This is a genomic window from Bacillus sp. AR8-1 (genome assembly GCF_008042345.1).
Lineage (GTDB): Bacteria > Bacillota > Bacilli > Bacillales > Bacillaceae_G > Bacillus_A > Bacillus_A cereus.
Genome location: NZ_QNUB01000003.1, coordinates 1 through 48,235 on the forward strand (window position 1 = coordinate 1; position 48,235 = coordinate 48,235).

Here is a 48,235-nt window from a genome sequence, read left to right on the forward strand (position 1 = left end):
TTCAGTTTTCAAAGAACTACGTTGTCGCTCACAAGCGACTTTATCAATATAACATTTTGTTATATTTTCGTCAACAACTTTTTTCAATAAGTTGTTTTTCGTTTGTTTTGCTTGTTACCTTTCGTGGCAACGGATATAAATATACCAGTTTAATTATTAAAATGCAATAGTTTTTCTAATAAAATTTTTAACTTAGTAAAAAAGTATAAAAACAGCACATTTCTTCTATATAAATATAATTTCTCGCACCATCAAGATCTATTATACCCACGCAACTCATACTCAAATAAAAAAAACTTTGGAGAAATCTCCAAAGCTTAGTCTTGTTTATGACGCATAGCAGGGAATAATAATACATCACGAATAGATGGTGCATTTGTTAATAACATAACTAGACGATCAATACCGATTCCTAATCCACCCGTAGGAGGCATACCGTACTCAAGAGCTTCGATATAATCATCATCCATCATGTGAGCTTCGTCATTACCTTGCTCACGCTCTTTTAATTGAGCTTCAAAACGTTCTTTTTGATCAATTGGATCGTTTAACTCAGTGAATGCATTTGCATGTTCACGTGCAACGATAAATAACTCGAAACGATCTGTGAATCGTGGATCTTCGTCATTCTTTTTCGCAAGTGGCGAAATTTCTACCGGATGACCGTAAATAAATGTTGGTTGAATTAATTTATCTTCTACTTTTTGCTCGAAGAACTCATTAATGATATGACCAACTTCCATTGTATCCTTAATTTCTACATTATGTTCTTTTGCAAGCTCACGCGCTTCTTCTACACTCATCGGAGTCCAGAAATCCGCTCCAGAGTGTTGCTTAATTGCATCTACCATATGAAGACGTGTCCATTCTGGTTCTAGATTAATTTCATAATCACCATATTGGATCGTTGTTGTACCCAATACTTTTTTCGCAATATGAGCAACCATATTTTCTGTTAGTTTCATAATATCATTATAATCAGCGTACGCTTCATATAATTCAATCATCGTAAACTCAGGATTATGACGAGTTGATACACCCTCATTACGGAATACACGGCCGATCTCATAAACTTTTTCTAATCCGCCCACAATAAGACGTTTTAAATGAAGTTCAATTGCGATACGCATATATAATTCCATATCTAACGCATTATGATGCGTAGTGAAAGGACGAGCAGATGCTCCACCCGCAATCGCGTGCATCATAGGCGTTTCTACTTCAAGATAACCGTTGTCATCTAAATATCTTCTCATTTCACGAATGATTTTACTACGAGTAACAAATGTTTCACGACTTTCCATACTTGTAATTAAGTCTAAGTAACGTTGACGGTATCGTTGTTCAACATCTTTTAATCCATGGTATTTATCCGGTAATGGACGAAGAGATTTCGTTAAAAGCGTAAATCCTGTTGCTTTTACTGAAAGTTCTCCAACGTTTGTTTTGAACACTTTACCTTCAATACCTACTAAGTCACCTAAATCTGCTGTCGTAAATAACTCGTACTCTTCATCTCCAACAGTATCTTTACGAACGTAAATTTGAACTTGTCCGTGTAAATCTTGAATGTGTGCGAATCCAGCTTTTCCTTTACCGCGTTTTGTCATAATACGACCAGCGATAGAAACCGTGATTTCCTTCTCTTCTAATTCTTCTTTAGAGAATTCTCCATATAGACTTACTAAGTCGGTTGTTGAATTTGTGCGTTCAAATCGTTTACCGAACGGATCGATTCCTTGCTCACGTAAATTATGTAGCTTTTCACGACGAACAAGCAATTGGTCGTTTAATTCTTCGTGGTTCATGTTATCCATGATATTGATATCACTCCAGCTCTATTAATTTTTACAATATATACAGTATAGCATTTTCTACTCAACTAGAAAAACTGCCAGCAACTAACTGGCAGTTCTTCTTTCTTTCACGTAATTATAGGAAGTGTGTAGAAGAATGTCAATCTTCTCCGTCCTCCTTATTAACCAACGTAAATTGTTTGTTGTTTCGCCTCTACTTCTTCTACAAATGCACCTAATACATTCGCAAGGTCTTCACGCGTGTTGCAAGTATTGATACCATTACGCACACTCGCATTACCACGAACACCTTTTAAATACCAAGCCGCATGCTTTCTCATCTCTCTTACAGCAACATTTTCGTTCTTTAAATCGATAAGACGATCTAGATGCAACATACATACATCAATTTTCTCACGGACTGTTGGTTCCGGCATTAATTCACCTGTCTCTAAATACTTTACCGTACGATAAATCATCCATGGATCCCCAAGAGCTGCACGACCAATCATAACACCATCTACACCAATCTCATCAAGCATACGCTTCGCATCTTGCGGTGTTTCTACATCACCATTTCCGATAACCGGGATATTCACAGCTTGCTTTACTTGTTTAATGATATCCCAATCTGCTTTCCCTTCATACATTTGCACTCGCGTACGTCCGTGAACCGCCACAGCTTGTCCGCCAGCACGCTCAACAGCTCTAGCATTTTCTATTGCGAAAATATGTTCTTCATCCCAACCGATACGCATTTTAACCGTAACCGGCTTTTCAACAGCATCTACAACCGCTGCTACCATTTCGTATATTTTATTTGGATCTAGAAGCCACCTTGCCCCCGCATCACATTTAACGATTTTCGGTACTGGGCAACCCATATTAATATCAATAATGTCTGCTGTCGTATATTTATCTACGTATTTCGCAGCATCTACAAGCGTATCTTTCTCTCCACCGAAAATTTGTAAACTTAATGGTTTTTCTCTCTCATCAATATATAACATATCTAATGTTCTTTTGTTATTCAGTAATATTGCCTTATCACTTACCATTTCAGCACAAACTAAACCTGCACCAAATTCTTTAACTGTTAAACGGAATGCAGAGTTACACACTCCCGCCATCGGTGCTAATACAACCGGATTTTTCATCTCAATATTTGCAATCTTTAACAATCAACCTACTCCTTCCTGCACAGTCACTTTGGCATTAATTCATCTATCGAAACATTTAACGCCTTAGCAACTTCTACTACAAAATCTTGAGAAGGCGATCGATTCCCTCTCTCAACTTCACCTAAAACAGATACTGATACCCCTAATTCTTTAGCAAAACCTTCTTGCGTGTAGCCTTTTAGCTTTCGAAAAGCACGAATGCGTCTTCCCCATTTTTCTGCTTCCATACCGTTACTCCCTCTCGCCTTTTCATTTCTTCTACTTGTGAACGTGAAATGTTTTGTTTTATATCTTGATTAATCTCTAACAACGGAACGATAACAAAAGCTCTTTCGAACATCCGCGGATGCGGAACAATAAGATTCTCTGCTTCAATATTCTCTTGATTATAAAGTAAAATGTCAAGGTCGATAGTCCTCGGCCCCCACCTAATTTCCCTTTTTCTTCCTAGGTCATTTTCTACTTTTTGTGTTACTTTCAATAATTCTTGCGGTGATAAATTGGTAGAAATTTTTATAACTAAATTTAAAAAACAACTTTGGTCAGTATAGCCAACTGGATCAGTTTCATACACTGACGAAACATCATCAACTTGAATATACGGACTTTTATTTAAAAACTGAATGGCTTCAGTTAAATACGTATAACGCTCTCCAATATTTGACCCTAATGCAATGTACGCTATATTATTCATGGACGTTCTCTCGTAATTTCTACTGCTACAGCGCGATAATGGCCCGGTATCGGCGGATCTGGTTTAATCACCTTAATTGTACACCGTGAAATCCTTTTATATTGCTTTAATATATCTGCAGCAATATTTTCAGCGATACTCTCCACAAGCTTATACTTTCTATCCTCAACAACTTTTCTACATAATTCGAAAAGCTCTCCATAATTGACAGAATGCTCTAAGTCATCACTTTCCCCTGCACGCTTTAAATCCAACTCCACCGTTAAGTCAACTTTAAATCTCTGACCTAATCTATTCTCCTCTGGAAAAACACCATGATAACCATAAAATTCCATATCATGGATATAAATTTTATCCAATTACCTTACCCCCTTACCAATCATCGCATCCATCATTTTAGCCATACGCGCCATTTCTTTCACATCATGGACACGAACAAACTCACAGCCCTTTTCAATACCAAGACAAACAGTAGCTCCCGTTCCCTCAAGGCGTTCCTCTACTGGCAAATCTAATACGTGCCCAATAAAGGACTTTCTCGAAGTACCTAAGAGAACCGGATAACCTAGCACATTTAACTGTTCTAAATTACGCATCGCCTCTAAGTTCTGCTCCGGTGTTTTAGCAAAACCGATACCTGGATCTAAAATAATATTCTCATCTCGCACACCAGCATTTTTAGCAATTTTAATACTGTCATACAAATCAGCAATCATATCCGCCATTAAATTACGATAATTCATATTATCACGGTTATGCATTAAAATGATGGGTACATCATAATGGGCTGCGACTTCAGCAATTTTCGGCTCCGCCTTCGCCCCCCAAATATCATTAATAATATGAGCACCAGCCTCAATTGCTTGTTTTGCAACTTCAGCTTTATATGTATCGATAGATATAGGTAATTTTACTTCTTTTGAAACTGCTTGAATCATCGGGACGACTCGCTTTATTTCTTCTTCTACTGATACTTTAGCAAAACCTGGGCGAGTAGATTCGCCACCAATATCAATAATATGAGCACCTTCACCTTGCATTTCTTTTGCGTGACGTACCGCAGCATCTACCTCGTTGTAACTCCCACCATCAGAAAACGAATCTGGTGTTACATTTAAAATCCCCATAATTAATGTCTTTTCATTTAAATTCAATGTATATTCGCCGCAGCGTAAATCATAATCCCACTTCAAACTACACATCTCCTCTTCGTAATTCATTTCTGCTCCATAATTTCTCTCTTTGCATTCCATAAAGGTACATTAAACTTTTTGTAACCACTCCTACTTTACCCGGGAAATCCTGCGCTTCTATACGATAAAGCGGAACAATTTCTTGAATAGAGTTTGTTACGAAGACTTCATCCGCTGAAAGTAGCTCATCTTTTGTAAAGAAACCTTCCTTTACTTCTATATTTAATTCTTCAGCACTCTTTATAATAAACGCACGAGTGATACCATTTAAAATACCTGTCTCTAACGAAGGTGTATATAAAACATCACCTTTCACAAAAAATAGATTCGAAACAATACCCTCTGCAACATAACCTGCTTCAGTAAGGAAAATACCTTCCTTGCTCACAACATTTCCAATTTCACGCTTACCTAAAATATTATTTAAATAGTGATGAGACTTCAGGCGAAATGTCCCTTCCGGTGTATTTCGCACTTGTTTTAAAATAACACCTTCTTTTTCTACTACATCTCCTGGAGCTGTTAAAGGTTTTATAAAAACAATAACCGAAGGCTCTTCGTATATTTCCGTTTGTAATCCTATTTCATCTATACCTGCCGATACATTAAAACGTACATATGCATGCTTCAATTCATTCTTAGCGAGTAAATCTTTCAAAATAAGCATCACATCATTTTTTGTCATTGTCCATTTAATTTGCAATGTATCCAGCGCCTCTATTAAACGGTCATAATGATCATCCAATAAGAAAGGATGACCATTATAAATACGAAACGTTTCAAAAACTCCAAGACCATATAAATAACCATGATCATAAGGAGAAATTCTCGCTTCACTTGCTTCTACATACTGACCATTTACGTAAATTAACATAATGTCGCACTTGGACTGTATTTACGAATGAAATTCTGCAATAACTCTTTCCCATGAGAAGTCATAATAGATTCCGGATGGAATTGCACACCCTCTATCGGCAATGTCTTATGACGAAGTGCCATAATTTCCCCTTCCTCCGTCCAAGATGTTACCTCTAAGCAATCTGGTAACGTCTCTTTCTTAACAATAAGGGAATGATAGCGCGTCGCAGTAAACGGATTAGGAATATCCGAAAAAATCGTCTTTCCATCATGATGCATAAGCGAAGTTTTCCCATGCATTAATCGTTCTGCACGAACAACCTCTCCACCAAACACTTGTGCAATAGATTGATGCCCTAAACAAACTCCAAAAATCGGAATCTTCCCCGCGAAGTATTTAATAACTTCCATACTAATCCCCGCTTCATTAGGACTACATGGACCTGGAGAAATCATTAGAAAATCTGGTTTCATATTCTCGATATCTGAAATCGTCACTTCATCGTTACGTTTAACAACGAGCTCTTGTCCAAGTTCTCCAAGAAACTGCACTAAATTAAATGTAAAAGAATCATAATTATCAATCATTAATATCATTTCTCTCACCTAACCGTTTCTTCGCTACGTTCTTTTGCACGCCATAAAGCAATCGCCTTTTTTAACGACTCTTTATATTCGTTTTCCGGATTTGAATCAATTACAATTCCCGCCCCCGCTTGTACATGAGCTTTTCCATCTTTAGCAAGAAGTGTTCTAATTACAATATTCAATTCTGTATCTCCAGAATAACCAATCCAACCGATTGAACCTGTATAAATCCCTCGGCGAACAGGTTCTAATTCCTCAATAATTTCCATTGTACGTATTTTCGGGGCACCAGTAATTGTTCCACCAGGGAATACAGCCTTCACTAAATCAAAAGCATCTTTATCTTCTTCCACCTCACCACGCACATTAGAAACAATATGCATAACATGTGAGTATTTCTCAATTACCATAAATTCATCTACTTCTACAGTGCCATATTTACAAACACGCCCTAAATCATTTCTTTCTAAATCCACAAGCATTACATGCTCTGCTCTTTCTTTTTCGTTCTCAATTAATTCTCTTGCTAATTCTTCATCCTCTTGCTCATCCGCGCCTCTAGATCTCGTTCCAGCAATTGGTCTTGTACTTACTTCAGTTCCTTGTTTCTTAATTAACAACTCTGGCGATCCACTAACAATTTGAAAATCCCCAAGCTCCAGGTAACCCATATATGGAGATGGATTAATTTCACGAAGACTTGTATAAATTTCTAGTGGATGCGTTTGTAAAGTTCTTTCTTGTCTCGTCGACAAGTTTACTTGGAACACATCACCCGCCCCAATATATTCTTGAATACATTCAACTGCCTTCATAAAGCCTGTTTCTGTAAAGGCAACCGCTTCATTTTTCTTTTTAGGACGTTCAAACGGCATAGTCACTTCAGGCACTTCTGCCACCCAAAGATCCTTCCATTCATTTAAACGTTCTTCTGCTTCTGCATGCTTATCTACATAATGTGTAATAATCCACAATAGCTTTTCTTTTTGATCATAGACAAACACATCGTCAAATAATAAAAAGTATATATCGGGTATATTCAGATCATCCTCTGCAAGAGAAGGGAGTTTTTCGATATAACGGATACAATCATAACTAAAGTAGCCAATTGCACCACCTTGAAAAGGCGGGTACTCTGGATTGTAGTCTGTTTTCCATTTCTCCATATATTCTTGCATTAAATCTAATGGATTCCCTCTTTTTATTGTTTCCTTACCGCTTTCACTTATATGTAACTTTTCACCCTTCCCTTGGATTACCGCTACCGGGTTTAAACCCACTATGTTATAACGACCGCCACGTCCACTTTCCAGCAAAATATGTTGCGGCTTATCCTGAGAAAGAAATTTATATTGCTTAAAGAAATCTAACTGATATGGAATAGAAAGCGCTAAAGATTTTCTTCGTTGCATATCAACACCCCGTCTTCTTTTATCCCACCCTCTTAGATGAACCAGCTCCAACTACATAAGTTATTTATATAGAGATTGATTATACTCGAAGGCTAGTGAAAATAATTTAATTATACTACCTCTTATTTTACATGAAGTTTTCTAGTCATTCACTCTTTTCCTATTTCCAATCCAAAAAGAAAAAGCATCCTTTTTCAAGGATGCTTTTTCAATCGCATTTAATTATGATTCAAATTGATAAAGTGGTGTACTTAAATAACGTTCACCGTTACTCGGGATAATAACAAGTACCTTTTTCCCTTTACCTAACTTTTTCGCAACTTCTGTTGCTGCATAAATAACTGCGCCTGAAGAGATACCAACTAAAATACCTTCCTCTTTAGCCACTCTTCTCGCATATTCAAATGCTTGCTCTGTTTTCACTTGAATAATTTCATCATATACTTCTACATCCAACGTCTCCGGAACAAATCCCGCCCCAATTCCTTGGATTTTATGTGGACCTGGTTTCCCACCAGATAATACTGGTGAATCTGCAGGTTCTACTGCATAAATTTTAATATCTTTATACGCTTCCTTCAGCACTTCACCAGCACCAGTAATCGTTCCACCTGTACCAATACCTGCAATAAACGCATCTAATTGGTCGCCCATTTGTTCAATAATTTCTGGACCTGTTGTTAAACGGTGAATTTCTGGATTTGATTGGTTTTTGAACTGTTGTGGTATAAAGTAGCCATGCTCTTTCGCTAATTCAGTCGCTTTACGAATTGCTCCACCCATCCCTTCAGGACCTGGAGTCAATACTAATTCAGCACCGTAAGCACGTAATAAATTACGACGCTCAATACTCATTGTTTCTGGCATTACTAAAATTGCATTATATCCTTTAGCAGCCGCTACCATCGCTAAACCAATCCCTGTGTTACCACTTGTTGGCTCAATGATTGTATCGCCCTCTTTTAACAATCCCTTTTTTTCAGCATCTTCAATCATAGCTAGTGCAATACGATCTTTAACGCTACTCCCTGGATTCATAAATTCTAGTTTTAAGTATATATCTGCGCTGTCTGATTCTACGATGCGGTTCAACTTAACGATCGGCGTTTTCCCGATTAATTCTGAAACTGATTGTGCCACTCGCATTCCTGTCACTCCTAACACCGAGTATTTTTATTGGTTTTATCTATATTTAGATTTTGTCAGAAAATTCCCTGTTTGTCAATCTATTCGGAGGGTTAATCCCCTTATTACAAATTCTCAATTAAATTTGTAATATCTTCTTTAGAGAACTTGTATCGTTCATTACAGAAATGACAATGAACTTCTGTTTCTTCTTCTTCTTCACGAATTTGCTCTAACTCTGTTTTACCTAAACTAATTAACACACTCTCAATACGTTCACGTGAGCACGTACAATTAAATTGAACATCCATTGTTTCTAATACTTTTACTTTATCTTCTCCAAGGACTGCATATAGTAGCTCTTCTGGAGAAAGACCTTGTTCGATCAATGTTGATACAGGCGGGATTTTTTGCAAACGATCTTCAATGAATGAAATTGTTTCTTCCTGTGCGCCCGGCATAATTTGAAGGATAAATCCACCCGCCGCTAATACGCTGTCATCTCCATTTACAAGTACACCCACACCAACAGAAGAAGGCGTCTGCTCAGAAACTGCGAAATAATACGTGAAATCTTCCCCTAGTTCTCCCGAAACGATTGGAGATTGACCGATAAACGGCTCACGCATCCCAATATCTTTAATTACTGTTACAAACCCTTCTGTACCTACCGCTTGATATACACGTAATTTCCCTTGTTCCGTTCCTTCAAAATCAACATGTGGATTCGTTACGTAGCCACGTACATCCCCATTTGCATGAGCATCTACTAAGATAGGGCCAATCGGACCATTACCTTCTACCTTAATCGTTAACTTTTGATCACCTTTTAACATCGCACCCATCATTGTACCTGCAGTTAAAGAACGACCAAGTGCCGCCGAAGCTGTCCTCCATGTATCATGACGTCTTTGTGCCTCACTTACTGTATTCGTTGTACGTACACTATACGCACGTACTTCTCCATCAAACGCTAACGCTTTTACTAAATAATCTTTCATACTTATTTATTCACCTTTCTCATGCTGTAAATTTGCATTACGCTCATATAACATATACAAGCCTTTTAACGTTAAAAATGGATCTACAATATCAATTACATTCGATTCTTCTGAAATTAATTTCGCCAATCCACCTGTTGCAATAACTTTCGGTTCTTGTTTAGCTTCTTCTTTCATACGCTTAACAATACCTTCCACTTGTCCTACATAACCATAAAGAATACCTGATTGCATCGCACTTACTGTATTCTTCCCAACAACACTGCTCGGTTTTGTAATTTCAATACGAGGAAGTTTTGCTGCCCTACTATATAAAGCCTCTGCTGAAATCATAATTCCTGGCGTAATAACTCCACCCATATAATGCTTTTCTTCATTAATATAACAATATGTAGTAGCCGTACCAAAATCAACAATAATAAGTGGACTTCCATACAATTGGATTCCCGCTACTGCATTTACAATTCGATCTGCGCCTACTTCACGTGGATTTTCATATTTAATATTTAGCCCCGTTTTTATTCCAGGCCCTACTACAAGCGGTTTAATTTTAAAATATTTTTCACACATACGTTCTAAAGCGAACATAATTGGTGGTACGACTGAAGACACAATAATACCTTTCACATCTTCAAACGAAAGACCCTCATGATCAAGTAACTGTTTTACAAGCATTCCATATTCATCTTCTGTCTTATGACGATCTGTTTCCATGCGCCAATGCTGACGAAGTTCCCCCTCTTCAAACACGCCTAGTACAGCATTTGTGTTCCCTACATCCAATACAAAAATCATATTCTCACCACTTATCTTATTTAATCTATATTTGTGTAGTATGTATAAAACTTATAAAAACATCATATCACACATACTTATATAATCAGCTTTCCTATCCTCATCATTTTACAAAAAGATTGCTCTCTATTTCAATTTTTAATACTAGTTTTACTTAAATTACTTTATCCACTAAGCCCTTAATAGTAATTAACAAAAATCTTAACAAACAAAAAAGGAGTGACGATAGTCACTCCTTCATTTCTTACTTATCTTCTTTATCTTCATCGTCTTTCTTCATATTGATGTTTACTTTCACATCATCTGAAGATGTTGGACGCTCAGGTAATCTGCCATAATCATATAAATGATTAATTTGCTCTGCGTCTAATGTTTCTACTTCAAGTAACGTTTTCGCGATAATATCAAGCTTATCTCGTTTTTCAGTAAGAATATGTTTCGCACGAGCATAACATTCTTTAATAATTGTTTGCATTTCCACATCAATTTCATGTGCGATTGCATCACTGTAGTTTTGTTCTGAATGGAAGTCTCTTCCTAAGAATACCTGACCACCTTGTGAGCTACCAAATTGCATCGGTCCAAGCTTATCACTCATACCGAATTCCGTAACCATACGTCTTGCAATACCAGTTGCACGTTGGAAATCGTTGTGAGCACCTGTACTTGCTTCACCAAATACAATCTCCTCAGCTACTCGACCACCAAGTAAACCAGTGATTTTATCAAGTAACTCTGGCTTTGTCATGAAGTAACGATCTTCCTTCGGAAGCATTACCGCATATCCACCAGCCTGACCACGAGGGACAATTGTTACTTTATGAACGACATCAGCTTCATCAAGAACAACACCAATTACAGTATGGCCTGCTTCATGGAAAGCAACGATATTACGTTCTTTTTCAGAGATAACACGACTTTTCTTAGCTGGACCTGCAATAACACGATCCGTTGCTTCATCGATATCACTCATATCAATCTTCTTCTTATCTCGACGTGCAGCTACTAAAGCAGCTTCGTTTAATAAGTTTTCAAGATCCGCACCAGAGAATCCTGGTGTACGAGTCGCAATTGCTCTTAAATTAATATGCTCATCAAGCGGTTTATTACGCGCATGTACTTTCAGTACAGCTTCACGGCCATTTACATCTGGACGATCTACTGTAATTTGACGGTCAAAACGACCTGGACGTAATAACGCTGGGTCAAGAATGTCTGGACGGTTTGTCGCAGCAATGATAATAATACCTTCGTTTGCACCGAATCCATCCATTTCAACAAGTAACTGGTTCAATGTTTGCTCACGCTCATCATGACCACCACCAAGACCTGCGCCACGTTGACGACCTACTGCATCAATTTCATCAATGAAAATGATACAAGGAGCATTTTTCTTTGCATTTTCAAATAAATCACGTACACGTGATGCACCGACACCGACAAACATCTCTACAAAGTCAGAACCACTGATAGAGAAGAATGGAACGCCAGCCTCACCTGCAACAGCACGTGCTAATAAAGTTTTACCTGTACCTGGAGGTCCAACTAATAGGACACCCTTCGGAATACGGGCACCAACTTCAGAAAACTTACGAGGGTCTTTTAAGAATTCAACTACCTCGACAAGTTCTTGTTTCTCTTCATCCGCCCCAGCAACATCTCTGAAACGAACTTTTTTCTTTTCATCATTATATAACTTCGCCTTACTTTTCCCGAAGTTCATAACACGGCTACCGCCGCCTTGAGCCTGGTTTAATAAGAAGAAGAATAAAATGAAGATGATGACAAACGGAATGATTGAAGTAAAGAATGTTACCCAAGCACTTGTTTCTTCTGCTGGTTGATACTTAACTTCGGCACCTTTCGCTTTATCATTGATTTTCTTTTGTAATTCCTCAGTATTTGGTGCATAAGTAACAAATTGTTCTCCTTGGCTAGAGTTATTGAATTGTCCTTTTACCTCAAATACACCATTTTTCGGTTGAAGTTGCACATTACGCACTTCACCGCTTTCTAGTTTAGTAATGAATTTGTCGTAGCTAACTGATGTCGTTTTTTGTGTCGAACCATTAAAATAGCTCACGATTCCAATTACTACTAAGAATATCAGTAAATAAAAGATGGTATTACGGAAGATACGATTCATTCCTAACCTCCTCTCACGGCATAAACACTATAGTAAATCGTAACATAGAAAAACTTTCCTATACAATTGTAAAGCCTGTATTTAATTAATTTGAGTAAACGCTTGGTTTTAATACGCCTACATAAGGAAGATTACGGTACTGCTCTTTATAATCTAATCCATATCCTACTACAAATTCATGTGGAACAGTAAATCCAACATAATCCGCTTTCAGATCAACCTTACGGCCTGTTGGCTTATCTAATAATGTAACAATTTTTACAGACTTCGCTTTACGATATTTGAATAAGTCTACTAAGTAGCTTAGTGTAAGACCACTATCAATAATATCTTCGACGATTAAAATATCGCGACCTTCTACAGAAGTATCAAGATCTTTTAAAATTTTCACTTCGCCTGTTGAAACTGTAGAGTGACCATAACTAGATACAGCCATAAAATCCATTTCAAGATATGTATCTGTTCTCTTTAATAAATCCGCCATAAATGGCATTGCGCCTTTTAATACACCAATTGCAAGAGGTACTGTGTTTTTATAATCCTCTGCAATAACTGCACCTAGTTCGCGCACCTTTTCTTGTATTTGTTCTTCAGAAATTAATACTTTTTCGATATCTTGATTCATCATTTCATTATCCTCCCGGAAGACTCCTTGCTTTTGTAGTGAATAATCATATATTTACCCTTCTTTGCCATCTCTTTCGAAATTGCAAATGCAGATCGCTTCAACAAGGGTACCCAAATAATGTTCCCACTTGCATCACAAACGACCGGCCATTCTTCTCTTTTTTCTTTTGGTACTTTCGCTTCGATAAAAATAGCTTTTATCTTTTTCGTGCCATCCATACCTTGTATTGACATGCGATCTCCATTTTCCCTAGAACGAATACGAAGTGGATATGATATATCATTATACTTAGCAACAAATACTGTTTCATTCATGTTACTTGGTATATCTTCGCTCACCTCTGTTACAAATTCATCCCCGTTCAATAGTGTAATGGTCCCGGGTACTGATAAATCTTGCAAAAAAGGAGAGACAATTTCTTGTTTAAATCTAAAGCTACACTCCTCGTATGTGCGAACAATTTTCAAATCACCTGGAAAATCAAGTGAACCTGAAGGTTGTGTCCGCTTAAAAAACTCAATCACCTTGTCAATATGTATAGAAGAAAGAGAAGATGGAATCTTATATTCATAAAGATAGTTTAATATTAGTTGAATCCCTCTTCTTTGTAAAGGCATAGACATGGATTCAAAGGCAGGAATTGATAAGCTAATTTGTTTATCACTTTTTTTTGTAATTACTTTATTCATTTTCTCAAAAGCTAATTCCTGCAAATAAGCCTCATCCTCTTGCATCTGCACGCTAAATTTTTGGAATTTCTCATGCATTTGTGGATTTTCTTCTTTTAAGTGAGGAAGGACATATTTACGTAATCGATTCCTTGTATATACTTCCTTTTTATTACTCGGATCTATACGTGGAATTAAATTTAGCTTATTACAGTAATCAACAATTTCTTCCTTCGTTACCCCAAGTAACGGCCTAATTAAATATCCATTATGAAAAGGACGCTTCACTGCAATTCCTGCATATCCTTTCGGAGTACTCCCTCTTACAAGACGCATTAAAATTGTCTCGACTTGATCATCTCCATGATGTCCAAGAGCAACATATCTTGCATCATATTTCTTCATTATTCTTTCCAAAAATGCATATCTGCATTCTCTAGCAGCAACCTGTGCATTCATTCCGTATTGCTGTTGATATTGTGATACATTAATCCTTATCGTTTCACAAATAATTCCCAGTTCTTCACAAAGGTCCTGCACAAACTGTAAATCCTCATGAGATTCATCACCTCTAAACATATGATCTACATGAGCTACTACAATTTCCAACTGTTTTTCCGCTCTTTTTTCTAATAAATAATATAAAAGGGCTAACGAGTCAGGACCACCAGAAACTCCCACAACAATTGTTGAATCATTCTTTAATACATCATGCTGCTTTACAAAGTCATCTACTTTTTCAACAAATGTATCTTTCAACTTCGCAATCACCTTTCATTAAACAAGAACAGCAACGTTAGTTACCTTGTCTATAATGGTACAACTTTTACAAACATTGTGCAAAAAAAAGATATACAAAAATTACATTTTTATCTTACATCCCCCGTGTATATTCATAAAATCAATAACATTACCTTTTCCCACAAAAAAACCTAGGTATTCACCTAGGTTTTTAAAATCAAATTATAGATAAACATTCCACTTATATTTTACTGCGCCTGCATTCCTACAATCGGAATCGTAGCCCACTTCGGCATATTTTTCTTCACTTTTGCCACCACAATAGTCATATCATCATTTATATAACCATCACAAGAGCGAATCACTTCTTCCATAATGATATCAGCAATTTCTTGCGGGTCTTCGGTTTGCAATTCTTTAATTTTCCGCTTCATCCATAATTCATGATTCTCTACATGCTGCGCGCCCTCAAAAATCCCATCGCTCATCATAATAAGGATATCGCCCGTTTTTAATTGTTCACCCACCACATCAACTTCAACATCTTCGATGATTCCCATCGGCAAATTACTTGCTTCAATTTTCAAAATATTATTCGCGCGTTTAACAAAACTCGGGGTTGATCCAATCTTTAAAAACCTAGCACTCGCATCCCGCAAATCTACCATAGCTAAATCTAATGTTGTAAACATCTCTTCTGTCGTTCTCAAAGAAAGAATTGAATTGATAGACTTAATAGCTATTTCTTCATCAATACCCGATTGGAGTATTTTTTGTAATAATTTCACCGTTTCCTTACTTTCCATATGAGCTCTTTGCCCATTACCCATACCATCACTAATCGCAAGTGCGTATTTACCAACACTTAAATCCATCATCGCATAAGAGTCACCCGAAACAAACCCACCGCCTTTTGCGGCTGTAGCCAATCCTGTATCAAGAGAATACGTCTTCGCCGAACCAAATGATATTAAACTGTGGCCATTCGGATAAGAAGACTTTTCTTCATGTTTAACGACAATATTTTCTTTAAGGATATCCGAAAGCATCGGTGCAACTAACTTTTCACATTCACCATGTTCATTAGATGCAACTGGAATCAACATTTCAATATCAATACTTCCTCTATCTAAACAATAAATATCAACATGCTCTACTTCGACACCAAAATCACGGAACGCTTGCATAATCTGCTCTTCCTGCACTTGATGATTTTCACGCTCTCGTTGTATCTCCTTAGCAAAATCTTCCATAACCTTTGATACACCTAATAGTTGCTCCGCTACTATTCTACGATTTTCCTTCATTTGTTTTCGCAATTTTTGTCCCTCATAGAAGTGATCTAATTCACCCGCTACTAAATCCGTCACTTTTTTCCCTCTCACACAATGCTTATCCCACTCACGAACTAATTTACGATTATGTTGCAGGGTTCCTTCTTCCGTTTCATTCATTATTTGTTTCATATAATCGTACGTTTTATCGAAATTCACTACCCAGCATTGATCCTTTTTAAAGCACGTTTGACATGTTTTCGCAGTAATTGTACTCAAAAACAAATCTGCTTCTGTCTCTTTATCTTCTTCCTCTACATACCCATATACAGAAAAACTATTAGATAAAGCAGCAAATACATTTGCGAATTGGTTGATTTTGTTCGCTGTAACATCACGCATCCTTCTTAAATATTGTTGTTGATCTTGCGAATGCTCTTGTGTACCTGGCATAAATTTAGCAATACGATCCAAAACAAGCTTTGGCGTTAATAAGAAGATAGCAATCGCTACACCTGACTCAATTAAAGTTGTTACAATATTTGTCTGCTTGTCTACATATAATGTAATTAAGCTTGTCCCTATTAATAAACCTAAACTAACACCTAAACGCTTCCCTTCTTTTAACAACCCACCAAGTAATCCAGAAAAAGCGAGAAGGCTAAGCTGAGACAAACTAGACACATTTGCTAAACTTAATATCAATCCTGTTACGACCCCCACTGTAGATCCTGTAGCAGCACCCGCAATAAATGCAAATACTAGTACTAAATACCTTGTAAAAATATGTTGAATAGAAGCATCATATACAAACCAATCTGTTGTACCCGTTAAAACAGATGCTAGTAATATAATCAAACAAACAATTTCTTCCGTCTCTAACGCCTGTTGCTTTCCTTTCCTTTCCACTAAAAGCGGGACACTTTGTAAAAATATCATAGTTAATACGAAACTAAGCCCAGCCTCAATGGTACTAACGAGTAAATCGTACATGGTGACAGTTTGTTGCGCAAAATATACAACAACTAAGTGTGCGGTTAATGCGGAGATAAATACTTGAAATGGAACAAGTCCAACGGTTTTACGTGTAAATCTACTAAAGAAGATATTATAAATGAAGAAAGTAAAGATAGATGCAAAAGTAAAAAACAAATTATCTATCGAGACTGAAAGAGCTCCTCCCATTAGAGCTAAAAATGCTAGCGGCATCTTATCCCGCTTCATAACATAAACAGCAGCAAAAAACGGTAGTGCAAACGGTAAAATATTTGTTAATATATATGCTCTTCCCAAAAGAAAACCAATAACAACAATAATAAATCCCCATCTAAAGAAAACTTGTTCGAATTTCATTCGCAACTTACTCGTCCACTTTATTCCTCCAAGCTGACTCTCATTCATTGCCAATGCACTTGTATTCATAGTATTCCTTCCTGCTTTAGGCATATTTTTAACACCACCTGCATAGTTTAATTACTGTCATTATAAAAGATGATTGTTGGGATTTTTGTCAAAACAACAGTTTTCACTTTTATAATCGTTCGACTTTTTATTCGAAATAACTCTACAGATATACACGGTATGTAAGTTATCCTTGATTTTTTAATTAAATATTCAGAAAATATAGGGTGATTTTGTAGAAGTGTTGTATGTCTTAATCCATTTAACAAAAAAAGATCATGCAAATTTGCATGATCTTTTTAGATGACCCGTACGGGATTCGAACCCGTGTTACCGCCGTGAAAGGGCGGTGTCTTAACCACTTGACCAACGGGCCGTTAAAATAAATATAGCGGCGGAGGGGATCGAACCCCCGACCTCACGGGTATGAACCGTACGCTCTAGCCAGCTGAGCTACACCGCCATGTCGTCGTATTTAACGGACAATTAGTATCTTACATCAGATATTATTTAAAGTCAACACATCTTGAAAACTTTTTTAAAATATATTTTCACATATAAAAAAGCACCCTGAGCCATCACTCTGGGTACCTCTCTATATGTTAAAAACTAAACGGCCTTATTATCCGCGACGTGCGCCACGGCCACCACGTTTAGACTCTGTGTTACGCTTTAAAGAAGTTAAACGATCTTCGCTATCCTTTAAGAAGCGTGCCATCTTTTGCTCAAATGTTTCTTTTGGAGCTCGGTCGTTACCGCCACCACGATTATCTCTGTTGAAAGAGCGATTATTACGTTGTGGACGTCCAGAACGTTGTTGATCACCACCGCGTTGGTATTCACCGCGTGGACGATCTCCTTCTGTTTTTTCACGTTCTTTCGCTTTTTTGATAGATAAACCAATCTTTCCATCTTTTTCAACATTAATAACTTTTACTTCTACTTGGTCGCCCACTTTTAAGTGATCGTTAATATCTTTTACATAGTTATCAGCAACTTCACTAATATGAACAAGACCAGTTAAGCCTTCTGGCAGCTCCACAAAAGCCCCAAAATTTGTAATACCTGTTACTTTACCCTGTAACTTGCTGCCTACCTCGATTGACATAAAAAAAATGCTCCTCCTTAGTGGTTAAAAAGTCAAATTTTACTTTATTATATATAATCCTAAAATATAGTGTCAATAAGACATACTCTACTTCGAAACAGGAAAAATTATCTCCCCTTTACCAGAGAAGAAATAATCCCTTCTAGCAATCTTTAATACGTACTCTTCATCATTTAACTTTTGAACTTCGTCTTTTAGACTTTTTTCTTTATTCGTTAATGAATCCAGTTCTTTTTTCATGTCCTTAACTTTTGCTTCTTTTGCTTTAATGGAACTGTTTTGTTGATAAAACGTTACACTAATACTCGCAATAATTGTAAAAGTAAAGACAAGAAAAACCGCTAAACGGCGATAAAGTCGCTTCCTGTTCTCATCCGTTTGTATTATATGCTCTTTAACAGGATTTGGACTCTGTTTTTCGATTGTTCTTTGTCTCAGTTCCCTCATTTCCGAGGTCCCCCTAACTTCTTTTTTATACGCTCCCATATTTGGAAGATATGTCCCTTCAATTTTGCTATATATTGCAGGAACCCTATATGTTTCACTATAAAAAGTTTAACACGATTAGGGAGAAGTTTCCATATGAGCGAAGCAATAAATCGAACAGGCCAGAAAAAAACTTTCCATATGAAAAGTAATATCCAAATCACAATTTTCCATAACACATGTCCAATTGAAAGCAGTATACGAAATAAGAATAATATAAATGCAATAAATAGCTGCGCTATAATAATAACAGGTTTTATCATGAGTAGCTGTATAATTCGAACAAAAAAATATGTTGTTTGCATAAAAATATAGATGAGAAAATTTAACAGCTTCATGTATAGTGCTTTCAGTAAGCTTTGATATGCCGCAAAACCACATAACAATGCCAAAAACACATATATACGTAGTTCAGCTTCATTTACGAGAAGCAATACATAAAAGACGAATAATGCTTGGACAATCCAAAATAATATATCTTGTATAAATACAAGCCAACGTTTACGTTCCTGGCGCTTTAAAAAACGTTGATATGTATCTAAAGACGCTCCAATCCAAGCACCCATTCCAATCATTGAAAGCATTGTATACAACTGAATTGTTAGACTCATTTAAACAACTTACTAAAGAAACCTTTAGTTTTTTCCCCTTGATTTTCATCAATATACAGCATCTCATTAACTTTCCCTTTAATCGACACAATACCTTTTTCTACATCTAAATTTTTCATTTGTAAATTTTGACCACGAATCGTTAAAAAACCCATTACGGTCTCTAGCAAAAACTCTTCGCTATCAAAACTCTCTACCTGCTTCACACCGGTAATATCAATTATACGCCTGCCACGCATAATAATGTCATGTTCTACAGAAACATTTTGTTGATTAGAAGACGTAGGTGAGTAACCATTATTCACGTAAATCCCCCCATAGGTTTTTACTAGCTAATAGTAATGTATGAGGGGATACATGATTTTAGAACAAGCCTTCTTCCGCTTTTACTTTTTCTTCACGAACTAAGCTATACATATTTGCTGCATCTTCTTTTTTAGTTGTTTCTTTCAATTCATTTATTTTTACAGTCACTATTTTTTGACCAAAACGAATTGTTAATTCATCAGCTACTTTCACATCAGAACTCGCTTTTGCCACTTGACCATTAATAGATATTCTTCCTTGATCAGCTACTTCTTTCGCTAATGTTCTTCTTTTAATTAAACGTGACACTTTTAAAAACTTATCTAGACGCATATCAAATCCCCCTATTAACGCTCTGTTTGTTTCGCTTCTTCCCATAAAACATCTAACTGTTCTAATGATAAATCTTCCATCTCTTTATTCATTTCAGCTACTTTTGCCTCCATGTATAAAAAACGACCAGTAAATTTCTCATTAGTTGAACGTAACGCCTCTTCTGGATCTATTTTGTAATGACGGGCTATATTAACAAATGCAAATAGTAAATCACCAAACTCACCTAGCATCTTTTCCTCATCCATGTTTGTAACTTCTTGTTGGAACTCTTGCCATTCTTCCAAAGCTTTCTCTATCATCGGCTGCACATCAACCCAATCAAATCCAACCTTACCAGCTTTCTTCTGAATTTCAAAGGCGCGTAGTAACTGCGGCAAACTTTTAGGAACGCCATTTAAAACAGATTCTTTCACGAATCCTTTTTCTTGTTTTTTAATTTCTTCCCAATTGGCAATCACTTCATCCGCATTGTTTACATCCGTATTTCCAAATACATGTGGATGACGACGAACCATTTTTTCAGATAGAGTTCGAATGATATCATCTATAGAGAACCAACCTTCATCTTCTCCGATTTGAGCATGAAGCATAACTTGTAATAATATATCACCTAATTCTTCTACTAAGTGATCATCATCCTCTTCATCAATTGCTTCCAACACCTCATAAGCTTCCTCAATTAAATATTTCTTTAATGATTGATGCGTTTGCTTTTTATCCCACGGACAACCATTTGGACCACGCAGGTCTGCAATAATTTCTCTAAGAACATCAAACTGTTGATACAAGGACGCACGCTCCTGAACAGGTGGCACGTACACACTTGTTAAATTATTCAATTCCGTTTCATGATCTAACATGTACAACGGTACCTTCTTTACTTGTTCAAATGAAGTTCCTGCAGCTGTTACGATATACACTTCATAATCATCTGGCAACATCTCCATTAATGTTAATTTCACATCAGATGCAACGAATGCATCATATACTTGGCAAAAGATTAAATGTTGACGTAATTCTAATTGCCCTCTTTCAAATGATGTAGCATCAAGTAATTGAAATCCTTCAATCGGATCAATTTTTAGGCTTGCAAACATAGGATCAAGGAAACTTTGTCCACCCTCAATTCGCACTTCAACATTTGAAACGTCTCCTTTTTCCAACAATAGCTGAACTGTTCTTTCTGCTACAAGTGGATGCCCCGGAACCGCATAGATAATTTCTGTACCTTCAGCTTGTTCTAGCAATTTATTCGCAATTGTTTCATATACAATTTCAAACGTATCATGTGCTTCATATACAGCATCAAAAGCCGTATATTGTATGCCTTCTTTCTCCAATTCTTCTATAACTGGATGTTCCTTCGTTCTAACAAACAGATGATCTGCTTCTTTTATTTTTCGATATACACCCATCGTTAGCTGATCTAATTCACCAGCACCTAAACCTAAAACAGTAATGATTCCACTCACAACCTGTCACCTCTATCCACTCTTCTTCAATGAACCTTCTTTTTTCTCTTGTTTCATAACAGTTCCTAATTCTTTTTTTGTAAATACACGTAATTTTAAAATAAAAAACATATATGTCAATCCGCCGATGGCTACACCTAACAACGCTTCAAGCGTCGCGCTCGCTCTATGTTCCGTATCAATTACTAATCCAGACATCTGCAACACACGCGTGAACATCATTAATACAAACCCCATACAGATACCACTAATTACTACACCTAACATATTTCGCTTATTGATAAGTGACCCTGATACAGCTCTCATAAGCAACAAACTATTTAGTCCAGAAATTATGATTAACGCACATAAAGTCGCTAAGGCTGCCCCTTTCACACCAAAATAAGGCATGAATATATAATTTAACGCTAACTTTAAGCAACCTCCAAATACAACAAATAATGCTGGCTTAAATGTTTGTCCCAACCCTTGTAAAATAGAAGCCGTCGTAATTGACAATGAACTAAATAAAATAGATAAAGATAAAATAGATAAAACATCTGATCCATCACTATTTTCAAACAACATAATATTCGTAGGTTGAATAATACAAGTTAGTCCAATAGCTGCTGCAAATCCAATAACAAATGTTATTTTCATTGCTAACTTTACCTTTTCTTGAATAAAGGAAAGATCTCCTCTTTCTTTCGCCGCTGTAATAATTGGAATAAGTGATAACGAGAAAGAAGTCGTCACAACAGTACCTAATTGCATTAGCGGAATACTTCTATCATAAACACCCTTTAATACTTTTGCACTTTCAGTCTGTTCTCCCGCACCAATAAGTAAAGTGTACAAGGACATTGAATCAGCCATCTGTATAAAAATAAGCACTAAATTACTAACACAAATCGCTAACCCCTGCCAAAAAAGGATTTTAATTATCTTCCTTTTACCCTTAATTCTCGCTACACGTTTAAAAAATATGGAACGAAAATCTCGACGCATATACAACATAAGTACAATAATCCCAATAAGTCCACCCGCAATTGAGCCTAACATAGCCCCTGCACCAACTGTATATAAATCAAATCCGTGAGCAATTAGGAATAGCGATAAAAATACAATAATAGAAACTCGAATTGTTTGTTCTATTACTTGCGAAACAGCCGTTGGCATCATATTATTGAACCCTTGAAAATACCCTCTTGCTACAGACAAAAACGGCATCAATAAGAACGAAAATGAAATAACACGTAGCAACTTATCTAAGTGCATATCGCCCATAGCTATCGCGATTGTTTCGGCCCCAAAAAACAATGTAAAGAAACCTATAAAACCAATTCCTAATAAAAACCAAAAAGATACACAAATAATTTCTTCTGCTTCTCTCTGTTTTCCCCACTCTAGTCGTTCTGCAACCATTTTTGAAATGATAACAGGAAACCCATAAGTAGCTAAAATTAAACAAAATCCATAAAACGGGTAAATTTGTTGGTAAATATAAAAACCAATATCCCCTGCTATATTTTGATATGGAATACGGTAAAAAGCGCTTAATACTTTTGTAACAAAACTTGCAATCGTTAATATAATAGCCCCACGCCAAAAGGCTTGATACTTCTTCGCTTCCATACAAGAAAACTCCTTTTTCTATTCTCACCTCTCGTATTATATCATAAAGAAAAGTACAAAATCCCTTACCACCACGGGTAATACTAGGTCCCTACACGTTAAAAATATTCAACGAAAAAAGGTAGCAAAGCGCTACCTTCATTCAATATACATATATCTCCAAATAATTGATTTCTCAAAAAGAAAGATCATAATTAGGAAAGATTGCTGCTTCTAAAATCAATATACCCTTACTGTTCCATTTGTTTCGCTAAGAAACTGGCAGCAGTATTAACCGCTTTATGCTCGATTTCGCTTATAATAGCTTCTTTTGAAAAAATAATGACGGCTCCAATTGGGTCTCCGTTTGCAACAATCGGTCCAACTGTATAAGAATGAACCTTTTCTGTTACACCATCGATAATGGAAATATCACTTTCGTCCGTCATAATAACAGACTTTCTTTCTTCCATCGTTTTTTCGATTAGATCGCCAACACTTTTATTTAAGTATTCTTTTTTCGATACGCCTGACACTGCGATGATAGAATCTCGGTCACAGACAAGCACATTATGTCCTAAGCTGTCATATAAAGCCTCAGCATATTCCTTTGCAAAATCACCTAGTTCACTAATTGGAGAATACTTCTTTAAAATTACTTCTCCATCGCGATCAACAAATATTTCTAGTGGGTCTCCTTCTCGAATACGTAAAGTTCTACGAATTTCCTTTGGGATTACTACCCTGCCTAAATCATCAATTCGACGTACGATTCCAGTTGCTTTCATTCTAATGCTGCCTCACTTTCTACTGATGATCAAAGTGGTGAATTTACCTGTTCATGTAAAAATCACCAACTGTTAGACATAGTATTTTACACATTAGTTCTTCTATGCACGTCGAATTGTATTTTTTTATCTTATTTTAGGCATTTATTACTTCTTTTTTCACATCTGGTAAGCCTTTTAATAAATTTTCAGCAATTGTTAACCACTTCGATGTCTCTAAGCCATTTGTTTTCATAACAATTTTCAATTGTGATCCTTCCATTCCTAGACCGATCATACGCCCAAAACTATTTCCGAGCATGAATAATTTTCCACCATCAATATTTTGACTTGCTTGTTCAGAAAACAGGAATGTTACTTCAAATTTATTCTGCTTAATTAACTCAATTTGTTCTTTCATTGCCAACACTTTAATATTTGCAATTTGTAATAAATAACCAACTTCTTGTGGGTAATCACCGAATCTATCGATCATTTCTTCCTGCAATTCTTCAATATCCTCAATTGCAGAAACACCTCTAAATTGTTTATACATCATAATTTTTTGCTTACTATCTGAAATATAAGCATCTGGTAAGTATGCATCTACCTCTAAGTCAATTTCAACATTAACTGTATTTTCAGCTCCATCTGTTCCTCTTCGCTGTTCAATTGCATCTTTTAACATTTGAGAATATAGATCAAATCCGACAGAATCAATAAACCCATGCTGTTCTGCTCCTAACAAATTACCTGCTCCACGAATAGATAAATCTCTCATCGCAATTTTGAAACCAGATCCAAGTTCTGTGAACTCTTTAATTGCTTGCAGACGCTTCTCTGCAACTTCTGACAGCACTTTGTCACGTTTATAGGCAAAGTATGCATATGCAACACGATTAGAACGTCCAACACGCCCACGAAGCTGGTACAACTGTGATAACCCCATACGATCTGCATCAAATACAATTAACGTATTTACGTTCGGAATATCTACACCCGTCTCAATAATTGTTGTACTTACAAGAACATCATGCTGTCCTTCTAAAAATGATAGCATAACAGACTCTAATTCACTTTCGTTCATTTTCCCATGTGCGTACGTTACGCGAGCATCTGGAACTAACATCGAAATTTCATCTGCTTTTCTTTCAATATCCTCTACACGGTTATATAGGAAGTAAATTTGACCGCCTCTTGCAAGCTCTCGCTCTATCGCCTCTCGCATTAATGCTGGATTATACTCTACTACATACGTTTGGACTGGGAAACGATTTTCTGGCGGTGTCTCAATAACAGATAAGTCGCGCACACCAAGCATAGACATATGAAGCGTCCGCGGAATCGGAGTTGCCGTTAATGTTAATACGTCAACATTCGCCTTCAATTGTTTAATTTTTTCTTTATGCGTTACACCAAATCTTTGTTCTTCATCAATAATAAGAAGCCCTAAATCTTTATAAGTGACATCTTTAGATAAAATACGATGTGTTCCGATTACAATATCTATTGTGCCATCCTTTAAGCCCTTAATCGTTTCATTTTGTTGTTTTCTCGTACGGAATCTACTTAATAATCCTATATTGATTGGATAATCTTGAAAACGCTCTCGAATTGTTTCATAGTGTTGCTGCGCAAGAATCGTTGTCGGTACTAAAATTGCAACTTGTTTTTCATCCATAATTGCTTTAAATGCCGCACGAATAGCCACTTCCGTCTTTCCATACCCTACATCACCACAAAGGAGCCTATCCATTGGGCGTCCGCGTTCCATATCTTTTTTAATCTCGTCAATAGAACGTAACTGATCCTCTGTCTCTTGATATGGGAAAGATGATTCGAACTCTTGTTGTTCTGCCGTATCTGGCGTATATGCATAGCCTTTTGAAGCTTCGCGCTCAGCATATAGTTTAATTAGGTCATCCGCAATGTCTTGTACAGATTTTTCAACTTTCGTTTTAACCTTTTTCCAATCATTTCCACCTAATTTGTAAACTTTCGGATCCTTACCTTCAGACCCTACATATTTTTGGACTTGATCAATTTGTTCAATTGGAACGTATAACTTATCATTACCTTGATATTTAATATTTAAATAATCTTTATGAACACCATTAATCTCTAATGTCTCAATACCTAAAAATTTACCTATACCATGATTTACGTGAACTACATAATCTCCAACTTTTAATTCCGAATAACTTTTAATACGTTCAGCATTCGATAACTTTTGTTTACGTTGTGATTTTTTAACTTTCTTATGAAAAAGCTCCTTTTCAGTAATGACAACAAGCTTTTGCATCGGCATTTCAAACCCTGCATGTAAATCACCTACAGCAATTTGTAGCCTTCCAGGCAATAAGATATCTGTGCCTTCTACAATATCTGCCTCAATATCATAATCACTTAAAATATGTTGTAATTTCTTCACACGTTCATCATCTGTTCCAAGTACAACAGTCGTAAAATGCCCTTCATTCCATCTATCAATTTCTGTTTTTAACAAATTCATCTGTCCATGGAAATCTTGCATTGTTTTACATGTTACATTTACAATATTTTGCGGATGTGTGTGTGCGATATGACGCAAGAATAACGTTAAATATACAAAACTTCTTTTTTTATGATGAAGAAACCCCTCAAATGCGTGAGAGAAAGATAAATCTTGAATAATTGTTCCTTCACCAAGAAGTGATATATACCATTCCGCCTCTTCTGTTTCAAGATGTGATGCTGTTTCTTGAATACGGGAAATCTCATCTAAAATTACAACACCATCTTCTGGTAAATAATCTATCAGACTAGCAGGTTCTTTATAGAAAATAGATAAGTATTTAAACATCTGTTCTATACTTTGCCCGTTTTTCAACATCTCAATTTCATGACTTACCGTCTCAAGCACTGTAGTCTTTAGTTTATCATCAGAAAGTTTTTGCATCGTCTTAGTCAAACCTTCTTCAAGATGCTGAATTCCTGATTTTAATTCTTCCTGTGAAAATAAAAACTCTGTTGCCGGACCAAACCTAACGCTTTCTTTTTTACCTTGAGAACGCTGTTCATCCACATCAAATAATCGAATAGAATCGACTTCTGTATCAAAAAATTCAATACGAAATGGTAGTTCTTCAGTTAAAGGATAAATATCTAATATTCCCCCGCGCAAACTGAACTCCCCTGGAGCTTCTACCATCGACTTACGTTCATAGCCAATATGATGTAAAGTATGCAAGAGCGCATCTAAATCAATCTCTTGCCCTAGATTGATTTCAACTTGCTTTTGCTTCCACAATTCTTTTATTGGTAAAAATCTACGCAATCCTGCCACTGGCGCTACAATGATTCCATTCTCTCCCGCAGCCAAGCGATTTAACACTTCTATACGTTGCGCCTTCAATTCTGGACTTGCAACCCCAATTTCCGATGCTATCAGTTCATTCACTGGATATAGCCACACATCTTTTTCACCAAGTAACGCCACTAAATCTTCATGTACTTTTTGTGCTTGGTATAAGTTATGTGTAACGATTAATTGTGATTTTTTTGTTTTTTTATATAAAGCCGCCATTAATAATGAACGAGAAGACGTTGCCATCCCTGATATAAGTTGTTCTTTTAACCCATCTTCTAATCCATTAATAACCGATTGTATCTCTTCATTTTTATAAAATTGCTCTAATAAACCTATCATTTTTAAAACTCCTCTCAACATAAAGAGCAAGTCATTCTATTTTATGCAAATATTTTGGAAAAGGAAAACAGAAAAATGCTTTGGACATGCCAAAGCGACAACATTTTATTGCAGAAATTTTTCATACTCATAATACTCAGGATAAGATGCGAGCGTTTCTTGACACGATTCACAAATTGTTTTTATATATATATTTCCATTCTCATGAAAATGAATCATCTCTACTACTTCTTGCTCTGTTAGTTGAAATAAAACGTCGCTATATACTTTTTCTGCGTTAATGGAGCCTACATTACCTCCGCAGTGTCTGCAATAATAATACCCTTCCATACTAGCCTCCTAAAAATTCAATTACTACTAGTATGGGTAAAACAAAAGAGAAATATTCCCAATCTCATTTTTAACTATTGAAAGTATTCATGATTTGGAGAAAAGGCTTATTTAGCCACTCTTCACATGCATCCGCTGCTTTTTCAATAGAATGGTTAACATCCGGAATCTCTTCAGATGTAAAGCGTCCTAATACATAATCGACTACCTTCATTCCATTTTTCGGGCGATCGATTCCCATACGGATACGTTGAAATTCTTGTGTTCCTAGGTGCGAAATCGTTGACTTTACACCATTATGTCCACCAGCACTACCTTTCATGCGAAGACGCAATTTACCTACAGGAATGTCTAAATCGTCGTACATAACAACGAAGTCCTCAACATCAATTTTATAATAATCCATGAGTGGACGAATACTTTCCCCAGATAAATTCATATATGTTAGCGGCTTTAATAAGATTACCTTTTCTCCATTAACAAACCCTGCACCAAATACACCTTTAAATTTTTGTTCATTCAAAGAAATGTTCCAACGCTTCGCAAGTTCATCAATGGCCATAAATCCAATATTATGCCTTGTTAATTCATATTCTCTACCTGGGTTCCCAAGTCCTACTATCAATTTCATTCTTGTACCACTACTTTCTTTTTTCGATACGAAAAGACGTAACCAAAATTGGTTACGTCTCATTCTATCCAATTAATTGAATAATACACTCACAGATTCTTCTTCGTATACACGAATGATTGCTTCTCCAATTAATGGAGCAACTGAAAGTTCATGTACTTTGTCGATTTTCTTCTCTTCTGGTAATACGATAGAGTTCGTTACAACTAACTCTTTAATATTTGAATTTTGAATACGCTCAATTGCTGGGCCAGATAATACTGGGTGTGTACAGCAAGCATATACTTCAGAAGCACCGTTCTCAACAAGAGCGTTTGCTGCTAATGTAATTGTACCAGCTGTATCAATGATGTCATCAATTAAAATCGCTGTTTTGCCTTCAATATTACCGATAATGTTCATTACCTCTGATACGTTCGGGCGAGGACGACGCTTATCAATAATAGCGATTGGCGCTTTTAGACGATCTGCCATTTTTCTTGCACGAGTTACACCACCATGATCAGGAGACACGATTACGATATCTTTAAGACCTTTTGTTTCAAAGTAATCAGAAAGAATCGGTACACCCATTAAGTGGTCGATTGGGATATCAAAGAACCCTTGAATTTGTGGAGCATGTAAATCTAGAGTGATTACACGAGTTGCACCTGCTGTTTCAAGCAAGTTTGCTACAAGTTTCGATGTAATTGGTTCACGAGAACGCGCTTTACGATCTTGACGCGCATAACCATAATAAGGAATAACAATATTAATTGTTTTCGCAGATGCACGTTTTAATGCATCGATCATAATAAGTAATTCCATGATATGTTCGTTTACTGGGAAGCTTGTAGATTGAATAATGAATACATCGCAACCACGGATACTTTCTTCAATGTTAATTTGAACTTCTCCATCACTAAAACGATCAACAGAACATTTTCCTAGTCCTACTCCAATATGCTTTGCAATCTGCTCAGCAAGTTCCTTATTAGAGTTTAAAGAGAATACTTTCAAATTAGAATTTAGATATTGAGTCGACATCTAGATTAACCCTCCACATTATGATTTTTTCTTATTCAGCAATTGATCAACATAGTCTTCTTTGTTAACTTGACGTGCACGTGCTACCGATAATGCTTTTGATGGAACATTCTCTGTAATTGTAGAGCCTGCTGCCACATAAGCACCATCTTCAACTGTTACTGGAGCAACAAGGTTTGAATTACATCCAATAAATACCCCATTACCAATCACAGTTTTGAATTTATTCTTACCGTCATAGTTCACCGTAATTGAACCACAACCAAGATTCACGTCTTCTCCAACTTGTGCATCCCCGATATAACTCAAGTGTGAAGCTTTACTTCTATTACCAAAGACAGTTTTTTTGATTTCCACGAAGTTTCCAACGCGTACTTCGTCTCCAATAACTGAATCTGGGCGAATGTGTGCAAATGGACCAACCGATACTTCTGTACCAAGTTTACTATCATGTACAGTAGATTGACGAATTGTCGTACGATCTCCAATTTCACTATCACGAATTACTGTATGTGGTCCAATTTCACAATCAGAACCAATTACAGTGTTCCCCTCAATAATTGTTCCTGGATGAAGAACTGTATCACTACCGATAATTGCATCAGCAGAAATATAAGTGTTACTTGGATCAATAATTGTAACACCATTTACCATGTTCTTTCGGTTGATACGGTTTTTCATAATAATTTCCGCTTGCGATAGAGCGACTCTGTCGTTAACACCTAACGTTTCATCGAACTGCTCTGTTTGATAAGCTGATACGATATGACCTTCATTTTTTAAAATCTCAATAACATCTGGAAGGTAATATTCACCTTGTACGTTATCATTTGAAACTTTAGAAAGTGAAGCAAATAAAGCCTTATTATCAAAACAATACGTACCTGTATTGATTTCTTTAATAGCTAATTCTTTCTCATTTGCATCTTTATGCTCAACAATCTTTTCAACATGACCATTCTCATTACGAACAATACGGCCATATCCAGCAGGTTCTTCTATGTACGCTGTTAGCACCGTCGCCATTGCTCCCGCTTCTTTATGTTGCTGAAGTAATGCTTCCATCGTTTCAGCAGTTATTAGCGGCGTATCCCCACAAATAACTAAAGTTGTTCCTTCTTCATTTGCAAGTACACTTGCAGCTTGATCTACAGCATGTGCTGTACCAAGTTGTTCTGCTTGTAATGCAAACTCACTTACGTTTCCTAGCTGTTCTTGTACCATTTCAGCACCATGCCCAACAACCGTTACAAGTTTCTGCAATCCTAATTGAGATACTTGATCGACTACGTGTTGTACCATAGGTTTTCCACATACAGGATGCAGCACTTTGTATAGCTTAGACTTCATACGTGTGCCTTTACCTGCAGCTAGAATCACTGCAAATCTGTTTGACATATAGACCCTCCATCGCAACCTATTTATCCATTAAAGATATTATCCTAAATCATCATATATTTCAAGAAACACATTTTAACTATTAAATTTTACCATAATTCTTATAAGATGTTTTACTCTTTAGTATCTTTTTTAAGAAATAAGCTATACTATTTAAAATGATTTTGAAAAAATTAGTAGTTTCTTCTTTTTATGTTAATGAATTATGAAATTTTCAAATATAAAGCAAAAAAAAAAACAAACTCCTGTAAATGCTTACAGGAGTTTGCTACAAAATTATAAGGCTTTTCGTCAAAGCCCTTTTCATTCGAATTTTACGAAGCACCTGCTTCTTCAAACTCAACCTCTTCTAACTCGCCTAAACGATGATACTCTGTTAAAACCGCATCTTGAATTTTAGAGCGTGTACCAGAATTAATCGGATGTGCAATGTCACGGAACTCTCCATCTGGAGTACGTTTACTTGGCATTGCTACAAATAATCCATTATTACCATCAATTACACGAATATCATGAACAACAAATTCATGGTCCAAAGTAATAGAGGCAATTGCTCTCATGCGGCCTTCTGTGTTTACGCGGCGTAATCTTACGTCAGTCACTTCCATCTTGTGTTCACCACCCTTTTCTAAATAAGCGATATATTTGTATAAATTCCACAAATTTTCTATTTTCCCTTTAATTTTTTAAAAATTTTTAAGATAAAAATTTTTAATGTAGTTGAATATAGAGATTAGTGGAGGTTATCGCTTACAAAAGGTTACTTAACTAGGGCGATTACTTCAATTTCAACGGAAACATCTTTCGGTAATTTTGCTACTTGCACACAAGATCGAGCTGGTTTATGAGTAGAGAAATAAGAGCTATATACTTCATTCACAGCATTAAAATCATCCATGTCCTTTAAAAATACTGTTGTTTTTACGACTGTATCAAATGAAGCACCCGCTTCCTCTAATACCGCTTGTAAATTTTGAAATACTTGTTCTGTTTGTACTGTTACATCTCCTGTTACAAGCTCCCCATTTTCCGTTAATGGAATTTGTCCTGAGCTATAAAACATATTATTTACAATAATCCCTTGTGAGTAAGGTCCAATCGCTTGTGGTGCCTTGCTTGTTTGAACAACTTTCATACTTTTCACCCTTTTATTATTTATTTTACTCTTTAAAAATAGTGTACGAAAGGCAGTTTGTCCATCTATTTTATAATCTATAAATAAAATAAAAAAAGATAGAGCTATCTGCTCTACCTTTTATTCAGCCTCTACAAGCCCTTCATCAAATGGTGCAAGAGAATAATTCCCTTTTTCCACTTGAATCGTTTTTTCTTTCACATCAACTTCCGATAGACGAATTAATGATACAAAATTATTAATTAGTCGTTCTTCAATATCTGTGGATTCTACTAATACACCAATACCAACAACATTAGCCTTGAACTCTTCTAACATACTCATCATACCTTGAATCGTTCCACCAGCTTTCATGAAGTCATCAATAATTAAAACATTCGATCCTTCTGGAAGGCTGCGTTTTGCTAACGTCATTGTTTGAATTCGTTTAGAAGAACCCGACACATAGTTAATACTAACAGTCGGACCTTCTGTTACCTTATTATCTTTCCTTGCAATTACAACTGGTACATCTAAGTAATTTGCCACTGCATAAGCAAGTGGAATCCCTTTCGTTGCCACTGTCATAACCGCATCAATTGATTGCCTAGCAAAAACAGAAGCAAACAAACGACCTGCGCCATTAATATGGCGAGGATTACTCAATAAATCTGTCATGTATAAGTAACCGCCAGGCAAAATACGATCTGGATTTTCAAATAAGCCACAAAGCTCATCAATAATTAGATCTGCCTCTTCTTCACTTATGTACGGTATATATTTCACTCCTCCTGCTGCTCCTGGTATCGTTTGCAATGTGCCGACCCCTTGTTGTTCAAACGTTTGCTTAATAATAACTAAATCCTCACTAATGGAAGACTTAGCCGATTGATACCTTTCAGCAAAAAAAGTGAGAGATACTAGCTGACGAGGGTTTTGTAGCAAGTAATAAGTCATATCGACTAATCTTGTACTTCTTCTAATTTTCATACTCTCACCTCAAATCACGAATATTCTAAACAAATCATAACGTATTATACGTCTTTATTCAAGCGTTTCTCGCTCTCCTAATAAACGTACCGCATAGACCTGTTCACAAAATCCTTTTAATCCGTTATAAATGCGATGCATTCGAGAATCATGGTGTACAAGTCCAAATACAGTTGGACCACTTCCACTCATCAATACAGCATCCGCTCCGAATCGCTTCATCTGTGATTTAATACGTGCAACTTCAGGATGCATTCCGAATGTTACATCTTCTAAAACGTTACCAACAGTATCACAAATCCCTTTATAATCTCCAGAATTTATGACATCAACCATTTTATCTACATTTGGATGTGTAACTCGATTTAACTTTAAATTTCCATACACATCAGCAGTAGATACACCTATATGTGGTTTCGCTAAAATAACCCAACAAGAAGGCGGAGTCTTTATATGCTCAATTTTCTCTCCTCTTCCAGTGGCAATTGCTGTGCCGCCGTATACACAGAAAGATACATCTGATCCAATTTCTGCGCCAAGCTCTGCTAACTCATCAATTGTAAGCCCTAAATTCCATAATTTATTAAGACCACGTAATGTCGCTGCTGCATCACTACTTCCACCTGCTAATCCAGCTGCTACTGGAATCGTTTTTTCAATAGTAATAGATACACCTTTTTTTACATTAAACTTCTCTTTTAATAATTTCGCTGCCTGATAAGCTAAATTTCGTTGGTCGTCTGGGACATACCGATTATGGGATAAAATTTCAATACGGTCTTCTGCTAATTCCGTTAGTTCTAGACGATCTGCTAAATCAATGGTTGTCATAATCATTTTCACTTCATGATATCCGTCTTGTCTTTTTCCCAGTACATCTAACGACAGATTAATCTTTGCTGGTGCTTTCACTAGTAGCTTCAATCTATTCACCCACTCTATGTACTCAATCTTTTATCGTTTATTTTACCATAAATTTATAGTAAGACGATGACACTTCCCTAATTATAACGAAAAGCATTCAGAATGAAACTACTTATGTAAAATGATGGCACCTTTTAGAGTACAAAAAGCCGAGGAATGTCTCCTCGGCTACCGTAGCATAGAAAGTATCTTACAACTACTGGTTTCGTTTCATTAATTGCTGTTCTGCAATTTCTATAGCACGTTTCACCATGTTACCAGCATCTTTCGCACGAATTCCGCCCCATCCTTCTTTCTGAACAACATCATAAAAGCCAAGCTCTTTTGCTAGCTCTTCTTTAAATTGGTTTGACATGACACCTCTTCGTCTACTCAATGCAGAGTCCCTCCTTATTTTGCTACGGTATAGTTAGTATGCAAAATAATATAGCTTTTCATTTATGGGAATATATGTAATGATATACGGATTATAAAATGACCTCATCATGAGGGTCTCCATAAAATGTTAACTCTACTGTCTCTGTTAAAACATCTGCATAACTATAAGATACACGTTGCAACGCATCTTCTTGTTGATCCAATTGTACAACAAAAACAGAACGGTATGTTTCTGCTAGTACACCTGATTGCTCCACAGTTTTTCTTCTTCCACTATTTGCTTTTAACATAAGTCGCTGTCCAAGATGGTGATCTAATTCGCTTTTAATTTCATCTAAACGTTTTGACATATACTTCGCTACACCTCGCTGTAATTTAGATTGAACACTTAAAACACGATATATCTATCCTAATTATTAACCTCGATTCACAGCTAATATCATCTTGCGTTTGAATAGATAGAAGAAATACTATATTGTAAAAGTATCATTACGTAGTCTGTACGTTCTTGTCTCTTTTTATCCAAATTCATTTAAATCCTTCCATACAAAAAAGCAAGATACATATGTACCCTGCTTACTCTTCGTAATGTTGAAAAGGTAATCCCGTTCGTAAAATCCCTCTCGTTTCAATTCCACCTAGTCCCTTTTCACCAGTAATTGTATTACGTACGACATCCCATACATTGACTCTCTCCATAAATGAAGTAAAACTAATTTTACCAACTACATATACAGGATCTAGTGCATGAATATTAATTCTAGATGGTGAACTAGCGAAATTGGCCCCCGCACGAATTAGTGCCTCAAAGTGCGATTGACATGCCCCAGCAAAAATAACAAGTTGATCCAATGATGGATATTTTTTTCGCACTTCTCGAACAGCCTGTACAAAATGCCTTGAATGCCTATATGCCGCTAAATCTCCCTTCACTCCTTTCGATTTTGTATATGCATCATGCCCCGTAATAACGAGAATGTCTGGGCGAAAGTGATCTATTAAGTCTACTACTTTTTCATGCATCTCCGTTTCTTTACAATGAATACCTTGTACAGGAACGCCAATTTTGTTATATAAGTCTAAGCACTTGCGCAAATATAAAGGGTCTCCATCTATATGCAATACACGTCCCGGCATTTGAAAATAATTCACCTCACTTGTGTATCCACCAGTTGAAGTATGTTCATGCCTTTGTTTCATTAACACATAATCTTGTTGAAACAAACGATACGTGCGCTCCATTGTTTCTTTCTCACGCTTCACCCTTTTTTTATGTTCTCGTTGATCTATACTAATTAAATCTTCAAGTGGCGCATCCGCCACCAGTCTAATTTCCTCTCCAAACAATATAGCTATCTCGCCTTTTATTTCTATAATACGAAAAAGAATATCCCTCTTATGAGAATATCGTTCCACTAATTCTCCAACATGTAAAGCCATTCTCCTACCTCCAAACTCATTAGGCCATCTTACCTGTTTTTAAAATATGAATTTAGAGGGAGAAAGGTGACAAAAGGGACAGTTCAAGTTGAACTGTCCCTTTCATATTCTTATGATAATTTATGAAGAACCAATGCATTACTTAATGTTGCAAACTCTTCAATAGATAGCGTTTCGCCTCTTCGCTTTGGATCAATTCCTACTTCTGTTAAAATTCGATCCAATAATTCCTTATCTTTCGGGAAACCATTTAAATTATTTGATAAATTATTCATCAAAGTTTTACGGCGCTGTGCGAAACTTGCTCGTACTACTTCAAAGAAGAATGTTTCATCTGTCACCTCTACAACCGGTTTCGGACGCTTTAGAAGGCGAATAATTGCAGAATCAACATTTGGCTGTGGTACAAACACTGTACGCGGTACAGTCATAACTGTTTCAACTTCTGTATAATACTGAATAGCAATCGATAAAGAACCATACTCTTTCGTTCCAGGTTTAGCAGCTAAACGATCTCCAACTTCTTTTTGCATCATAACAACAAATCCACGAACTGGTAACTTTTCTTCAAGCAATTTAAATAAAATTGGCGTTGTAATATAGTATGGCAAGTTAGCTACTACCATTACATCTTGCCCTTCTTCAAATTGCTCATTAAATACTTCATGTACATCCGCTTTTAGTACGTCTTTATTAATAACTGTAACGTTACCATATGGTGCTAACGTCTCATCTAAAATTGGTAATAGTCTTTGATCAATTTCAAAAGCCACTACTTTTTTAGCACGCTTCGCTAATTGCTCTGTTAATGCACCGATACCTGGTCCAATTTCAATTGCACCACTTTCTGAACCAATTTCTGCATGATCGACAATACGATTTAATACATTTGTATCAATTAAAAAGTTTTGTCCTAAACTTTTTTTGAATGAAAATCCATACTTTTCAACAATGTCTTTTGTACGATTTGGCGTTGCGATATCCTTCATTTTTTTTCCTCCTGTATTACTTGCTTATAAGCTTCTCCAAATGATTCCTTTGAAACTTGAAACATCTGTAATCGTTTATGTAACTGTTTTGCATTTGTATAACCAATCTTTAATAGCTTACCCATTCTTTCTCTGCGGCTCTTTGCCATTTCTCCGCCCACTAAGCCTGCATCGACTAAATCACTCCAACTAATTTCACTTGTATAAGCTTCCATTTCTTCATGTATATTCTCTAGAGCACGGCGAATCGACTCATTAGAAGCATGTTCGATCCCAACTCCCTTTTTCCTTTTAGCAAGCGCTTCTTCCTTCGGTAAAAAGGCATGCTTACAGCCGGGAACCTTGTCAGAAATAATTTTTCGAATACGCTCTCCAGGATAATCTGGATCTGTGAAAATAATAACGCCCCTTTTTTGCTGCGCTAATTTAACTTGCTCAATAACATGATCACCGATTGCTGAACCGTTCGTTTCAATTGTATCCGCATCAACAGCACGCTTAATCGCAACTGTATCATCTTTACCTTCTACAACGATAATCTCTTTTATTTTCATGCTTGCCTCCACACTCGTTTCGTCTCTACTTAGTAAAACAAAAAAATGACGACTTTTCCATTATTATTTTCCTCATTCTTATATTTTAAAAAATAGAATAGAAAAATCTTTGTTCTCTGTCCTTATTGTAACACTTCATCATTCACATTTATTTTCTTCATCACTTCTACTAGTGTTTTTTCAAAATAAAAAAGAACAGGTTTCCCCATTCTTTTTTATTCAACACCAAATAAAGCTTTTGCATTTTTGGTTGTCATTTCTGCTACTTCTTCATAAGAAACACCTTTTAAATTCGCAATTTCTTCTGCTACGAGTTTTACATAACTCGGTTCATTTCGTTTCCCTCGAAATGGATGCGGCGTTAGATATGGACAATCCGTCTCTATTAACAATTTCTCTAATGGAATCTCCGTAGCAACCTCTTTCGGCTTTTTAGCGTTTTTAAATGTAACTGGTCCGCCTAACGAAATTAGAAAGTTCATATCAACACATCGCTCTGCTACTTCTACGCTGCCGCTAAAACAATGCATAATGCCTCCTACTTCAGCTGCATTCTCTTCTTCTAGAATATCAACAATATCTTGAGTTGCATCGCGATTATGTATAATAATCGGCAATTTCACTTTTTTCGCTAATGCAATTTGTTTACGAAATACTTCTTTCTGTATTTCTTTTGGAGACTTATCCCAATGATAATCTAAACCCATTTCTCCAAGTGCAACGACTTTAGGATGAGAAGCAAGTTCTTCTAACCAAGCTAAATGTTCTTCTGTCATGTCAATTGCATCAACTGGATGCCATCCAACCGCAGCGTAAATAAAATCATAAGCTTCAGCTAATTCCATCGCCTTTTTTATCATTACTTCATCAAAACCAACAACAACTGTATAAGTAACTCCCGCTTCTTTCATTCGGGCAATAACTTCTTGCAAATCTTCTTCAAATTGCTCTGCATTCAAATGCGAATGTGTATCAAACAACATAATACATAACTCCTTTTATATTGAAATCAAGTTTATTCTACAAAAATAAGTTCTTTAATAACTTAACGATAACAATACTACAATCTTAATGCAAAAATAGAGAATGTAAAAAGAAAAAAGACGCTTCACACATGTTACACGTGAAACATCTCTTTTCTTGTCTTAATTACTTGATTTTTGTACCATTTGGTAGATTTTGGTCAATTGATGCTAATGACAATACGCCATTCTCTTCACCCGCTAAAATCATACCTTGCGATAATTCACCGCGTAATTTTACAGGTTTTAAGTTTGTTACACAAATAACCTTTTTACCTTTTAGGTCTTCTGGCGAATAGAATTTTGCAATTCCAGAAACAACTTGACGCTTTTCTGTGCCTAAGTCTAGTTGAATTTTTAACAACTTGTCTGCTTTTTTCACAGGTTCAGCAGATAGTACTTCAGCTACGCGTAATTCTACTTTAAAGAAATCATCAATTGTAATTTCTTCTGCCTTCGGCTCTTCTTCTTTTTTCTCTTCTACTTTAGGGGCAGAGCTTTTCATTTGTTCTTTAATGTACTCTACTTCCACTTCTATTTCTAAACGAGGGAAAATTGGGTTTCCTTTTTCTACTTTTGTTCCAGCTGGAATACAGCCAATTGTAGATAAACTTTCCCAAGATTTATGAGCCTCATCAGTAAGGCCAAGCTGAGCAAACATCTTGCTTGGTGCTACTGTTAAGAATGGCATAAGCATAATACCTGTTTGACGAAGTACTTCTGCTAAATGAGCCATTACAGAAGCTAACTTTTCACGATCATTCTCATCTTTTGCTAATACCCATGGTTGTGTTTCATCAATATATTTATTCGTACGACTAACCAATTGCCAAATAGATCCTAACGCTACAGAGAACTCCATATTCTCCATTGCTTCTTCTACTTTTTTCAAAGTATCTTGTGCAAACGCTACTAACGTTTCATCAAATTCTGTTACATTTGCTTTAAATGCAGGGATTTCTCCGTTAAAGTACTTATCAATCATAGCTACTGTACGATTTAATAAATTACCTAAGTCATTTGCTAAGTCGAAATTAATACGCTCCACAAATCCTTCTGGTGTAAATACGCCATCAGATCCAAATGGAACTTCACGAAGTAAGTAATAACGTAATGCATCCAATCCATAACGATCGATTAATGTAACTGGATCTACTACGTTTCCTTTTGACTTACTCATCTTTCCATCCTTCATTAAAATCCAGCCATGAGCAAAGACTTTCTTTGGAAGAGGTAAATCTAATGCCATTAAAATTATCGGCCAATAAATTGTATGGAAACGAACGATTTCTTTCCCAACTAAATGCACATCTGCAGGCCAGAATTTTTTATATTTCTCTTCATTTGCTGTTCCATAACCTAACGCCGTAATATAGTTAGATAATGCGTCAACCCATACGTAAATAACGTGTTTTGGGTTACCAGGAACACGAACTCCCCAGTCAAATGAAGTACGAGAAACTGCTAAATCTTCTAATCCTGGTTTAATAAAATTATTAATCATTTCATTTTTACGAGACTCCGGCTGAATGAAATGTGGATTATCTTCATAGAACTTTAATAGTCTGTCGACATATTTACCCATTCTAAAGAAATAAGATTCTTCACGAACAAGTTCTACATCATGACCACTATCTGGGCTTTTTCCTCCAACTACTTTGTCACCTTCCATAATTGGATCTACTAATTGGTGCTCTGTATAGAACGTCTCATCTTGTACAGAATACCAACCTTCATATTCATCAAGATAAATGTCACCTTGATCTACTAATTGCTTAAAGATTTTTTCGACAACATCTTTATGACGATCTTCAGTTGTACGAATAAAATCATCATAAGAAATATCCATCTTCTCCCAAAGCTCTTTAATTCCTGCAACAATATTATCAACATATGCCTGTGGCGTAATATTTAACTCTTCTGCTTTCTTTTGGATCTTCTGTCCATGCTCATCAGTTCCTGTTAAATAATGCACATTATATCCTTGCATACGCTTATATCGTGCCATTGCATCTCCTGCTACTGTCGTATAAGCATGTCCAATGTGTAATTTTCCACTTGGATAATAAATTGGGGTAGTAATATAAAAGGACTTATTTTCCTCTGTCATTGTTTTGGACCTCCCGAATAACCTCATATGTATTTATAAACAGTATATCAAAAACTCATATATAAAGTGAAACTTTAATCAGTGGGGTTTTTCTTCATCCCCACTGATTATTAGCCCACATCAATCGGGCTTTTACGAGCAGCCCGAATCTCACTTATCTTCTTTAAGCCAACCTACTTTTGAATTCTGGGTCTTAATGCTCGATATCTTTATCATCTATTGCTCATATTTCAAAAAAATATACAATCTCCACTTGAAATTTGTTATTTTTTTCTGAAAATATTGTAAATAATTGTGGAATTTCCTCTCAATCTATTATATATAAGAAATAAGAAATCTATAAATCTTTTTAAAAAATATAGAATTTAAGAATTGACGGAAATGTAAATGATTGGTATCATATGTCCATAGGGTATTTTGTCGAAAAATGACGAATCTAAAAATAGACTCGAAACTTATAAACTATTTATTTAGGAGGAAAAAAATTATGAAATCTACTGGTATTGTTCGTAAAGTTGATGAATTAGGTCGTGTAGTAATTCCAATCGAATTACGCCGTACTTTAGGTATTGCAGAAAAGGACGCTCTTGAAATCTATGTTGATGACGAAAAAATCATCTTAAAGAAATATAAACCAAACATGACTTGCCAAGTAACTGGTGAAGTATCTGACGGTAACCTTTCTTTAGCTGAAGGTAAAATCATCTTAAGCAAAGAAGGCGCTGAGCAAATCTTAAACGAACTTCAAGATTATATCGAAACAGCAAAATAAGCTTCTCAATTATGAGAAGCTTATTTTTTATCGACATGATAGATTTGATATACATCTCTTTTCGACAAATCTCGATCTTTAGCGACTGTTTTAATCGCTTCTTTTGAATTCATACCTTTTTCATTTATATAGTGTTCAATATGATTATATACTGAAAGAGATTCCCACCATTGTTCTTCTGGAGCAGGTTCTTCTGTTGAACCAGCTACTAAAATACAAAACTCACCACGTACTTCATTTTGCTTCGTCCACTCAATTGCTTCTTGAATTGTCCCTCGAATAAATTCCTCAAATTTTTTCGTTAACTCTCGACACAATACAATCTCTCTATTTCCCAACACTTCCTGCATCGAAATTAAAGTATCATCTAAACGATGAGGCGCTTCATAAAACATCATTGTAGTTTGTACATAACGAAGCTTTTCTAACTCCATCTTCCGTTCCTTTTTGTTTCTCTGCAAGAAACCATAGAAATAAAACTGCTTTGTTTCAAGACCGGATGCAATTAATGCTGTAAGGGCTGCATTTGCTCCAGGAAGCGGAATTACATGATATTGCTCAGCTACTGCCTCAACAACAATATCGTAACCCGGATCAGAAATACACGGCATACCAGCGTCACTAACAAGTGCTACATTCTTTCCATCCTCTAACTTCTCTAATATTCTCTTTCCACTTACTTCTTTATTATGCTCATGATAACTCGTGACAGGTGTTTCAATTTCAAAATAATTACAAAGTTTTTTCGTTTGTCTCGTATCTTCAGCAGCAATTAAATCCACTTCTTTTAAAATTCGGATTGCACGAAATGTCATATCTTCTAAATTTCCAATAGGAGTTGGTACTAAATATAAAACTCCCTTTTCATTTTGTTGAAAGCTTTTTTGTTGCCACATAGCGTTCTCCTTTTTGCATATATGCCTCTTTTTGTTTTCTCGTTAATTGCTTAAAGTAATACTCCGCTTGCATAGCTGTACGTTTATCATCATGGGTCTCTACATATTTTAAAACGACAGGAAGCCTGACGCGTGTATACTTAGCTCCTTTGCCGCTATTATGAGTCTGTATTCGTTTTTCTATATGGTTTGTATATCCAGCATAATAACTTCCATCAGAGCACTCTACCACATAAAAAAAATGCTTATTCTTCTCCATATAAAATTGAACGTATCTCCTTTGTATATTCGTTATTGTTCTCATATACAACGAGAGGTGGTAAAATTTTTAAATCTGCATTTCCATCCTTAATTCCTTCAATTAACAATGTATTTGCTTCTTTTCCAACCTTAGGATAAACAAATCGCACACGCTTTGGTTCAATTTTATATTTACGCATTAATGTGACAATGTCGAGTAATCGCCCTGGACGATGTACAAACGCCACTTTCCCACCTTGTTTTACTAACTGACTACTTGCAGATACAACATCTTCTAATGTACACATAATTTCATGACGAGCTATCGCTAAATGTTCATTCATATTTTTCTCTGAAGTTTGAGGTGTTTGAAAATATGGTGGATTACATGTAACAACATCATATTGATGACGTCCGAGTTTCTCTGGCATATCTTTCAAATCTCCATGTATGAGGTGAATTCTTTCTTCCAGCCCATTATATTGAACACTTCTTACTCCCATATCATATAAGCGTTCTTGAATTTCCACACCAGTAATCTTTCCTTTTGTTCTTGTACTTAATAGAAGGGGGACAACTGCGTTACCTGTACACAAATCAAGTAAATTCCCCTTTTGAATTGGTACCCATGCAAAATCTGCCAGTAAAACAGCATCTAAAGAAAAATTAAATACTGATGGGCTTTGTATAATCTTCATGTCTTGCGCTAATAAGTAATCTAAACGTTCATCTTCATATAAATTCATATACTGCTCCTTTTCTTACCCTTAACCTACCCTATTTCATGTATAAAAAATTACCTTTCCAATTATAATTGGAAAGGTAATTTCACTTTTTATTTAAGAATGACAGACAGAACAAACAATCTCCCTCTTTACGTACACTTCCATAATGTAGATTGCAAATATGAAAACCTTCTTGATACAGTCTCGCTAAATTGTCATAGCCTTCACCAATATCTGTCTTCGGCTTCACTTCTTTACGCTTTTGAGTTTTTTGTTTTTCTTTATTCTGCACTTCTTCAAAACGGTGTCGCAAATTGTTATTTTCCATTTTTATATGCTGGTTTTCTTCCAACAACTCTGCAAGATGCTGTTTTAACTCTCCCAACTGTTTGTATAAATGTCCAATTTGCTCTTCCATACTAGAAACCGATTCAAAAATATCTTTTTTCTCCACAAGCACCCACCTCATTAATCTGTGGTTTGACTCGAAACGACCCCTTTATTCACTAACTCATCTAACGTATATTCTACTATCCGTTCCTTGTCTACTAGTTCCACTTGAATTAATCTTTCTAAAATATTTAATCCGATCACACGGCCAGTACCATGCGGGGTTTGTATACGTTGATCTAAATCAGGAAGTTGTTCCTTTGCTGCCTCATATTCATCATTCTCATATTTTAAGCAACACATTAAGCGACCACATAAACCAGAGATTTTTGCAGGATTTAATGATAAATTTTGATCCTTTGCCATTTTAATGGATACAGGTTCAAAATCTCCTAAAAAAGTAGAACAACAAAGCATACGACCACATGGACCAATACCACCTAGCATCTTCGCTTCATCACGAACACCAATTTGTCTTAGTTCAATTCTTGTTCTAAAAATTGCCGCTAAGTCCTTCACTAGTTCGCGGAAATCAATCCGACCATCCGCAGTAAAATAGAAAATAATCTTATTACGATCGAATGTATACTCTACATCTACAAGTTTCATATCAAGATTATGCTCTACTACCTTTTGCTGACAGACTTGATATGCTTCTTTTGCAGCATGTTTGTTCTCTTCAACAATGGTACGATCATTTTCATTTGCAATACGAATAACCTTTTTTAGCGGTAATACAACGTCGTTTTCATCAACTTGCTTTTTGGTAATAACTACTTTTCCGTATTCAATACCTCTTACCGTTTCTACAATAACAAACTCATTTTCAGAGATATCGAACTGATTTGGATCAAAGTAATATACCTTTCCGGCCTTCTTAAAGCGAACACCTACTACATCATACAAAACGGTCATCCCTCCTGCAACCGCAACACTAACTGTTCGAACACAAGCTGCGCATTTACATTAGCGTTGATTCTATTTTTTGCCTCTAATATATTAAAGAGAGCTGATACAATGCGCTTCTGAGCATAGGAAAACGATTCAAACATCTCTTTCTGCTCATGAAAAACAAGACGATCTTCTTCTCCAAGTTGAACATATAGTAAATCCTTATAAATAAGGAGTAACATATCTAACCCTTGCTGTAATTGTTCTTTCTCTCCAAAGTGTTTTCCCCATTTTTCTTGTACAAAAAAAATAGAGGTTTTATCTTTTTCGAGCGCTTCACATAATTTTATCACTAAAGCTCGTGCTTGTGCAAACCATTCATCACTACATAAAGCTAAAGCTTCATCAAAACTATTTGTGAGTTGAGCAGCAAGTGTCGATAAAGATGCTGTAATACCTTCTTCCTGTAATCTTCTAATTAAAGATTCTGTAGGTAACGGTCTAAACGTAACAACTTGGCAACGAGATAAAATCGTATTTAAAATTTGATGACTTTGTTCAGTAAGTAAAATAGCGGTTGTATCACTACTTGGTTCTTCTAAAAATTTCAAAAGTGTATTTGCCGCATTTGCCGTCATACGATCTGCGTGCTCAATAATATATAATTTTTTATTTGCCTCTAATCCTGTTTTTGAAAACTCTTCTTGTAAATCATGAATTTGCTGCTTCTTAATAGATAATCCGTCTGGTTTTACAATATGTAAGTTAGGGTGGTTACCTGAATCAATTCGCTTACAATTTGTGCATACATGACAGGGCTCTACTCCATTCCGCTGAGAACAGAGGAAACTCTTTGCCATTTGAATTGCTGTCGCAAACTTTCCCGTACCTTTCCCTCCCTCTAACAAGTAAGCGTGGGATATACGCTCTTTTGCAATGCTATTCATCAACATTTTTACACCGATGGGTTGTATAGCAGAAAGCTGCTCCCACGTCTTCATCATAATGCATACCTCACTTATTTCATTCTTTCCTTCTATTATAACAATTTATCTTCTATAATCTGAACAACTTCTTCTATAAGTTTTTCCATCGGCTGATCAGCATTTACCAATACAATACGCTCCGAGAAACGTTCTACAACTTGTAAATACCCTTCGCGCACACGTTTATGGAAAGAGATATCTTCCATATCTAGTCGATTTACTTCACGTCCTGCATCTTTTTCAATCCGAGCCAAGCCAACCTCAGGCTCAATGTCTAGATAAATTGTTAAACTAGGCATACAGTCCTCTGTTGCGAAACGATTTATTTCAAATACCTTATCCATACCCAATCCTCTTGCATAGCCTTGATATGCTAAAGAACTATCTATAAAACGATCACATAACACGAGATAGTTCTCATTAAGTGCTGGCATAACTTTTTCTACTAAATGTTGTCTGCGCGCAGCAGCATAAAGAAGCGCTTCTGTACGTGCTTCCATCATCGTATATTCTTGTTTATGTAAAATCGTCCTAATGTCCTCAGAAATTGCAATACCACCTGGTTCCCTTGTCGCCATTACCTTTTGTGCTTTTTGTTCAAAATATGGCAATAAGCTTTTAATTAACGTTGTTTTACCTGAACCTTCTGGGCCTTCAATTGTTACAAATAATCCCTTCATCCTAAAACCTACTTTCTATATCATACACTTTCATATATTTCGTATTACCTTGAAAACGAGCTCCTGCTCTCTCTAAATACATAATTTGCTCTTTATGCTCTGAAGTAATTCTCTCTCCATACATAACCAATGGAATCCCAGGTGGATACGGAATCACCATTTCCGCCGCTATCATTCCAACAGCCTCTTCTATAGATACTATCCTTGTTCCATATCTTTCTAGTTGTTTATACGTATACGGCAACGGAGAGAATTCACCTTTATAAGTATAACGAATAGATTCCCTCTTGTCTTTCACGTCATAATGTTGCAATGCTACTCGGATCATCTCTATAACCTTCATATACCCCTCATTTGCTTGCAGGGGTAAAATAAATAGGACATTGTACGGATCAGCCATCTCTGTATATATACCGACCTTTTCAAATACGGACTGTAATTCGTACCCCGATAACTGACAACGAGTTTGTACGGTAACCTTTAACTCGTCTTGCAACGGATATTCTAAAATGGCGATTTGGGGAATAGAACGTAACCGTTCCTTAAATCTCCGTAAAAACTCAACAATTTCACCATGACCTTCTTCTTTTATACGCGCCATTGTAAAGCGTGCTATATCCAAGGAAGCCATAATTGGATACGATGGACTACTAGATTGTAGCATACTTAAATAAGTAGTAACCTTCTCTTCGTCTACTAAGTGACTATTTATATGTAAATAGGAACCCATTGTCATTGCGGGTAATGTCTTATGTGCAGAATGCACTACAATATCTGCACCATATGTTAACGCTGATTTCGGGAATGGTTCTCCTAAACAAAGATGTGCCCCATGTGCCTCATCTATCAAAACAGGGATTTCATGTGCATGTGCAAAAGCGATGCTTGCCTCTAAATCCATCCCCATACCATAATAATTAGGATGCGTTAGAATGAGTGCTTTCGCATTTGGATATTTTCCAATTGCTTTCTTAATAATTTCATTACGAACTCCCACTGGTACATTATAAGTTTCATCAATCCATGGATCTAAAAAAATGGGATTTGCTCCCGCTAGTTTTAAACCATTAATAATTGATTTATGACAATTTCTTTGTACAAGAACAATATCATGTTCCCCACAACAAGACAAAATCATCGCTAAGTTCCCGACTGTTGAACCATTAATTAAAAAATAACTTTTCTTTGTATCATACACTTCAGCCAATAATTGTTGTGCCTCATCTATACATTCAAACGGACTATGCAAATCATCTAGTCCTGCTAACTCAGTTACATCAATAGATAGAATATCTTTAAACTCTCTTATTGCCTTCTGAGGGAAGTTTAAACCATTCTTATGACCTGGGACATGAAAGGATAACGGCCCTCTTTCTTTAAACTCGATTAACGCCTCATATAAAGGCATATGATTTTGATTCATCTACATCTCTTCCTTATTATTCATTCTCCATCTATTATACAGAACAAAAAAAATAATAGGCATATGCCTATTTAAAAATATGATACTTCTAATTTTCGAAGTTGCTTTAAATAATGTATATATTTCGGATCATCTGTCTCTGTATTCACCATATCCTTTTCACATTCATAACATATTAAATTATTATAAACATATATACCTTCTTTTCTTTTTGTCTCACAAACAATACAAACTTCACTTTGTAATTTCATAACCTTCCCTCCCTATTTAAGTGAACCTATTTTATACTTCTAATCCTTAACAATTTCCAGAAAAATATACACCCATCTCTTATATAATATGATTAACTCTTGGGCAACGTGTTTGTATTACCATTACTTCTTTCCCATTCTTTTTAACAATACAAAAAAACACAAGTCAAAAGACTTGTGTTTTTAGTTGCTTGGCGACGTCCTACT

General features: G+C 36.0%; 50 protein-coding genes and 2 tRNA genes. 1 reads left to right on the forward strand and 51 read right to left on the reverse strand.

The window, feature by feature from the left end:
• Nucleotides 1-317: 317 nt before the first annotated feature.
• The 42 genes from lysS to metG all read right to left on the reverse strand — a co-directional run bounded on the left by lysS (nucleotide 318) and on the right by metG (nucleotide 40,774).
• On the reverse strand, nucleotides 318-1,817 hold the full coding sequence (gene lysS, locus DN400_RS00850) for a lysine--tRNA ligase (protein WP_000369686.1): 1,500 nt from the start codon (nucleotides 1,815-1,817) through the stop codon (nucleotides 318-320).
• Nucleotides 1,818-1,978: 161 nt separating this feature from the next.
• Nucleotides 1,979-2,977: a tRNA dihydrouridine synthase DusB gene (dusB, locus tag DN400_RS00855; protein ID WP_098013899.1), complete on the reverse strand. Its 999-nt coding sequence runs from the start codon at nucleotides 2,975-2,977 to the stop codon at nucleotides 1,979-1,981.
• A 23-nt stretch (nucleotides 2,978-3,000) separates the two neighbouring features.
• Nucleotides 3,001-3,204 (reverse strand): helix-turn-helix domain-containing protein, encoded by a 204-nt coding sequence (locus tag DN400_RS00860; protein ID WP_000387030.1) that lies wholly within the window; start codon nucleotides 3,202-3,204, stop codon nucleotides 3,001-3,003.
• Nucleotides 3,156-3,671, reverse strand: a complete 516-nt coding sequence (gene folK / locus DN400_RS00865) for a 2-amino-4-hydroxy-6-hydroxymethyldihydropteridine diphosphokinase (protein ID WP_001059456.1) — start codon at nucleotides 3,669-3,671, stop codon at nucleotides 3,156-3,158. The genes DN400_RS00860 and folK overlap by 49 nt, the downstream gene beginning before the upstream one ends.
• The gene (gene folB / locus DN400_RS00870) at nucleotides 3,668-4,030 is read right to left on the reverse strand and encodes a dihydroneopterin aldolase (protein WP_000358069.1); all 363 of its coding nucleotides are present in this window, start codon (nucleotides 4,028-4,030) and stop codon (nucleotides 3,668-3,670) included. Before folB ends, folK begins: the two co-directional genes overlap by 4 nt.
• Nucleotides 4,031-4,891 carry a dihydropteroate synthase gene (gene folP, locus DN400_RS00875; RefSeq protein ID WP_002103948.1) on the reverse strand — a complete coding sequence of 287 codons (861 nt, stop codon included), beginning with the start codon at nucleotides 4,889-4,891 and terminating at the stop codon, nucleotides 4,031-4,033.
• A complete protein-coding gene (gene pabC, locus DN400_RS00880) occupies nucleotides 4,866-5,738 on the reverse strand; it encodes an aminodeoxychorismate lyase (protein WP_016513295.1) in 873 nt (290 codons plus the stop codon). Before pabC ends, folP begins: the two co-directional genes overlap by 26 nt.
• Complete coding sequence (gene pabA / locus DN400_RS00885) at nucleotides 5,732-6,319, reverse strand: aminodeoxychorismate/anthranilate synthase component II (protein ID WP_000602297.1); 588 nt, start codon at nucleotides 6,317-6,319, stop codon at nucleotides 5,732-5,734. The genes pabC and pabA overlap by 7 nt, the downstream gene beginning before the upstream one ends.
• Before the next feature lie 5 nt (nucleotides 6,320-6,324).
• Nucleotides 6,325-7,722, reverse strand: a complete 1,398-nt coding sequence (gene pabB / locus DN400_RS00890) for an aminodeoxychorismate synthase component I (protein ID WP_016513294.1) — start codon at nucleotides 7,720-7,722, stop codon at nucleotides 6,325-6,327.
• 222 nt (nucleotides 7,723-7,944) lie between these two features.
• The gene (cysK, locus tag DN400_RS00895; RefSeq protein WP_001261712.1) at nucleotides 7,945-8,868 is read right to left on the reverse strand and encodes a cysteine synthase A; all 924 of its coding nucleotides are present in this window, start codon (nucleotides 8,866-8,868) and stop codon (nucleotides 7,945-7,947) included.
• A 104-nt stretch (nucleotides 8,869-8,972) separates the two neighbouring features.
• The gene (hslO, locus tag DN400_RS00900; RefSeq protein WP_000656367.1) at nucleotides 8,973-9,848 is read right to left on the reverse strand and encodes a redox-regulated molecular chaperone HslO; all 876 of its coding nucleotides are present in this window, start codon (nucleotides 9,846-9,848) and stop codon (nucleotides 8,973-8,975) included.
• 6 nt (nucleotides 9,849-9,854) lie between these two features.
• The gene (locus DN400_RS00905) at nucleotides 9,855-10,643 is read right to left on the reverse strand and encodes a type III pantothenate kinase (protein WP_000578365.1); all 789 of its coding nucleotides are present in this window, start codon (nucleotides 10,641-10,643) and stop codon (nucleotides 9,855-9,857) included.
• Nucleotides 10,644-10,887: 244 nt separating this feature from the next.
• Entirely contained in the window at nucleotides 10,888-12,789 is a 1,902-nt protein-coding gene (gene ftsH, locus DN400_RS00910; protein ID WP_001079669.1) for an ATP-dependent zinc metalloprotease FtsH, read from the reverse strand.
• A gap of 85 nt (nucleotides 12,790-12,874) precedes the next feature.
• Nucleotides 12,875-13,417, reverse strand: coding sequence for a hypoxanthine phosphoribosyltransferase (gene hpt / locus DN400_RS00915; RefSeq protein WP_000981846.1), 543 nt, complete (start codon nucleotides 13,415-13,417; stop codon nucleotides 12,875-12,877).
• Nucleotides 13,414-14,844, reverse strand: coding sequence for a tRNA lysidine(34) synthetase TilS (gene tilS, locus DN400_RS00920; protein ID WP_000655457.1), 1,431 nt, complete (start codon nucleotides 14,842-14,844; stop codon nucleotides 13,414-13,416). Before tilS ends, hpt begins: the two co-directional genes overlap by 4 nt.
• Before the next feature lie 230 nt (nucleotides 14,845-15,074).
• The gene (spoIIE, locus tag DN400_RS00925; protein ID WP_001123550.1) at nucleotides 15,075-17,546 is read right to left on the reverse strand and encodes a stage II sporulation protein E; all 2,472 of its coding nucleotides are present in this window, start codon (nucleotides 17,544-17,546) and stop codon (nucleotides 15,075-15,077) included.
• Between the two features lie 259 nt (nucleotides 17,547-17,805).
• Nucleotides 17,806-17,877: transfer RNA gene (locus DN400_RS00930), tRNA-Glu, on the reverse strand.
• Nucleotides 17,878-17,890: 13 nt separating this feature from the next.
• Nucleotides 17,891-17,964 (reverse strand) — tRNA-Met (locus tag DN400_RS00935).
• 159 nt (nucleotides 17,965-18,123) lie between these two features.
• Entirely contained in the window at nucleotides 18,124-18,609 is a 486-nt protein-coding gene (locus tag DN400_RS00940) for a S1 domain-containing RNA-binding protein (RefSeq protein ID WP_000021451.1), read from the reverse strand.
• A gap of 87 nt (nucleotides 18,610-18,696) precedes the next feature.
• Entirely contained in the window at nucleotides 18,697-19,056 is a 360-nt protein-coding gene (gene divIC / locus DN400_RS00945) for a cell division protein DivIC (RefSeq protein WP_001208739.1), read from the reverse strand.
• Complete coding sequence (yabQ, locus tag DN400_RS00950; protein WP_000059781.1) at nucleotides 19,053-19,706, reverse strand: spore cortex biosynthesis protein YabQ; 654 nt, start codon at nucleotides 19,704-19,706, stop codon at nucleotides 19,053-19,055. Before yabQ ends, divIC begins: the two co-directional genes overlap by 4 nt.
• Entirely contained in the window at nucleotides 19,703-20,011 is a 309-nt protein-coding gene (gene yabP, locus DN400_RS00955) for a sporulation protein YabP (RefSeq protein WP_001059104.1), read from the reverse strand. The genes yabQ and yabP overlap by 4 nt, the downstream gene beginning before the upstream one ends.
• A 58-nt stretch (nucleotides 20,012-20,069) precedes the next feature.
• Nucleotides 20,070-20,345, reverse strand: a complete 276-nt coding sequence (locus tag DN400_RS00960) for an RNA-binding S4 domain-containing protein (protein ID WP_001234876.1) — start codon at nucleotides 20,343-20,345, stop codon at nucleotides 20,070-20,072.
• Between the two features lie 14 nt (nucleotides 20,346-20,359).
• Nucleotides 20,360-21,820, reverse strand: coding sequence for a bifunctional methyltransferase/pyrophosphohydrolase YabN (gene yabN / locus DN400_RS00965; RefSeq protein ID WP_000014278.1), 1,461 nt, complete (start codon nucleotides 21,818-21,820; stop codon nucleotides 20,360-20,362).
• Between the two features lie 12 nt (nucleotides 21,821-21,832).
• On the reverse strand, nucleotides 21,833-23,434 hold the full coding sequence (locus DN400_RS00970) for a putative polysaccharide biosynthesis protein (RefSeq protein WP_000387596.1): 1,602 nt from the start codon (nucleotides 23,432-23,434) through the stop codon (nucleotides 21,833-21,835).
• 230 nt (nucleotides 23,435-23,664) lie between these two features.
• Nucleotides 23,665-24,201 (reverse strand): stage V sporulation protein T, encoded by a 537-nt coding sequence (spoVT, locus tag DN400_RS00975; RefSeq protein WP_000648306.1) that lies wholly within the window; start codon nucleotides 24,199-24,201, stop codon nucleotides 23,665-23,667.
• A 136-nt stretch (nucleotides 24,202-24,337) separates the two neighbouring features.
• The gene (gene mfd, locus DN400_RS00980) at nucleotides 24,338-27,868 is read right to left on the reverse strand and encodes a transcription-repair coupling factor (protein WP_000579684.1); all 3,531 of its coding nucleotides are present in this window, start codon (nucleotides 27,866-27,868) and stop codon (nucleotides 24,338-24,340) included.
• Between the two features lie 105 nt (nucleotides 27,869-27,973).
• Nucleotides 27,974-28,198, reverse strand: coding sequence for an anti-sigma-F factor Fin family protein (locus DN400_RS00985; protein ID WP_000399438.1), 225 nt, complete (start codon nucleotides 28,196-28,198; stop codon nucleotides 27,974-27,976).
• Between the two features lie 70 nt (nucleotides 28,199-28,268).
• A complete protein-coding gene (gene pth, locus DN400_RS00990; protein WP_000767702.1) occupies nucleotides 28,269-28,829 on the reverse strand; it encodes an aminoacyl-tRNA hydrolase in 561 nt (186 codons plus the stop codon).
• Nucleotides 28,830-28,901: 72 nt separating this feature from the next.
• Nucleotides 28,902-29,855 (reverse strand): ribose-phosphate diphosphokinase, encoded by a 954-nt coding sequence (locus tag DN400_RS00995; protein ID WP_000107420.1) that lies wholly within the window; start codon nucleotides 29,853-29,855, stop codon nucleotides 28,902-28,904.
• An 18-nt stretch (nucleotides 29,856-29,873) separates the two neighbouring features.
• Nucleotides 29,874-31,253, reverse strand: a complete 1,380-nt coding sequence (gene glmU, locus DN400_RS01000; protein WP_000071039.1) for a bifunctional UDP-N-acetylglucosamine diphosphorylase/glucosamine-1-phosphate N-acetyltransferase GlmU — start codon at nucleotides 31,251-31,253, stop codon at nucleotides 29,874-29,876.
• 314 nt (nucleotides 31,254-31,567) lie between these two features.
• Nucleotides 31,568-31,861 carry a septation regulator SpoVG gene (gene spoVG / locus DN400_RS01005; RefSeq protein WP_000454041.1) on the reverse strand — a complete coding sequence of 98 codons (294 nt, stop codon included), beginning with the start codon at nucleotides 31,859-31,861 and terminating at the stop codon, nucleotides 31,568-31,570.
• Nucleotides 31,862-32,013: 152 nt separating this feature from the next.
• Entirely contained in the window at nucleotides 32,014-32,388 is a 375-nt protein-coding gene (locus DN400_RS01010) for a RidA family protein (protein ID WP_000869823.1), read from the reverse strand.
• A gap of 120 nt (nucleotides 32,389-32,508) precedes the next feature.
• Nucleotides 32,509-33,357, reverse strand: coding sequence for a pur operon repressor (gene purR / locus DN400_RS01015; protein WP_000702467.1), 849 nt, complete (start codon nucleotides 33,355-33,357; stop codon nucleotides 32,509-32,511).
• 54 nt (nucleotides 33,358-33,411) lie between these two features.
• Nucleotides 33,412-34,281, reverse strand: a complete 870-nt coding sequence (ispE, locus tag DN400_RS01020) for a 4-(cytidine 5'-diphospho)-2-C-methyl-D-erythritol kinase (RefSeq protein ID WP_000772104.1) — start codon at nucleotides 34,279-34,281, stop codon at nucleotides 33,412-33,414.
• A gap of 196 nt (nucleotides 34,282-34,477) precedes the next feature.
• On the reverse strand, nucleotides 34,478-34,657 hold the full coding sequence (sspF, locus tag DN400_RS01025; RefSeq protein ID WP_002094215.1) for an acid-soluble spore protein SspF: 180 nt from the start codon (nucleotides 34,655-34,657) through the stop codon (nucleotides 34,478-34,480).
• Nucleotides 34,658-34,748: 91 nt separating this feature from the next.
• Nucleotides 34,749-35,009: a biofilm formation stimulator Veg gene (veg, locus tag DN400_RS01030; protein WP_000044346.1), complete on the reverse strand. Its 261-nt coding sequence runs from the start codon at nucleotides 35,007-35,009 to the stop codon at nucleotides 34,749-34,751.
• 226 nt (nucleotides 35,010-35,235) lie between these two features.
• A complete protein-coding gene (gene yabG / locus DN400_RS01035; RefSeq protein WP_001173734.1) occupies nucleotides 35,236-36,099 on the reverse strand; it encodes a sporulation peptidase YabG in 864 nt (287 codons plus the stop codon).
• 110 nt (nucleotides 36,100-36,209) lie between these two features.
• Nucleotides 36,210-37,088 (reverse strand): 16S rRNA (adenine(1518)-N(6)/adenine(1519)-N(6))-dimethyltransferase RsmA, encoded by an 879-nt coding sequence (gene rsmA / locus DN400_RS01040; protein WP_000651548.1) that lies wholly within the window; start codon nucleotides 37,086-37,088, stop codon nucleotides 36,210-36,212.
• Nucleotides 37,085-37,642, reverse strand: a complete 558-nt coding sequence (gene rnmV, locus DN400_RS01045; protein ID WP_000692837.1) for a ribonuclease M5 — start codon at nucleotides 37,640-37,642, stop codon at nucleotides 37,085-37,087. The genes rsmA and rnmV overlap by 4 nt, the downstream gene beginning before the upstream one ends.
• A 215-nt stretch (nucleotides 37,643-37,857) precedes the next feature.
• The gene (locus DN400_RS01050) at nucleotides 37,858-38,625 is read right to left on the reverse strand and encodes a TatD family hydrolase (RefSeq protein ID WP_097997614.1); all 768 of its coding nucleotides are present in this window, start codon (nucleotides 38,623-38,625) and stop codon (nucleotides 37,858-37,860) included.
• Between the two features lie 166 nt (nucleotides 38,626-38,791).
• The gene (metG, locus tag DN400_RS01055) at nucleotides 38,792-40,774 is read right to left on the reverse strand and encodes a methionine--tRNA ligase (RefSeq protein WP_000134131.1); all 1,983 of its coding nucleotides are present in this window, start codon (nucleotides 40,772-40,774) and stop codon (nucleotides 38,792-38,794) included.
• A 487-nt stretch (nucleotides 40,775-41,261) separates the two neighbouring features.
• Here metG and DN400_RS01060 point away from each other — a divergent pair, with 487 nt between their 5' ends.
• Nucleotides 41,262-41,546: an AbrB/MazE/SpoVT family DNA-binding domain-containing protein gene (locus tag DN400_RS01060; protein WP_000843036.1), complete on the forward strand. Its 285-nt coding sequence runs from the start codon at nucleotides 41,262-41,264 to the stop codon at nucleotides 41,544-41,546.
• A gap of 20 nt (nucleotides 41,547-41,566) precedes the next feature.
• Here DN400_RS01060 and rsmI read toward each other — a convergent pair whose 3' ends face one another.
• The 9 genes from rsmI to DN400_RS01105 all read right to left on the reverse strand — a co-directional run bounded on the left by rsmI (nucleotide 41,567) and on the right by DN400_RS01105 (nucleotide 48,028).
• Nucleotides 41,567-42,442: a 16S rRNA (cytidine(1402)-2'-O)-methyltransferase gene (rsmI, locus tag DN400_RS01065; protein WP_098392342.1), complete on the reverse strand. Its 876-nt coding sequence runs from the start codon at nucleotides 42,440-42,442 to the stop codon at nucleotides 41,567-41,569.
• A complete protein-coding gene (locus tag DN400_RS01070; RefSeq protein ID WP_000414350.1) occupies nucleotides 42,411-42,701 on the reverse strand; it encodes a GIY-YIG nuclease family protein in 291 nt (96 codons plus the stop codon). Before DN400_RS01070 ends, rsmI begins: the two co-directional genes overlap by 32 nt.
• On the reverse strand, nucleotides 42,688-43,428 hold the full coding sequence (locus DN400_RS01075) for a tRNA1(Val) (adenine(37)-N6)-methyltransferase (RefSeq protein WP_001055355.1): 741 nt from the start codon (nucleotides 43,426-43,428) through the stop codon (nucleotides 42,688-42,690). Before DN400_RS01075 ends, DN400_RS01070 begins: the two co-directional genes overlap by 14 nt.
• A gap of 82 nt (nucleotides 43,429-43,510) precedes the next feature.
• Nucleotides 43,511-43,861, reverse strand: a complete 351-nt coding sequence (gene yabA / locus DN400_RS01080; protein WP_000412063.1) for a DNA replication initiation control protein YabA — start codon at nucleotides 43,859-43,861, stop codon at nucleotides 43,511-43,513.
• A 14-nt stretch (nucleotides 43,862-43,875) separates the two neighbouring features.
• Nucleotides 43,876-44,703, reverse strand: a complete 828-nt coding sequence (locus DN400_RS01085) for a PSP1 domain-containing protein (RefSeq protein ID WP_000272429.1) — start codon at nucleotides 44,701-44,703, stop codon at nucleotides 43,876-43,878.
• 5 nt (nucleotides 44,704-44,708) lie between these two features.
• Nucleotides 44,709-45,692, reverse strand: coding sequence for a DNA polymerase III subunit delta' (gene holB / locus DN400_RS01090; RefSeq protein ID WP_000978578.1), 984 nt, complete (start codon nucleotides 45,690-45,692; stop codon nucleotides 44,709-44,711).
• 35 nt (nucleotides 45,693-45,727) lie between these two features.
• Nucleotides 45,728-46,354: a dTMP kinase gene (tmk, locus tag DN400_RS01095; RefSeq protein WP_000677220.1), complete on the reverse strand. Its 627-nt coding sequence runs from the start codon at nucleotides 46,352-46,354 to the stop codon at nucleotides 45,728-45,730.
• Between the two features lies 1 nt (nucleotide 46,355).
• Complete coding sequence (locus DN400_RS01100; RefSeq protein WP_001073004.1) at nucleotides 46,356-47,777, reverse strand: aminotransferase class I/II-fold pyridoxal phosphate-dependent enzyme; 1,422 nt, start codon at nucleotides 47,775-47,777, stop codon at nucleotides 46,356-46,358.
• A gap of 71 nt (nucleotides 47,778-47,848) precedes the next feature.
• Nucleotides 47,849-48,028, reverse strand: coding sequence for a sigma factor G inhibitor Gin (locus tag DN400_RS01105; RefSeq protein ID WP_000776279.1), 180 nt, complete (start codon nucleotides 48,026-48,028; stop codon nucleotides 47,849-47,851).
• Nucleotides 48,029-48,235: the final 207 nt, after the last annotated feature.

Bases quoted from the DNA above. Each gene is read 5' to 3' on its own strand.
- pabC (WP_016513295.1), bottom strand. From the start codon at position 5,738: ATGTTAATTTACGTAAATGGTCAGTATGTAGAAGCAAGTGAAGCGAGA.
- DN400_RS00985 (WP_000399438.1), bottom strand. From the start codon at position 28,198: ATGGAAGGGTATTATTATTGCAGACACTGCGGAGGTAATGTAGGCTCC.
- mfd (WP_000579684.1), bottom strand. From the start codon at position 27,868: ATGATAGGTTTATTAGAGCAATTTTATAAAAATGAAGAGATACAATCG.
- DN400_RS01100 (WP_001073004.1), bottom strand. From the start codon at position 47,777: ATGAATCAAAATCATATGCCTTTATATGAGGCGTTAATCGAGTTTAAA.
- DN400_RS01010 (WP_000869823.1), bottom strand. From the start codon at position 32,388: ATGAAAGTTGTTCAAACAAGCAAGGCACCACAAGCGATTGGACCTTAC.
- DN400_RS00905 (WP_000578365.1), bottom strand. From the start codon at position 10,643: ATGATTTTTGTATTGGATGTAGGGAACACAAATGCTGTACTAGGCGTG.
- cysK (WP_001261712.1), bottom strand. From the start codon at position 8,868: ATGCGAGTGGCACAATCAGTTTCAGAATTAATCGGGAAAACGCCGATC.
- metG (WP_000134131.1), bottom strand. From the start codon at position 40,774: ATGACAGAGGAAAATAAGTCCTTTTATATTACTACCCCAATTTATTAT.
- DN400_RS01105 (WP_000776279.1), bottom strand. From the start codon at position 48,028: ATGAAATTACAAAGTGAAGTTTGTATTGTTTGTGAGACAAAAAGAAAA.
- glmU (WP_000071039.1), bottom strand. From the start codon at position 31,253: ATGTCAAACAGATTTGCAGTGATTCTAGCTGCAGGTAAAGGCACACGT.
- folP (WP_002103948.1), bottom strand. From the start codon at position 4,891: ATGAATTACGAAGAGGAGATGTGTAGTTTGAAGTGGGATTATGATTTA.
- spoVG (WP_000454041.1), bottom strand. From the start codon at position 31,861: ATGGAAGTGACTGACGTAAGATTACGCCGCGTAAACACAGAAGGCCGC.
- yabG (WP_001173734.1), bottom strand. From the start codon at position 36,099: ATGGCTTTACATGTTGGAGAATTAGTGGAACGATATTCTCATAAGAGG.
- DN400_RS01075 (WP_001055355.1), bottom strand. From the start codon at position 43,428: ATGAATTTATATGAAGATGAACGTTTAGATTACTTATTAGCGCAAGAC.
- pth (WP_000767702.1), bottom strand. From the start codon at position 28,829: ATGAAATTGATAGTAGGACTTGGGAACCCAGGTAGAGAATATGAATTA.
- spoIIE (WP_001123550.1), bottom strand. From the start codon at position 17,546: ATGCCTAAAGCAGGAAGGAATACTATGAATACAAGTGCATTGGCAATG.
- DN400_RS00940 (WP_000021451.1), bottom strand. From the start codon at position 18,609: ATGTCAATCGAGGTAGGCAGCAAGTTACAGGGTAAAGTAACAGGTATT.
- DN400_RS01050 (WP_097997614.1), bottom strand. From the start codon at position 38,625: ATGTTGTTTGATACACATTCGCATTTGAATGCAGAGCAATTTGAAGAA.
- DN400_RS00970 (WP_000387596.1), bottom strand. From the start codon at position 23,434: ATGGAAGCGAAGAAGTATCAAGCCTTTTGGCGTGGGGCTATTATATTA.
- DN400_RS00995 (WP_000107420.1), bottom strand. From the start codon at position 29,855: ATGTCGACTCAATATCTAAATTCTAATTTGAAAGTATTCTCTTTAAAC.
- spoVT (WP_000648306.1), bottom strand. From the start codon at position 24,201: ATGAAAGCAACTGGAATCGTACGTCGAATTGATGATTTAGGCAGGGTA.
- holB (WP_000978578.1), bottom strand. From the start codon at position 45,692: ATGATGAAGACGTGGGAGCAGCTTTCTGCTATACAACCCATCGGTGTA.
- DN400_RS00960 (WP_001234876.1), bottom strand. From the start codon at position 20,345: ATGCGTCTAGATAAGTTTTTAAAAGTGTCACGTTTAATTAAAAGAAGA.
- folK (WP_001059456.1), bottom strand. From the start codon at position 3,671: ATGAATAATATAGCGTACATTGCATTAGGGTCAAATATTGGAGAGCGT.
- purR (WP_000702467.1), bottom strand. From the start codon at position 33,357: ATGAAAATTAGAAGAAGTACAAGATTAGTCGATATGACTTATTACTTG.
- DN400_RS01070 (WP_000414350.1), bottom strand. From the start codon at position 42,701: ATGGAGAAGAATAAGCATTTTTTTTATGTGGTAGAGTGCTCTGATGGA.
- hpt (WP_000981846.1), bottom strand. From the start codon at position 13,417: ATGATGAATCAAGATATCGAAAAAGTATTAATTTCTGAAGAACAAATA.
- pabB (WP_016513294.1), bottom strand. From the start codon at position 7,722: ATGCAACGAAGAAAATCTTTAGCGCTTTCTATTCCATATCAGTTAGAT.
- ftsH (WP_001079669.1), bottom strand. From the start codon at position 12,789: ATGAATCGTATCTTCCGTAATACCATCTTTTATTTACTGATATTCTTA.
- tmk (WP_000677220.1), bottom strand. From the start codon at position 46,354: ATGAAGGGATTATTTGTAACAATTGAAGGCCCAGAAGGTTCAGGTAAA.
- rsmA (WP_000651548.1), bottom strand. From the start codon at position 37,088: ATGAAGGATATCGCAACGCCAAATCGTACAAAAGACATTGTTGAAAAG.
- hslO (WP_000656367.1), bottom strand. From the start codon at position 9,848: ATGAAAGATTATTTAGTAAAAGCGTTAGCGTTTGATGGAGAAGTACGT.
- veg (WP_000044346.1), bottom strand. From the start codon at position 35,009: ATGTCAAAACGTTTAGATGAAATTAAAAGCGAATTAGATCACCATCTT.
- rnmV (WP_000692837.1), bottom strand. From the start codon at position 37,642: ATGAAAATAAAAGAGATTATCGTTGTAGAAGGTAAAGATGATACAGTT.
- DN400_RS00860 (WP_000387030.1), bottom strand. From the start codon at position 3,204: ATGGAAGCAGAAAAATGGGGAAGACGCATTCGTGCTTTTCGAAAGCTA.
- rsmI (WP_098392342.1), bottom strand. From the start codon at position 42,442: ATGTGGCAACAAAAAAGCTTTCAACAAAATGAAAAGGGAGTTTTATAT.
- lysS (WP_000369686.1), bottom strand. From the start codon at position 1,817: ATGGATAACATGAACCACGAAGAATTAAACGACCAATTGCTTGTTCGT.
- DN400_RS01060 (WP_000843036.1), top strand. From the start codon at position 41,262: ATGAAATCTACTGGTATTGTTCGTAAAGTTGATGAATTAGGTCGTGTA.
- divIC (WP_001208739.1), bottom strand. From the start codon at position 19,056: ATGAGGGAACTGAGACAAAGAACAATCGAAAAACAGAGTCCAAATCCT.
- yabQ (WP_000059781.1), bottom strand. From the start codon at position 19,706: ATGAGTCTAACAATTCAGTTGTATACAATGCTTTCAATGATTGGAATG.
- pabA (WP_000602297.1), bottom strand. From the start codon at position 6,319: ATGATATTAATGATTGATAATTATGATTCTTTTACATTTAATTTAGTG.